This window comes from Polynucleobacter campilacus (assembly GCF_002206625.1).
GTDB classification, from domain to species: domain Bacteria; phylum Pseudomonadota; class Gammaproteobacteria; order Burkholderiales; family Burkholderiaceae; genus Polynucleobacter; species Polynucleobacter campilacus.
This window is the reverse complement of record NZ_NGUP01000004.1, coordinates 112,841-162,241: the sequence shown is the minus strand read 5'-3', so window position 1 is coordinate 162,241 and position 49,401 is coordinate 112,841. Positions and strand designations below refer to the sequence as shown.

At 45.8% G+C, this 49,401-nt stretch carries 44 protein-coding genes; 15 read left to right on the top strand and 29 right to left on the bottom strand.

Annotated elements, in window-relative coordinates; genetic code table 11:
- The 7 genes from CBI31_RS08910 to CBI31_RS08880 all read left to right on the top strand — a co-directional run.
- Positions 1–211 (top strand): peptidylprolyl isomerase (locus tag CBI31_RS08910; RefSeq protein ID WP_206075483.1); only part of this gene is annotated, 211 nt, incomplete at its 5' end.
- A gap of 23 nt (positions 212–234) precedes the next feature.
- A complete protein-coding gene (locus CBI31_RS08905) occupies positions 235–2,061 on the top strand; it encodes a bifunctional chorismate-binding protein/class IV aminotransferase (protein WP_088526051.1) in 1,827 nt (608 codons plus the stop codon).
- A gap of 9 nt (positions 2,062–2,070) precedes the next feature.
- Entirely contained in the window at positions 2,071–2,631 is a 561-nt protein-coding gene (locus tag CBI31_RS08900; protein WP_088526050.1) for an NUDIX hydrolase, read from the top strand.
- Between the two features lie 20 nt (positions 2,632–2,651).
- Positions 2,652–3,389 carry a leucyl/phenylalanyl-tRNA--protein transferase gene (gene aat / locus CBI31_RS08895; protein WP_088526049.1) on the top strand — a complete coding sequence of 246 codons (738 nt, stop codon included), beginning with the start codon at positions 2,652–2,654 and terminating at the stop codon, positions 3,387–3,389.
- Positions 3,386–4,132 carry an arginyltransferase gene (locus tag CBI31_RS08890; protein WP_088526048.1) on the top strand — a complete coding sequence of 249 codons (747 nt, stop codon included), beginning with the start codon at positions 3,386–3,388 and terminating at the stop codon, positions 4,130–4,132. The genes aat and CBI31_RS08890 overlap by 4 nt, the downstream gene beginning before the upstream one ends.
- 9 nt (positions 4,133–4,141) lie before the next feature.
- Positions 4,142–5,182 carry a quinone-dependent dihydroorotate dehydrogenase gene (locus CBI31_RS08885; protein WP_088526047.1) on the top strand — a complete coding sequence of 347 codons (1,041 nt, stop codon included), beginning with the start codon at positions 4,142–4,144 and terminating at the stop codon, positions 5,180–5,182.
- Positions 5,183–5,270: 88 nt separating this feature from the next.
- Positions 5,271–6,095 carry an IclR family transcriptional regulator gene (locus tag CBI31_RS08880; RefSeq protein ID WP_088526046.1) on the top strand — a complete coding sequence of 275 codons (825 nt, stop codon included), beginning with the start codon at positions 5,271–5,273 and terminating at the stop codon, positions 6,093–6,095.
- Positions 6,096–6,105: 10 nt separating this feature from the next.
- On the opposite strand, the gene CBI31_RS08875 is transcribed toward CBI31_RS08880, so the two are convergent.
- Positions 6,106–7,146: a serine hydrolase gene (locus CBI31_RS08875; RefSeq protein WP_240553879.1), complete on the bottom strand. Its 1,041-nt coding sequence runs from the start codon at positions 7,144–7,146 to the stop codon at positions 6,106–6,108.
- Between the two features lie 69 nt (positions 7,147–7,215).
- Complete coding sequence (locus CBI31_RS08870) at positions 7,216–8,103, bottom strand: DMT family transporter (RefSeq protein ID WP_088526045.1); 888 nt, start codon at positions 8,101–8,103, stop codon at positions 7,216–7,218.
- Between the two features lie 203 nt (positions 8,104–8,306).
- Between CBI31_RS08870 and CBI31_RS08865 the strand changes: the two genes are divergently transcribed.
- Entirely contained in the window at positions 8,307–8,840 is a 534-nt protein-coding gene (locus tag CBI31_RS08865) for a phasin family protein (protein WP_088526044.1), read from the top strand.
- 8 nt (positions 8,841–8,848) lie between these two features.
- Here the strand turns inward: CBI31_RS08865 and CBI31_RS08860 are convergent, their stop codons facing one another.
- The 7 genes from CBI31_RS08860 to CBI31_RS08830 are packed head-to-tail and all read right to left on the bottom strand — an operon-like array spanning position 8,849 to position 15,150.
- Positions 8,849–9,829, bottom strand: a complete 981-nt coding sequence (locus CBI31_RS08860; RefSeq protein ID WP_240553877.1) for a Bug family tripartite tricarboxylate transporter substrate binding protein — start codon at positions 9,827–9,829, stop codon at positions 8,849–8,851.
- Between the two features lie 8 nt (positions 9,830–9,837).
- Positions 9,838–10,512 carry an RraA family protein gene (locus CBI31_RS08855; RefSeq protein WP_206075482.1) on the bottom strand — a complete coding sequence of 225 codons (675 nt, stop codon included), beginning with the start codon at positions 10,510–10,512 and terminating at the stop codon, positions 9,838–9,840.
- Positions 10,513–10,521: 9 nt separating this feature from the next.
- A complete protein-coding gene (locus CBI31_RS08850; RefSeq protein ID WP_088526043.1) occupies positions 10,522–11,541 on the bottom strand; it encodes an amidohydrolase family protein in 1,020 nt (339 codons plus the stop codon).
- Positions 11,542–11,577: 36 nt separating this feature from the next.
- The gene (locus CBI31_RS08845; RefSeq protein ID WP_088526042.1) at positions 11,578–12,543 is read right to left on the bottom strand and encodes a Bug family tripartite tricarboxylate transporter substrate binding protein; all 966 of its coding nucleotides are present in this window, start codon (positions 12,541–12,543) and stop codon (positions 11,578–11,580) included.
- Positions 12,544–12,548: 5 nt separating this feature from the next.
- Positions 12,549–13,499, bottom strand: coding sequence for a Bug family tripartite tricarboxylate transporter substrate binding protein (locus CBI31_RS08840; protein WP_088526041.1), 951 nt, complete (start codon positions 13,497–13,499; stop codon positions 12,549–12,551).
- Entirely contained in the window at positions 13,496–14,161 is a 666-nt protein-coding gene (locus CBI31_RS08835) for an RraA family protein (protein ID WP_088526040.1), read from the bottom strand. Before CBI31_RS08835 ends, CBI31_RS08840 begins: the two co-directional genes overlap by 4 nt.
- 20 nt (positions 14,162–14,181) lie before the next feature.
- Positions 14,182–15,150, bottom strand: coding sequence for a Bug family tripartite tricarboxylate transporter substrate binding protein (locus CBI31_RS08830; protein ID WP_088526039.1), 969 nt, complete (start codon positions 15,148–15,150; stop codon positions 14,182–14,184).
- 116 nt (positions 15,151–15,266) lie between these two features.
- Between CBI31_RS08830 and CBI31_RS08825 the strand changes: the two genes are divergently transcribed.
- Positions 15,267–15,641 (top strand): hypothetical protein, encoded by a 375-nt coding sequence (locus tag CBI31_RS08825; RefSeq protein WP_240553875.1) that lies wholly within the window; start codon positions 15,267–15,269, stop codon positions 15,639–15,641.
- 82 nt (positions 15,642–15,723) lie between these two features.
- Here the strand turns inward: CBI31_RS08825 and lpdA are convergent, their stop codons facing one another.
- From lpdA to aceE, 3 genes are read right to left on the bottom strand one after another with little or no spacing between them, the layout of a single operon-like run.
- Positions 15,724–17,505 carry a dihydrolipoyl dehydrogenase gene (gene lpdA, locus CBI31_RS08820; protein ID WP_088526038.1) on the bottom strand — a complete coding sequence of 594 codons (1,782 nt, stop codon included), beginning with the start codon at positions 17,503–17,505 and terminating at the stop codon, positions 15,724–15,726.
- Between the two features lie 10 nt (positions 17,506–17,515).
- Entirely contained in the window at positions 17,516–19,129 is a 1,614-nt protein-coding gene (aceF, locus tag CBI31_RS08815; protein WP_088526037.1) for a dihydrolipoyllysine-residue acetyltransferase, read from the bottom strand.
- A 14-nt stretch (positions 19,130–19,143) separates the two neighbouring features.
- Complete coding sequence (aceE, locus tag CBI31_RS08810) at positions 19,144–21,840, bottom strand: pyruvate dehydrogenase (acetyl-transferring), homodimeric type (RefSeq protein ID WP_088526036.1); 2,697 nt, start codon at positions 21,838–21,840, stop codon at positions 19,144–19,146.
- A 205-nt stretch (positions 21,841–22,045) separates the two neighbouring features.
- Between aceE and CBI31_RS08805 the strand changes: the two genes are divergently transcribed.
- The 4 genes from CBI31_RS08805 to CBI31_RS08790 are packed head-to-tail and all read left to right on the top strand — an operon-like array spanning position 22,046 to position 28,254.
- Entirely contained in the window at positions 22,046–24,562 is a 2,517-nt protein-coding gene (locus CBI31_RS08805) for a PAS domain-containing sensor histidine kinase (protein ID WP_088526035.1), read from the top strand.
- Between the two features lie 34 nt (positions 24,563–24,596).
- Positions 24,597–25,241: a response regulator transcription factor gene (locus tag CBI31_RS08800; protein ID WP_088526034.1), complete on the top strand. Its 645-nt coding sequence runs from the start codon at positions 24,597–24,599 to the stop codon at positions 25,239–25,241.
- Between the two features lie 6 nt (positions 25,242–25,247).
- A complete protein-coding gene (folD, locus tag CBI31_RS08795) occupies positions 25,248–26,102 on the top strand; it encodes a bifunctional methylenetetrahydrofolate dehydrogenase/methenyltetrahydrofolate cyclohydrolase FolD (RefSeq protein WP_088526033.1) in 855 nt (284 codons plus the stop codon).
- Positions 26,103–26,121: 19 nt separating this feature from the next.
- The gene (locus tag CBI31_RS08790) at positions 26,122–28,254 is read left to right on the top strand and encodes a M3 family metallopeptidase (RefSeq protein ID WP_088526032.1); all 2,133 of its coding nucleotides are present in this window, start codon (positions 26,122–26,124) and stop codon (positions 28,252–28,254) included.
- Between the two features lie 29 nt (positions 28,255–28,283).
- On the opposite strand, the gene CBI31_RS10355 is transcribed toward CBI31_RS08790, so the two are convergent.
- The 11 genes from CBI31_RS10355 to CBI31_RS08740 form a co-directional block, all read right to left on the bottom strand.
- Positions 28,284–28,445, bottom strand: coding sequence for a hypothetical protein (locus tag CBI31_RS10355; protein ID WP_161491197.1), 162 nt, complete (start codon positions 28,443–28,445; stop codon positions 28,284–28,286).
- A gap of 94 nt (positions 28,446–28,539) precedes the next feature.
- Positions 28,540–29,388 (bottom strand): exodeoxyribonuclease III, encoded by an 849-nt coding sequence (gene xth / locus CBI31_RS08785; RefSeq protein ID WP_206075481.1) that lies wholly within the window; start codon positions 29,386–29,388, stop codon positions 28,540–28,542.
- Positions 29,381–30,832, bottom strand: a complete 1,452-nt coding sequence (gene ntrC / locus CBI31_RS08780) for a nitrogen regulation protein NR(I) (RefSeq protein WP_088526031.1) — start codon at positions 30,830–30,832, stop codon at positions 29,381–29,383. Before ntrC ends, xth begins: the two co-directional genes overlap by 8 nt.
- Entirely contained in the window at positions 30,829–31,950 is a 1,122-nt protein-coding gene (gene glnL, locus CBI31_RS08775) for a nitrogen regulation protein NR(II) (protein ID WP_420812079.1), read from the bottom strand. The genes ntrC and glnL overlap by 4 nt, the downstream gene beginning before the upstream one ends.
- Before the next feature lie 26 nt (positions 31,951–31,976).
- A complete protein-coding gene (glnA, locus tag CBI31_RS08770) occupies positions 31,977–33,392 on the bottom strand; it encodes a type I glutamate--ammonia ligase (RefSeq protein ID WP_088526029.1) in 1,416 nt (471 codons plus the stop codon).
- 216 nt (positions 33,393–33,608) lie between these two features.
- Positions 33,609–34,475: a competence/damage-inducible protein A gene (locus CBI31_RS08765; protein WP_276207134.1), complete on the bottom strand. Its 867-nt coding sequence runs from the start codon at positions 34,473–34,475 to the stop codon at positions 33,609–33,611.
- A gap of 22 nt (positions 34,476–34,497) precedes the next feature.
- The gene (locus CBI31_RS08760) at positions 34,498–35,361 is read right to left on the bottom strand and encodes an EI24 domain-containing protein (protein WP_088526028.1); all 864 of its coding nucleotides are present in this window, start codon (positions 35,359–35,361) and stop codon (positions 34,498–34,500) included.
- 57 nt (positions 35,362–35,418) lie between these two features.
- The gene (locus CBI31_RS08755) at positions 35,419–36,390 is read right to left on the bottom strand and encodes a sterol desaturase family protein (RefSeq protein WP_088526027.1); all 972 of its coding nucleotides are present in this window, start codon (positions 36,388–36,390) and stop codon (positions 35,419–35,421) included.
- A 3-nt stretch (positions 36,391–36,393) separates the two neighbouring features.
- Complete coding sequence (locus CBI31_RS08750; RefSeq protein ID WP_088526026.1) at positions 36,394–37,182, bottom strand: polysaccharide deacetylase family protein; 789 nt, start codon at positions 37,180–37,182, stop codon at positions 36,394–36,396.
- A 9-nt stretch (positions 37,183–37,191) separates the two neighbouring features.
- Entirely contained in the window at positions 37,192–38,223 is a 1,032-nt protein-coding gene (locus CBI31_RS08745; RefSeq protein WP_088526025.1) for a YVTN family beta-propeller repeat protein, read from the bottom strand.
- Positions 38,224–38,282: 59 nt separating this feature from the next.
- A complete protein-coding gene (locus tag CBI31_RS08740) occupies positions 38,283–40,175 on the bottom strand; it encodes a DUF3418 domain-containing protein (RefSeq protein WP_240553873.1) in 1,893 nt (630 codons plus the stop codon).
- Positions 40,176–40,272: 97 nt separating this feature from the next.
- Here CBI31_RS08740 and CBI31_RS08730 point away from each other — a divergent pair, with 97 nt between their 5' ends.
- Entirely contained in the window at positions 40,273–40,548 is a 276-nt protein-coding gene (locus CBI31_RS08730; protein ID WP_088526024.1) for a type II toxin-antitoxin system RelE/ParE family toxin, read from the top strand.
- Between the two features lie 29 nt (positions 40,549–40,577).
- Complete coding sequence (locus CBI31_RS08725) at positions 40,578–42,173, top strand: tetratricopeptide repeat protein (RefSeq protein ID WP_088526023.1); 1,596 nt, start codon at positions 40,578–40,580, stop codon at positions 42,171–42,173.
- A gap of 87 nt (positions 42,174–42,260) precedes the next feature.
- Here CBI31_RS08725 and CBI31_RS08720 read toward each other — a convergent pair whose 3' ends face one another.
- From CBI31_RS08720 to flgA, 6 genes are all read right to left on the bottom strand, one after another.
- Entirely contained in the window at positions 42,261–42,674 is a 414-nt protein-coding gene (locus tag CBI31_RS08720; RefSeq protein WP_088526022.1) for a hypothetical protein, read from the bottom strand.
- 126 nt (positions 42,675–42,800) lie between these two features.
- Entirely contained in the window at positions 42,801–45,101 is a 2,301-nt protein-coding gene (locus CBI31_RS08715; RefSeq protein ID WP_088526021.1) for a flagellin, read from the bottom strand.
- Positions 45,102–45,292: 191 nt separating this feature from the next.
- The gene (locus CBI31_RS08710; RefSeq protein WP_088526020.1) at positions 45,293–46,774 is read right to left on the bottom strand and encodes a flagellin N-terminal helical domain-containing protein; all 1,482 of its coding nucleotides are present in this window, start codon (positions 46,772–46,774) and stop codon (positions 45,293–45,295) included.
- Positions 46,775–47,068: 294 nt separating this feature from the next.
- Complete coding sequence (locus CBI31_RS08705; protein WP_088526019.1) at positions 47,069–47,899, bottom strand: flagellin N-terminal helical domain-containing protein; 831 nt, start codon at positions 47,897–47,899, stop codon at positions 47,069–47,071.
- An 87-nt stretch (positions 47,900–47,986) separates the two neighbouring features.
- Positions 47,987–48,292 carry a flagellar biosynthesis anti-sigma factor FlgM gene (gene flgM / locus CBI31_RS08700; protein WP_088526018.1) on the bottom strand — a complete coding sequence of 102 codons (306 nt, stop codon included), beginning with the start codon at positions 48,290–48,292 and terminating at the stop codon, positions 47,987–47,989.
- A 193-nt stretch (positions 48,293–48,485) separates the two neighbouring features.
- Positions 48,486–49,364, bottom strand: coding sequence for a flagellar basal body P-ring formation chaperone FlgA (gene flgA / locus CBI31_RS08695; protein WP_088526017.1), 879 nt, complete (start codon positions 49,362–49,364; stop codon positions 48,486–48,488).
- Positions 49,365–49,401: the final 37 nt, after the last annotated feature.

Genomic DNA, 49,401 nt, shown 5'->3' with positions numbered 1-49,401 from the left:
CTTCATCAACGTCAATGACAATGTCGCACTGGACTTCCCCAATGCCATGGGCAATGGCTATACCGTTTTTGGCAAAGTGATTTCTGGCACACAAACCATTGATACCATCCGCAAGGTGCCGACAATGGTTGCTCCAGCCCCACGCATGGGCAGAATGGCCGACGTTCCTTCTAAGACAGTGACGATTGAATCAGCTACCCTGCTGAAATAAATAGAAGAGATAGGTCAGCCGCAATGATTTTGCTCGATGATGCGCAAAGTACAGCGGCCAAACCGTCTAGTCGCCATTATGAAAGCCCGCTCCATTATTGGCGGATTCTTTCTACTGGTGATAACTCACTGGATTTATCGGCCACTCAGACTTGTTTAGCCCAAATTGCGACAGCTCTTGATAGAGGGGAGTTTGTTGTTGCTGCATTTGCCTATGAGCTAGGCAGACAAATTCATCGTCTGCCACAAAGAGTGGGAAACACTTTAAGCACTCATCCACTGATTGAAGCTTGGTCATTCAAAAGCTTTGACAAACTATCTAAAGAGCAAGTTGATGCTTTGATTGCTGATCGGCTAGCCCTGCTCGAGCCCGATCAGAGGTCTGCTGGTGTGCTCGATGTGCGTGAGTCATTAAGTGAGGAGCAGTTTGTCTCTGATATCGCTAGTATTCAGGAATACATTCGAGATGGCGATACCTATCAAATCAATCACACCTATCGCATCACTGGTAAAGCTTATGGCTCTGCTCTAGCTTTATATAGCCGCCTGCGTGAACGTCAGCCGGGCAGATTTGGGGCTTACATCTCACACGATGGTAATCACCTCCTATCCCAATCTCCCGAGCTCTTTATATCTCGTGAAGGGGATACTCTCAAAGCCATGCCTATGAAAGGCACTGCGAGTGCTTTATCTTCAGTAGCCAGTGCTTTATCTGATGACCCTAAGAATCAAGCTGAAAATGTCATGATTGTGGATCTATTGCGCAACGATCTTAGCCGCATCTCTTTACCAGGCACGGTCACTGTGCCCAATTTATTTGAAGTGGCTAGGCACGGCGATGTCTTACAAATGACTTCAACTGTACAAGGTCAAGCTAAGCCCAATACTTCTCTCTTGGATGTTTTGAATGCCGTCTTCCCCTGTGGTTCTGTCACAGGCGCCCCCAAAAAACGCAGCATGCAAATTATTCAGGACTTAGAGCCAGAAGATCGCGGCTATTACTGTGGCGCCTTAGGCTGGATTGATCCTAGCGGTGACTTTACCTTTAGTGTTCCCATTCGTACCGTGGAGATTACAGAAGAAATCCAATCGCACGCCTCTACCTTTACCTTAGGTATTGGGGCTGGCATCACCATTGATTCTGAGCCAAAACAAGAATGGGAAGAATGTCGGATTAAATCAAACTTCTTGATGAATCTCCCCTCCTCTACTGGCTTATTTGAAACGATTTCTATCATTGGCAACATTCCTCAGAAATTAGAAATGCATTTAGACCGCATGCAATCTTCCGCCTTAGCATTAGGAATTACCTTTGATAGATCTGCTGCAAAAGTAGTAGTTGAAAACGCTTGTTCATCACTGGATGCTGGTGTTACTTTCAGGCTGAGACTTGATCTTGCAACAAACGGGGATCTTTCGACTTCCACGGGAGTGCTCGATACCCTCAATGAACCAGTCAAAATTTTCTGGGCTAAGGATATTCTTTCTGGCGATGTCGGCATGTTTTCTGGCGACGCTTTATTGCGCCATAAGGTTAGTAATCGCAGTCTTTACGATCTAGCCTGGCAAACCGCTGTTGGATTAGGTGGCTTTGATGCTCTGTTTACTAATGAACAGGGCTTTGTGACTGAGGGCGGGAGAACTAGCATTTTTGTTAAACCTCAGGGTAGCTCGGAATGGTTAACTCCGCCGGTTTTTGCAGGCCTATTACCTGGGGTGATGCGTGCAACCCTGCTTGCTGACCCAAAACTGAATGCCCGCGAAGCTAACCTGACTATTAATGATGTTTCAATGGCGGATGAGATTATTCTTAGCAATGCCCTGCGTGGTCTTATCAAGGCCCATTTCTAGAAAGTTGTCATGAAGTATTGCTCTCACTGCGCCTCTAAGCTGACCATCAAGATTCCGGCCGATGATTCTCGTGAACGTCATGTTTGCGAAGCCTGTGGGAGTATTCATTATCAAAATCCCCGCAATGTTGTGGGTAGTATTCCGGTCTACGAAAAACAAGTCTTACTGTGCCGTCGCGCTATTGAGCCACGTCATGGCTATTGGACGCTACCCGCTGGTTTTATGGAGCTTGGTGAAAGCACTAGTCATGGCGCCGCTAGAGAAACGCTTGAAGAGGCTGGCGCTCAGGTTGAAATGGGGCCGCTCTATTCCCTGTTAAATGTTCCTCATGCAGAACAGGTGCATTTGTTCTACCTAGCAAAAATGACCTCTTCACAATTTTGCGCTGGCGAAGAGAGTCTTGAGGTTGCACTCTTTCATGAGCATGAAATTCCTTGGGCAGAGTTGGCTTTCCCAACGGTCAAGCAAACCCTAGAGTGGTTCTTTGCTGACCGCGCTGCCGGCCTTTTAGAGGCAGGTAAAGGGTTTCAGGTACGCAGTCGTGATGTGCTGCCATCCGAGAGAATTTAGTGTCTGACGTAGATTAAGGTATGAGTCAGATTACTTGGCTAGGACCACAGGACTCCTTTCCAAACCCACTGCTTGAATCTGATCCCGATCCCAGTGTTCCAGGATTGATTGCAGTGAGTGAGCGTATTTATCCAGGACAGCTATCTCAAGCGTACCAACTCGGGATCTTTCCTTGGTACTCCGATAATCAACCCGTCTTATGGTGGTCACCAGATCCCCGCATGGTTCTCAAGCCCACAGAATTTAAATGTAGTGATTCTCTGAAAAAAAATATTCGTCTTTTCTGTCAAGATGTTCATTCACAAATCGTAGTAGATGATGATTTTGGGGCGGTGATTCGTGCTTGCGCTACCAGCGCCCGTAAAGATCAAGATGGCACTTGGATCACCCATGAAATCATGGATGCCTACACCGCACTTCATGAAGGAGGTCATGCCCATAGCATTGCAGTGACTGAAGGTGGTCAAATCATTGGTGGCCTATATTGCGTATCGTTTGGTTCCATGATTTTTGGAGAATCCATGTTCAGCCGTAAGCCTGGCGCCTCCAAGATTGCCCTAGCCGCCTTAAGTGCTTGGTCCCTTCAAAATGAAATTGTCATGATTGATTGCCAACAAGAGACCTCGCACTTGCATTCCCTGGGTGCAGCCCCCATCTCCCGACGTGAATTTCTGGAACAACTGCAAATATCTTTGAATCAAACTAAGATTGAACTATCTTGGACTTTTGACAAAACAATGTTGACCCACTGGCTATGACTCGGCTCAAAGAACTTCCGCTCACCGCATTGCAGTTTTATGCAACGGCGCCCTACCCTTGCTCTTATTTGCCTAATCGTACAGCGCGCTCACAAGTAGCTACACCATCCCATTTAATTCATGCGGATACTTATAGTGAGCTATTGAATGCTGGCTTTCGTCGTAGCGGCCTTTATACCTATCGCCCTTATTGCGATGAATGCAGAGCCTGCGTTGCCACTCGTATTCTAGTCAATCAATTTGTACCGTCTCGCAGTCAACGTCGCGCCTGGAAAAAGCATGTTGGCTTAGAGGTATCTGTTCTGAACTTAGGTTATCAAGAGGAGCACTATCAGCTATACCAGCGCTATCAAAATGAGAGGCATGCTGGCGGAGAAATGGATAGTGATGATCAAGAGCAATACATGCAGTTCCTATTACAGAGTCGTGTTAACTCGCGCATTGTGGAGTTTAGGGATGGTCCGCATGACTCTCATCCTGGGCGCCTGCGCATGGTCAGCATGATTGATATCTTAGATCAGGGGATTTCTTCGGTATACACCTTCTTCGATACCTCGGTGCACGCATCTAGCTTCGGTAGTTACAGCATCTTATGGCAAATCGAGCAGGCCAAAATACTGGGGCTTCCTTATCTCTACCTAGGCTACTACATTCGAGAGAGTGAAAAAATGTCTTATAAAGCCAACTATCAGCCGATAGAAGGTTTAATTGATGATCATTGGCAGAGCTTGACTGGGTCATAATATCTACCCATGATCGATCGTTATTCTCTTTTACGCCCCTGGCTCTTTTGCTTAGATCCCGAACAAGCCCACAATCTCACTCTCAGTAATTTGGATCGTGCACAGCGCTGGGGCTTGCTTGAACGTCTTATGGGTAAGCCTGTAGCTGACCCTCGTACGATTTGTGGAATCACCTTTGCAAACCCAGTCGGCCTTGCTGCTGGCCTAGATAAAGACGGCAAACACATTGATGCACTTGCTGCTCTGGGGTTTGGTTTTTTAGAAATTGGTACAGTCACACCCCGTCCACAACCAGGAAATCCAAAGCCACGCATGTTTAGGCTTTCAGAAGCACAGGCCATCATCAATCGCATGGGCTTTAATAATGATGGTGTGGATGCTTGCGTTACTAGAGTTCGCCGCTCACGCTTTTGGCAACAAGGTGGTGTCTTGGGTATGAATATTGGCAAGAATGCTAGCACGCCAATTGAAGATGCTGCCAGCGATTACATGCTGGCAATGGAAGCTGTTTATGAAATTGCCTCCTATATTACTGTGAACATCTCTTCCCCAAATACTCAGAACCTACGAGCTCTTCAGGGCGAAGCTATGTTGCGTTCATTATTGAGTCGTTTAGATGAAGCTAGGAAACGTTTGAGTGATCGCTACAACGTTCGTAAACCACTCTTCTTGAAAATTGCACCTGACTTAGAGTCTGGTGATATTAATTTGATTGCAGATTTATCCATGGAGTTTGGCATCGATGCTATCATTGCTACCAATACAACGATTGCACGTGATGCCGTGCAAGGTATTCAGCATTGTGAAGAAGCCGGTGGATTATCGGGTGCCCCAGTGCGTACAGCCTCAACTCAAGTAATCAAAACACTCAAAGCAAGATTAGGAAATACGTTACCTATTATCGGCGTTGGCGGTATTTTGTCGGGGGCTGATGCAAAGGAGAAAATCATGGCCGGCGCCAGCCTGGTACAGATTTATAGTGGGCTCATCTACAGGGGTCCCGATCTCGTCAGTGAGTGCGCCAAAGCCCTCAAACAATCTGAGAAATAGCCCTTAAAACAGGGCTTTGAAGCCTGAATATCTTTAAAATAGCGTTTCACAATATGCAATTTCAACTGAAATCGCTACAATAGAGCCTATGAGCACTAGTAAAACTGTCAAAAATGCCAGAAGCACTGGGGAAGTTGCTAAAACAGCCATTCAGGTGGTCGAGCGGATGATGAATCTGCTTGATGCCTTAGCCGAGCAAGAAGAATCTAGCAGTCTCAAAAATTTAGCGGAGCAAACCAGCCTTCACCCTTCTACTGCCCACCGCATTCTGAATGATATGGTTGCCTGCCGTTTGGTTGAACGGGGCGATGGCGGCACTTATCGACTTGGCCTAAAACTCTTAGAACTCGGTAATCTAGTGAAGGCAAGACTCTCTGTTCGCGAGGCAGCTCAAGCTCCCATGCGTACGTTACATAAACTCACTGGTGAGACCATCAATCTATCAGTACGCCAAGGTGATGAAATCGTTTATATCGATCGCGCCTATAGCGAACGCTCTGGCATGCAAGTAGTTCGTGCCATTGGTGGGCGGGCTCCACTACACCTCACCTCCGTTGGTAAACTATTTTTATCAAGCGATGATGCCAATCAAGTTCGCGCCTATGTCACCCGGACTGGCTTATCAGGCCACACTCGTAATAGTATTACTGACGCAGCAAAATTAGAGTCTGCCCTCAATCAAGTTCGAAAAGAAGGCAATGCCCGCGATGATGAAGAGTTAGAGCTCGGTGTAAGTTGTTTCGCCGCTGCTATTTTGGATGATGCTGGAAAGTTGGTTGCAGGCTTATCACTCAGCTCACCGACAGATCGTATGCAAGCTGACTGGCTCAAAGCCCTACAGGATACCGCCCTACAGATTTCTAAAGGGTTAGGTTACAAACCTAAAACGACCGAGCCAGGCTCAGCAGTCTAGCTAAAACCCATTACATCAAGCGACGAACTGGTTGCGTGCCTGAAGGCATGCGCTCATACCAGTCACGCACGCGTACCGCATCTGCAAAACGAGATTGGGTACCAACAGAATCTAAGAACACCAATAATAAGGGTGTGTTGTTCACTCTGGCCTGCATCACTAAGCACTTTCCTGCTGCGTTAATAAAACCCGTTTTTTGTAAGCCGATATTCATATCCCCAGAGCGTACTAAACGATTGGTATTTAAAAACTTTTGTGGTCGATTGGCGATGACCATTGTTAAATCTGGCCAGGTGGAGAATTCACGGATCATTTTGTACTGGTAGGCAGCACTGAGCATACGGGCTAGATCTTCGGCAGAGGCCACGTTCTCACTCATCAAACCCGTAGGGTCAGCAAAATGAGAATGGTCCATTCCCAACTCTCTCGCTTTACGATTCATAGCATCTACAAAACCTGAAACACCCCCAGGATAGTTTCTGGCCAAGGTATATGCTGCTCGGTTCTCAGAGGACATCAAAGCAAGCAATAAAGCCTCTTCACGCGTCATGACTGTGCCGCCCGCTAGACGAGATTTAGCATAGCTACGAACATCATCCGCATTAATCACAATGGTCTCATCCAAAGGTAGCTTGGAATCTAAAACAACCATCGCAGTCATTAACTTAGTAATAGAGGCTATAGGCAAGCTAACAGAAGAATTTTTTTCAAAATACACTTCTTGGGTATCTTGATTAACAACCATAGCTACACTAGACTTTAAGCTCAGCTCATCATGCTGGCCCCGCAAACCCAGTGCTGTTGCAAATGAAGGATGGGGCGGAGCGGGCTCAGATGAACGAGTGACGGTAACGCGAACCGCTTTTTGCTGTTTAGTTGATTTAGTAGTTCTAACGACTACTTTATTGGTCTTGGGCTTTTTTTCTCTATCTTGGCTGGCGGCAATGGCTGGCGCGTTCAGAGAAGCGCCGCATGCAAAGACCATAGTCAAGATCAAGATCGAGAGTCGATTCAAATGCATCCTAAAAATACCTTCCAAAACTTTTAACATACGGAATGATAATTAATTTCAAAGCCCAGGATGGATTTATTAGCCCCATCTTGGACATTTGACAGCGTTCTACTCAGCAATGGTCGCCACCGAATTGGCTTGGCGGGTATTTACCAAGACTACCCCTGTCATCGTCAAACCCAGCCCTAGTGCCATCATGAGCGTAAACGGCTCACCAAATAAGAACCAGGCCATCAGCGCTGTTGTCGGAGGTGTGAGGTAAAGAAAGCTAGTTACCTTGGTTGCTGCACCCTTGCGAATCATCATAAATAGCAGGCTAATTGAGCCAATCGATAGCGGAAAAATGGCCCACAATAAGGCGCCAATGACCGACGCATTCCAGACCATTACGCCTGTCTCAAAGAAATACATATAAATAAAGCAAAGAATGGCAGAGACCCCAAACTGAATCGAAGAACCTGCACTGAGGTCAAATACGGGACAATATTTTTTCTGATACAGGGTGCCAAAAGTAATCGAAAGTAATGCGATAAATGCCAATACATAGCCCTCCAATGGAATATGGGCAAAACTAATTTTTGCCAGCACCACTAGAGCAACGCCTGCAAAACCAAAGCCTAAGCCAGTCCACTGACGTGGTGAGACTTGTTCTGATACCCATGCAGCGAACCAAGCAGTCAAAATAGGTTGTAAGCCGACAATAATGGCTACCAAGCCTGCTGTCATGCCGAGGTGGACAGCAAACCACACTCCGAACAAATATCCAAACTGCAGCAAGATGCCAGCAACAGCAATATGCTTTGTTTGCGACCAACTTGGCCAGGTAATATGCCAGATCAGACTAAGCACCGCCATGGCTGCTAGAACACCCGCAAAACGCCAAAATAAGAAGGTTGCTGGCTCAACATAAGGCATGGCTAGACGAGCAATGACAAAGCCCGTGCTCCAAATCAGCACGAATATCGGTGCAATGACGGTATCTAAGCTGAGCTTCATGGTTAACTTACTGAAAATATTGGAATTTTTTATTCAACCATTGATTTTAGGCTCTTTTTATATGGGCACCTTCCTCCCATATTTGGACTCTTGATGATTCTTTATGCTGCGATGCAATATATAGCAAGCTAGCAGTAGAGGTATAGAGTGAGATATTGCTTATCAGTACAAACGAGGCGCAAATCCATTTGAAGGGGATTGAAATGAACTTAACACCAGAACAGTTGGCTGCAGCGCAAAAGGCAAATTTAGAAACCTTGAGTAGCCTAACTAATCAAGCACTCCAAAGCATTGAAAAATTAGTTGAACTCAATATGTATATTGCAAAGCAAAGCTTGAGCGACAGCATGACGAGCGCTAAGAAAGCTTTGGAAGTGAAAGACATTCAACAGCTCCTTGCCCACCAAGCAGAAGCTGTGCAACCAATGGCCGAAAAGATCATGGCTTATAGTCGTCACTTATATGATTTGGCTCATGAAACTCAAAACAACTTTACCCAATCAGCTGAAAAAGAATTTCAGGCAGGTCAACAAAAGATCAATGCTTTAGTGGAAGAGTGGACACAGAATACCCCTGCTGGTTCTGATGCTGCCATTGACGCAATGAAGCAAGCCATTGCTTCTGCCAATAACGTTTATGAAAGCAGTCAAAAGGCTGTGAAGCATGCAATGAATCTTGCGCAGACTAATCTGAATAGCACTACTCACACGGCCATGAAGGCAGCTAAAAAGAAATAGTTCGGCATCTATTCTGCAGTAGCCCCAGACTGCTTCACTAGGAGCTCCCAGTAAGGGATCTCCTTTTTGACAAACGCCGCAAATTGCTCAGGAGTTTGCTCAGCATTCAAAGAGCCCATCTTTGATAAACTCTCCGCGACCTCGGTCGATGCCAGCGTTTTATTAATCTCTTTATTTAACTGATTGACCAATGCTGTTGGCGTTTTGGCTGGAACAAAAATGCCATACCAATTTTCTACAACGAACTTAGGATATCCAAGCTCTTTCATAGTCGGAACATCTGGCAAATTTTTTGCTCGCACCGCTCCAGTAGTTGCAAGCGCCCTCACTTTGCCGCTATTTAAGTGAGGCACCATTGCACTAGTAGCCTCAAATGCCATCGGTACTTGACCAGCCAATACATCGACAATTGCAGGCCCAGACCCTCTATAGGGAATATGAGTCATATCCAGCTTTTGCTCAAGCTTGAGCAACTCGCCTAAAAGATGATGAGTACTTCCACTTCCAGGGGAAGCAAAACTGTATTTACCTGGCTCCTTCTTAATCAAAGCGATTAACTCAGCGACAGAGTTTGCAGGAACCGATGAATTAACATAGAGCACCATGGGTACGGCAGCGACCTCAGCCACTGGCCTTAAGCTAGTAATGGGATCATTACGAAGCTTGTATAGATTCCGATTAATGACAACGCCTGTGCTATTGCCAAGTAATAAAGTACAACCATCACCAGCTGCACTACTCACAAAGTCAGTACCAATATTGCCGCTGGCACCTGTCTTGTTTTCAACAATCACACTGACATTTAATTGTTTTGATAGTCCAGGAACTAACATTCTTGCGAGAACATCACTCGCACCACCAGGTGGATAAGGCGAAATGATTTTGATGACAGGGCATGGGTACTGGGCGTATGCCAATTGAGCGCTTAATCCAAAACAGATCAAGCAAAGGATTTTTGAAATCACTCTAGGGATATACATTGAATTCATATCGGCGCCTAACTTTTCAACATTTGTTCGTAGTTAAATTGCTTATCCACATCAAGAATAGACTGCCCTGCTCTTAATGCTTCAACCATTGCTAGCTCTTTGGCAGCAATATTCTCTGCTGCATCTAATACCTCTTTAATCTTGCCAGCAGGAATTGCTACCATTCCATTCACGTCAGCAACAATCACATCACCAGGCAATACGGGAATGTTTCCAATCCTAACGGGGATATTCCAAGCCTCTTGAACGATGCGTCCTCGAGCAGTGATTGGAACCGTTCCTCTTGCATGTACTGGGAACCCAAACTCTTCGCAGGTATCGACATCACGAACTGCGCCATCGACCACTACCCCTGAGATCTTTTTTTGTAAAGCTCCCATCGAGAGAATTTCACCCCAACAGTTATTGTTCAGATCCCCACGGTTATCAATCACAATCACATCGCCCGGGGAAGCAGAAAAGATGGCGTCGACACCAAGATGAGCCTTGCTTTGTGCAGCGCCTGCAGCAATCATGCGGATCGTAATGGCTCTACCAATCACTTTAGTCTTACCCCACTGCGGAACAATACCGATTACAGCAGCTGCAATACCCAACTTATCAAGAGCATCGCTCAAATTTGAAGTTGCCAATTTCTCCAATCGGCCCCTGTACAAACGATCAAACTCTTCGGACGTCATCATATCCCTCGCTTACTTTGGAATTCTATTGTTTATTCTGGAAAATACCTTACGCGCATTGCCTTCAAATATCATTGATTTTGCTTCATTACTGAGGCCATCAACTGCATTAAGATAGCGACGCGTATCATCAAAATAAAATCCAGTATCGGGATCAATATCCTTAACCGCTCCAAAGGTTTCTGATGCAAAGAGAATATTCTTAGTCGGAATCACCTCGGTGAGCAGATTGATTCCTGGCTGGTGATACACGCAAGTATCGAAATAAATATTGTTTAGTAATTTCTGATTAATGTCTGGGATATCCATATCTTTTGCCAACCCTCTGAATCGACCCCAATGATAGGGAACTGCTCCACCCCCATGCGGAATTAAGAAACGCAAAGCTGGAAACTGCGCAAACAAATCTGAAGTTAAGCATTGCATGAATGCAGTGGTGTCTGCATTTAAATAATGGGCACCGGTAGTATGAAAGCAATCATTGCAACTGGTGCTCACATGAATCATGGCTGGTACATCTAAAGCAATCATTTCTTGGTAGATTGGGTGCCAATAGGAGTCACTTAATGGAGGATCACGCCAGTAACCACCAGACGGATCAGGATTAAGGTTGATGCCTACAAATCCATATTCATTAATACATTTACGCATTTCTGGTAAACAGGTGCTGATATCCACCCCTGGTGACTGGGGTAGCATTGCAGCACCAACAAAGTGTTTTGGGAAAAGTTGGGTCACCCGGTAGCAGAGCTCGTTACATAGAGCTGCCCATGTTGCAGAGGTATTGAAATCGCCAATATGGTGAGTCATAAAGCTAGCTTGTGGTGAAAAAATGGTGACATCTATACCACGCTCTTTCATTCTAGCCAGTTGATTTTCTTCAATAGACTCACGAATTTCATCATCACTAATTTTTAAATCAGATACCTTAGGACCTAACGCTGGTGTATTTAAATTAGCGACCTGAGCATCGCGCCAAGCCTTTAAGGCTTTTGGGGCGGTGGTGTAGTGGCCATGACAATCAATAATCATCTATGCTTTCCTTTGTGGTGCTGATGTCAGCAAAAATTAGTCTGGTTGAATATTGGCTTCACGCACTAGCTTCTCGTAACGCCTACGCTCTGAATTTAAATAAGATACTGCTTGAGCGGTAGTTCCAGGGCTTACCTCCCCACCAACAGAGCCTAATCGTTCTGTCATCTCTTTAGACTGCAAAGCTTTCTCAACTTGAGCATGCAGCGTTTTCACAATAGATGCTGGAGTCTTAGCAGGTGCAATTAAGCTGTACCACACGGAAGCCTCAAAACCTGGATAGCCGGATTCCGCTACCGTAGGCACCTCTGGAAATATTGGGGAACGCTTTGCACTCATCACGGCAACAATCTTGAGCTTGCCACTTTTGACATGCGGGGCAACTTCCAACATATTTACCGCAACCAAATCCAACTGCCCCCCAATCAGATCTGTAATCGCGGGGGCTCCGCCTTTGTAGGGAATATGTTTTAAAGAAATCCCCGAGGATTGCTCGAAAAATTTCATGGCCATATGTGGCGTTGCGCCATTACCAGGGGTTCCATAGGTAATAAAATCAGGATTCGCCTTTGCAGCTTTGATTAAGTCAGATAACTTCTGATACTTACTATCAGCAGAAGTTGCGATGACAACTGGTACGCGACCAATCATAGCAATTGGCGTAATGTCTTTGTCAATATCAAAGGGTTGCGGTTTATATAAAGACATATTTGCCGCCAAGGCATTTGCAGCCACCATTAAGGTGTAACCATCGGGCGGACTATCAATCAATTGCTTGACGGCAATATTTGTTCCAGCTCCCGGCTTATTTTCAAATACTATCGACTGACCAAGAGAGGCTGAGAGGCTTTGACCTAAAGTTCTGGCAACCAAATCAACCGCTCCGCCAGGAGCATAACCAACTAAAACCTTAATGGGTTTATTTGGATAATCTTGAGCCATCAGAACGCTAGCAAAAAGAAAATTGGCTGCGAGCAAGAAGCTGAATAGGATTTTTTTCATGAAGATTACTCTCTGGGGGCTCCTGACATTTTCACAATGCCTTCATAGCGCTTAATCTCTGATTGTGAGAACTTCGTAAAATCGACTACTGAGCCGCCATCAATCTGGGCGCCAATGCCTTGAAGACTTTTGCGTACCTCTGGATCTTTTAGAACCTTATTGAAGGCAACATTGAGTTTCTCAGTAATGTCCTTTGGCGCGCCCGCAGGCAACATCACGCCATACCAAGCATTCGCAACCATTGGCACCCCAACTTCTTTCATTGTTGGGACGTTAGGCAACTCAGGGATGCGCTTATCTGCCGCTATGCCTAAGGCTTTTAATTTACCCGCCTTGATATTGTTCAGCGAGCCAGTATCGAGCATCATATCGATATGTCCAGCCATTAAATCTAAGGCGGCAGGACCACTTCCCTTGTAGGGAACATGACGAATATCTAAACCAGTGACGGTTTTAAATTGTGCGCCGGCCAAATGCTGAGATGCGCCAATGCCTGCGGAGCCATAGGTAAACTTTCCAGGGTTTTGCTTGGCATCAGCCATCAAGTCTTTCATACTATTCCAAGGCGATGACTCAGGTACGACCATAATATTTGGAATAGTGCATACCAAAACTACTGGAGTGAAATCTTTGGCGGCATCGAAGCCTTGATTTGCAAATAAGTGAGGGCCTGCCGCATTAGTTGAACTGGTTGCCATTAAGATTGCATATCCATCTGGCTTCTCTTGTACAAAAGCCTGCGTACCTATGTTGCCGCCTGCCCCGCCCTTGTTTTCAACAAAAACAGAAACGCCAAGCTCTTTGGTAAGGGGTATTGCCAAGATACGAGCAACTTGATCCGTCGCTCCACCTGGAGGCCAGGGAACTAAAAATTTAATCGACTTATCTGGAAATGCCGCTATTGCATTGAGGGAAACAAAGCTTAAAAGTACTGTCAAGACTCTCTTAAGTTTCATATCACGCCTTTCTGTTTCAAAGTAGCGTCTACCCAAGAATCATCGTACTTACCATCAATAATGGATTGAATTGTTTTGCGTTCAGTAATCTCTTTTTCTTTACCTAATCTAGCGCCCTCCAATGCCAACTCAGGAGACAAAGCAATGATCCCATCGCAATCGCCCAAAATCACATCGCCTGGATGAATCACCATACCCCCTATGGAAACAGGCACATTAATACTGCCTGGACCATCCTTAAGGGGGCCGCGCATATTGACACCACGCGCCCAGCATGGAAAGCGATGCTTTTCAAAAGCCTCAACATCCCGAATTGCTGCATCAAAAACTACTCCAACTGCGCCTCTTGATTTAGCAACAGTCATCATGATTTCGCCAAATAAGGCTCGAGAGATGTCACCTCCACCATCGACTACCAGTACATCGCCTGGCTGGAGAATTTGTAGCGCCTTATGAATCATCAAATTATCGCCAGATCTAACACTGACTGTGACAGCGTTACCACATACGGAAACTGGTGACTTATTTACAGGCAATATATTGACCGCACCAATAGTACGGCCCAATACATCACTGACAACCGAGGTTGCCAATCCCGTCAGGGCAGCAATGCCTTCCTTAAAGGCCTCTTTTCTTGGATTAATTTCGTAACCATTATTCATATTGCCATCCTCTTTTATTTTTAATCTACTGTTGCGCCTGTGCGCTTAACTAAAGACTCCCAATATGGAATTTCTTTATTAATAAATTGCGTAAATTGCTCGGGTGTCCCCGCTACATCACTCGAGCCCATCTTATTCAGGCTTGCCGCAACCTCCGACTCCTTCATGACGGTATTAAATGCTTTATTTAATCGCGCAATCAAAACAGATGGGGTTTTAGCCGCAACAAAAATGCCGTACCAATTCTCGACAACAAAGCTCGAATACCCAAGCTCTTTCATAGTAGGAATATTTGGAAAGTTTTTAGGTCGGACTAAGCCCGTTGTTGCTAGCGCACGAATACGGCCTGATGCCATCTGCGCAGAAATAGTTGTCGTTGTCTCAAATGCAATGGGCACTTGGCCAGCAATAACATCAGCCATGGCTGGTCCCTGCCCTCTGTAGGGTATATGCGTCATGTCTAGCTGCTTTTCAAGCTTCAGCATTTCTGCCATCAGATGTTGTGGACTTCCACTGCCGCCAGATGCATAACTATATTTGCCAGGATTATTTTTAATAAGCTCTACTAGCTCACCGACAGTATTTGCAGGTACTGATGCATTTACATAAAGCACCAAAGGCACAGAAGCTACTTCTGCAACCGCCGCCAAGTCTTTGGATGGATTGATTCTCAACTTATACAAATTTTGGTTAATCACAATGCCAGTATTATTTCCGAGCAATAGAGTGCAACCATCAGAAGCTGAGTTAGCAACAAATTCAGTCCCAATATTGCTACTTGCTCCACCCTTATTCTCAACCACAACATTTGTACCAAGTTGCTTTGCTAAACCGGGCGCCAGCATTCTAGCTAGAATATCGGTCGTACCTCCAGGTGGGTATGGCGATACAAACTTAACCACCGCACAGGGGTAAGCACTTTGTGCCAAAACATTCCCAGAAGATAGTAAGCAGCAAGAAAGTGTAAGCAGCAATAACTGTTTTTTCATTTTTTAGTCCCCATTTTTGTGGCGCACTGTCTTCATACATGCGCTAATATCTATTCTTTGGTAAAAATATACCTTACTCTGGCAATAACACGTCAGATTGCCCAAATTATCACTAGATGACCAATTCCGTTGATCGAGAGATGTTGCTTGGATTTGCCCAATCCTTTGACGGAAAGAGCAAGTGCGCTGATTGCCAATCTTTATCGTGCGCAGGCTGGGAAAGCATCCCCGGTGGCTTCATCACTAACGCCCTAGAGTGCATAGGAACCCTCAGAGTCGAAGACGCTCCAGAATGCTGGGAAGAGTATCACCCCAAGGGAACCAATATATGGTCCAAGGATGCTCCAATCTCTTCAGCTTTCCATCCCTACAACAAGTCTGACGTCTATGAGTGTAAGCATTGTGGATGCAAGTACCTCCGTTATACAGAATGCGGTGGTTATTACGTAGATGAGCGCATCCGAGAATTAAATATCAACCTCATCACATGAGATTGATGTAAGTTTGAAGTAAGAATTTAAAAGCCCTGAGTGATCAGGGCTTTTTTGCAGGAGCTTAGTTAATATCTCTTACTTAAGACTTCTTTTTGACTGGTGGTAAATCAGTGCAATGGCCGTGGGCTGCTTCTGCAGCCAGACCAACTGACTCACCCAGCGTTGGATGCGGATGAATCGTCTTACCGATATCAACAGCATCAGCACCCATCTCAATTGCAAGGCAAACTTCACCAATTAAATCGCCAGCATGCGTGCCTACAATGCCGCCGCCGATAATCCGATGGGTCGTTGCATCAAAGAGAAGTTTTGTAAAACCTTCATCGCGACCATTAGCAATCGCGCGTCCACTAGCAGCCCATGGAAATAAGCCTTTTTCATAAGCAATACCCTGTGCCTTACACTGCTCTTCCGTTAGGCCAGCCCAAGCTACCTCTGGATCAGTGTACGCAACCGATGGAATCTGCTTCGCATCAAAATAAGACTTCTGTCCTGCCGCAACTTCAGCCGCAACGTGACCTTCATGTACAGCCTTGTGTGCCAACATGGGCTGACCAATAATGTCGCCGATGGCAAAGATATTGGGCACATTAGTGCGCATCTGTTTATCAGCCGCAATAAAGCCACGCTCGTCTACTTGAACGCCGGCTTTGCCAGCATCAATCTTCTTGCCATTTGGAGTGCGTCCAACAGCAACTAGTACTAAGTCATAAATTTGCGGTTCTGCAGGTGCATTCTCGCCCTCAAAGCTCACCTGGATACCATCAGACTTCACCTCGGCCTTAGCAGCGCGTGTCTTGAGCATAATTTTTTCAAAACGTCCGGCATTGAACTTCTCCCAGACTTTTTCAAGATCTCTGTCAGCGCCAGCCATCAGGCCATCCATCATCTCGGCGATATCAATACGTGAGCCGAGTGTGCTATAGACCGTAGCCATCTCTAAACCAATAATGCCACCACCAATCACGAGCATTCTTTTGGGGATACTCTTGAGTAATAAAGCACCTGTGCTATCCACAATGCGTGGATCATCTGGCAAGAATGGCAATTTCACAGGCTGACTACCAGCTGCAATGATCGCCTTCTGAAAACGTACCACTTCTTTGTGACCCGTGAGATCCTGACCACTACCACTAGTTATTTCTACTTCAACGTGATGAGCGTCCAAGAAACGGCCTAAGCCACGAACAGTTTTTACCTTCCGTGCTTTAGCCATACCCGCTAAACCACCCGTTAACTTTGCAATCACAGAATCTTTGTAACCGCGTAATTGATCAATCTCAATCTTTGGATCACCAAACGTAATGCCATGCTTAGACATCGTTTTGACTTCGTCCATCACTGAAGTGGTATGGAGCAATGCTTTAGATGGAATGCAACCTACGTTAAGGCATACGCCACCTAAGGTCGAGTAACGCTCAATTAAAACGGTATTCATACCCAAATCGGCACTTCGGAATGCAGCGCTATAGCCTCCAGGGCCAGCGCCAAGTACCAATACTTCGCACTCGTGATCTACTTTGCCACTGTATTGACCAGCGACTGGTGCTGGCATTTGTGGGGCTGCAGCTTTTGCTGGGGCTGGTGGAGGTGTTGCTGTAGATTGCACTGCAGGTGCAGCGCTACTTGCCTCAATCTCCGCAATCACAGAACCCTTACTAATCTTATCGCCTAGTTTGACTGCAATACTAGTAATCGTTCCAGCAGCATCTGCTGGAATCTCCATGGTTGCCTTATCAGACTCGAGCACTAATAAGGGCTGCTCTTTTTCAACGACGTCACCAACCTTCACTAGCACTTCAATTACTGGCACATCAGAATAGTCACCAATATCAGGGACGAGGATCATTTGCTTAGCCATCGATTCCCCCTTACAGCGTAGCGCGACGGAAGTCGGCTAAGAGTTGTGCAATATATAAATTGAAGCGGGTAGCCAGTGCACCATCAATCACGCGGTGATCTGCTGAGAGAGACAGTGGACAGATCAGTCGGGGCACAAATTGCTTGCCATCCCATACTGGTTTCATAGCAGCTTTGCTGACGCCCAAGATTGCAACCTCTGGAGCATTCACGATGGGTGAGAAGTAAGTTCCACCAATACCACCCAAAGAGGAGATTGTGAAACTTGCGCCCTGCATTTGATCTGGCTTGAGCTTGCCCTCGCGTGCCAATGCCGCCAGCTCAGAAGTTTCTTTGGCAATTTCAAAGATACCTTTTTTATCGACATTTTTGATCACCGGCACTACTAAGCCCGTTGGCGTATCTGCAGCAAATCCAATATTGAAGTACTTCTTCAATATCAAATCATCGCCATCAAGCGAGCTATTAAATTCTGGATACTTCTTCAGGGCGGCTACAGCAGCTTTCATTAAGAAAGCGAGCATCGTAATCTTGGCGCCCCTCTTCTCATTGTCTTTATTTGTCTCGACACGAAATGCTTCTAAGTCGGTCACATCTGCATCTTCGTGATACGTCACTGCCGGAATCATGACCCAGTTACGACCCAAATTTGCCGCAGTTAACTTCTTAATTCGATTTAATGGTTGGCGTTCAATCTCACCAAACTTGGTAAAGTCGACTTTTGGCCAAGGAATCAGATTCAAACCACCCAAGCTTCCGCCACTCGATGCTACAGCGGGGCTAGCAGCGCCACCACTCATGGCGGCCTTAATAAATGCTTGTACGTCCTCTTGGGTAATGCGACCCTTAGGACCAGATCCTTTGACCTGCTGAACGCTCACACCCAGTTCACGTGCGAATTTACGCACCGATGGACTTGCATGACTAAGAGATGCGTCCACCACTGGGGCTGGGTTCGATATTGGAGGAGGCGCTGGAGCACGAACAACTGGTGACTCAACTGCTGCAGGTTTGCTTACTGGTGTTGGCGGTGCCACTGGAGCTGCTGCTGGAGTAGCTGCAGATCCAGATGAATCAGCTTGAAGAATTAAGACTACCGATCCTTCGGAAAGGTTGTCGCCAATCTTTACCTTGACTTCTTTCACAACACCCGCGTGTGATGATGGAACGTCCATCGTTGCTTTATCAGACTCAAGCACAACAATCGATTGCTCTTTCTCAACCTTATCGCCGGCTTTAACCAAGACTTCAATGACGGGTACATCTTTATAGTCGCCGATATCCGGGACTTTGATTTCGATAGCAGAACCGCCCGCATTTGCTGGTGAACTTGCCGGGACTAATGCTGTAGGGGTAGCTTGAGCAGGAGTGGCCGCTGAGGCGCCAGTCTCTTCCAATATGATGACCACCGATCCTTGGGAAAGATTGTCACCAATCTTTACTTTGACTTCTTTTACGACACCAGAGTGCGATGAGGGAACGTCCATCGTTGCTTTGTCAGACTCAAGCACAACGATCGATTGCTCTTTCTCAACGCGATCACCAGCCTTAACCAAGACCTCGATCACCGGAATATCTTTGTAGTCGCCGATATCCGGCACTTTGATTTCGATTGTTTGGCTCATGAATTCTTCTCGTTTTAAACCGTCATTGGGTTTGGTTTAGTGGTGTCAATGCCATACTTCTGTATCGCTTCCGCTAGTTTTTGGCGATCCATCTGACCAGCATCTACTAAAGATCTCAGGGCAGTCACCACAACCCAGCGACGATCCACCTCAAAGAAGTCACGCAGTTTTTCACGGGTATCAGAACGACCAAAGCCATCTGTACCTAATACTTCATAGCGACGACCAATATGCTGAATCGCTGGGCGAATCTGCTCAGCAAATAAACGTATGTAGTCAGTAGCCGCAATGATTGGGCCTGAAGTATCTTTTAAGCACTTCTCTACATGAGAAAGTAAAGGTGCTGCCGTTGGGTTTAAGAGGTTGGCGCGGTGAACCGTATTCCAATCTCTGCCTAACTCAGTAAAGCTTGGGCAACCCCACAAGTCGGAGGCAACACCCCAGTCTTTATGTAAGATTTCTGCTGCCTCAATCACTTCACGGAAAATAGTTCCTGAACCGAGAAGTTGAACACGTAACTTCGCTTTGTCATCGCCCACAGACTTCAGCTTGTACATCCCTTTGATGATGTCTTTCTCGGCACCCTTTGGCATCCCTGGATGAGCGTAGTTTTCATTCATCAAGGTGATGTAGTAATACACGTCTTCCTGAACCTCTAACATACGACGCATACCATCTTGAATCACTACCGCCAATTCAAATGCAAATGTAGGGTCGTAACTGATGCAGTTTGGCACTGCTCCACTCCACAGGTGGCTATGGCCATCTTCGTGTTGTAAGCCTTCACCATTGAGCGTTGTTCTACCAGCAGTACCGCCCAGCAAGAAACCGCGGCTGCGCATGTCGCCTGCTGCCCATGCTAGGTCCCCAATACGTTGGAAACCAAACATCGAGTAGAAGATGTAGAAAGGTAACATCGGTACGCCATGGGTAGAGTAAGACGTTGCTGCTGCAATCCAATCGCATATACCACCCGCCTCATTGATGCCCTCTTGCAGAATTTGACCCGTCTTGTCCTCTTTGTAAAACATCAATTGATCATGGTCTTCAGGAGTGTAGAGCTGACCTAATTGGTTCCAGATACCGAGTTGACGGAACATGCCTTCCATGCCAAAGGTACGGGATTCATCGGGAACAATCGGAACTACTCGTTTTCCTAAAACTTTATCGCGCACAACGGTATTGAGTAGACGCACAAATGCCATCGTTGTCGAAATCTCACGACCTTCTGCAGTGGCCTCAAGTAGCGGAGCAAATACATCTAGTGCAGGAACAGGCAAACTTTCTGCCTTCATACGACGCTGCGGTAAATAACCGCCTAACTCTTGGCGACGCGCCTTCATGTACTCTAGCTCAGAGCTACCATCGGCAAATTTCACCAAAGGCATCTCATCAAGATCTTCATCTTTTACGGGGATCTCAAAACGATCACGGAAACGACGTACATCGTCATCGTTCATCTTCTTCGCTTGGTGAGCAATGTTCATCGCCTCACCAGATCCACCCATGCCATAACCCTTAATGGTGTGAGCCAGGATAACGGTTGGTTGATCTTTGTGATTGACCGCTGCATGAAATGCTGCATACACCTTATGCGGGTCATGGCCACCACGATTCAGTTGCCAAATCTCATCGTCGCTCCAGTCGCTCACTAAGGCTTTTAATTCTGGAGTATTAAATACTGTTTCGCGAACATAGCCGCCATTCTTAGACTTCATGGTTTGATACTGACCGTCCACAATTTCCCCAAGGCGCTGCATCAAGATGCCTTTTTTATCACGGGCAAATAAAGCATCCCACTGACCACCCCACACCACCTTGATGACATTCCAGCCAGCACCACGGAACTCGCCCTCGAGCTCTTGAATGATGCTGCCATTACCGCGCACTGGTCCATCAAGACGCTGCAAGTTACAGTTGACTACAAAAATGAGGTTATCCAGTTTTTCACGGCCAGCCATACCAATCGCGCCCAAAGATTCTGGCTCATCGGTTTCACCATCACCTAAGAAGGCCCAAACTTTACGACCTTCACTCTTAATAAAGCCACGGTCTTGCATGTAGCGCATAAAGCGCGCTTGATAAATCGCCATGATCGGGCCTAAGCCCATCGATACCGTTGGGAACTGCCAGAAGTCTGGCATCAACCATGGATGTGGATAGCTGGAGATACCCTTGCCCCCAACCTCTTGGCGGAAGTTATCTAGCTGCTCGCCAGACAACCGTCCCAGCATATATGCGCGTGCATAGACACCTGGGGCCGAGTGGCCTTGAACAAAAATGAGATCGCCGCCATGCTCTGGTGAAGGCGCATGCCAAAAATGATTGAAGCCTACGTCATACAAAGTGGCTGCTGACTGGAATGAAGAAATATGTCCACCAACGTTGGTGTCCTTGTTCGCGCGTAGAACCATCGCCATTGCATTCCAACGGGTATACGAACGAATGCGGTGTTCAACATTCTGATCGCCCGGTAAGCGCGCTTGATTCTCTACTGGAATCGTATTGATATATGGAGTCTCTGCATGAAATGGCTGTACAACGCCATTCACTCTGGCATGAGAAATTTGTTGATCAATTAAATAAGCAGCGCGCTCAGGGCCCTCATTATGAATAACGCCATCTAGGGCTTGTAACCATTCTTGAGTTTCGCCAGGATCAACGTCCTGAGAATTCTGTTTGCCTAATACTTGTTCTGGAACTGCGGCCATAACTTATCTCCAATGAGTGCTTCGCAATTGATTGTTCACTTTATAGGCAATATTCTAAAAAGGTATACGGGGGTAAACAAGCAATTTTCCACATAATGATAATATTTCTCATAATGTGATATTTTATTGCACTACAAATAAGATCTTGAAATTAAAGAGGAAATGGCGTTTTCAATAGAGCAATCAGGCAAAATAAGCCTCATTCATGAAAATTTCGGTCTCTTTTAGATTACTCCTTAGCCCATTCAAATGGCTCCGAAAAATCCGGGGATTTAGGCTCGTATATACCCCCCTCATTGCCATTGTTATTTTTACGGCAGTGATGGGCGTCATTTTGGGCACTCTGCAATTACAAGAAAAAAACCAACAAGAATCGGCTCTATTTAGAGAACTCTCTTTAGCTAAGCAGCGTATACAACTGCGCTTTGTAAATAATTTTGATGTCTTAGTCAGCATTAATCGAGAGCTAGCGGCTAGTGAGGATAAGGAAAGACTGAGAAAAATTGCTTACGAGCAAGCCGTTGATTTGGTCAACAACAACCATGAAATTGTCAAAATCATCTGGATTGATCCAAAAAATCAGTGGCTATGGACGGCCCCCTTAAGTAACAACAAATCAGATTGGATTAACAGAACACAAAACGACCAATCGGCCAATGAGGGATTGAACAATGCAATCGAACTCAGTAGAAGCACAAACAGAGCATCGTTTAGTCAGTTTATTAACTTAAATCTTCCAAGTAATGATCCACTCGAAAAAGAAAGAAAAACTGTTTTTTGGCAGGTAGTGCCCAATATTGTTGACGGAGAGATTATTGGATATTTGGCTGCCCTCTATACCGCTCAGGGTGTTTTGGATGTTGTGCCAGCAGAGCTCAAAGCCCAATACCGCTTTACCCTTCTCACCGACAACGAAAGAGTATTGTCGATTTCATCTGATAGAAACACCCCAAAACGCGCATTTAGTAATCAGACGAGTTTAGACATTGGCATTCTCAGTCCGAACTTAGTTTTACGGATTGATACCTATCCCCCGCCCACCAATCTCACCTTCCGAATGTTAATTGGCGTTGTGCTCGGATTATGTGCCTTCGTAATTTGGAGTTTGTGGTCCGTCTTAAAGCAAATGCAAGTCCGCCAAGAAGCGGAAGCGAGCCTTCGTACAGAAACGAACTTTCGTAATGCCATGGAAAATTCCACGCCGGTTGGTATTAGGGCGCATGACATGGAAAAGCGCATTACTTATGTGAACCGCGCATTTTGCGAGATGACTGGCTGGTCCGCAAAAGAGCTTATTGGCCTAACCCCACCATTCCCTTTCTGGCCGGACTCTAGGCGCGAGGAGCTGGTCGAGAAAATGAATGAAGCCCTGGAATCTGAGGCCATATCAAAAACAGGAATTGAGGGTGCCATTTTGCGCCGTGATGGATCGCAAATCGAAACGCGTACCTTTATTGCTCCCTTGATTAATGAGAAAGGGACTCAAACGGGTTGGATTACTTCATTAATTGATATCTCGGAACCAAAAAAGATTCGGGAAGAGCTTGCCGTATCCCAAGAGCGTTTTGTTACTGTACTTGAGGGGCTTGATGCAGCAGTATCCGTGGTAGATCTTGAGAATGACAAACTTCTATTTGCCAATCGCTTCTATCGAGAGAACTTTGGCGACAATGCACAAGGCCATTTTAAATTAGCTGGTAATCCCAGCAATCTGGATACCTTACGCGATGTTGCCGAGGAACTACAAGACTCAACACCAGGCATTCCAAGCTCATTCTTATATCAGGAAGCAGAGTCAGAAGAAGTTCAATTGGATGACGGCAGTAATAAGTGGTTTGAGGTACGTCGTCGCTTTATACCCTGGGTAGATGGCCATTTAGCCCAACTGTTGATTGCTACTGATATTACGATTCGCAAAGAAGCAGATGACTTGGCGCGCCAACAAGAGGCGCGTATGCAATTTACAAGCCGTCTGACTACGATGGGTGAAATGGCGTCCTCTCTTGCGCATGAATTAAATCAGCCCCTATCGGCCATCTCTAATTACTGCATGGGTGTTGCAAAACGCTTAGAGGCTAATCTTGATCCCTCTTTAAGTAAAGACATCTTGCCGGCTCTAGAAAAAGCATCTGAACAAGCACATCGTGCCGGCACCATCATTCAACGTATTCGTGGATTTGTGAAGCGCAGTGAGCCTCAACGTAAATTCTCATCGATCAAAACAATCATTGATGACGCAGTAGGTCTTGTAGAAATTGAAGCGCATCGCCACCGCTTAAGTATCACCTCTCAACTGGCAGATGATTTGCCCGAGGTTAATGTAGATCCTGTACTGATCCTGCAGATACTGGTGAATCTCCTAAAAAATGCCCTTGATAGCGTGCGTGAGGCCTATCCCCTCTCCTCCCGTTGGTCAGCGCCACCGGTCATGATTAGCGCCGATTTAGATACCAGCACCTTCCCTGCCATGATGCGTATTCAGGTAACGGATTCTGGGGGTGGCATTGCCGAATCCGTCTTAGAACGCATGTTTGAGCCCTTTTTTAGCACTAAAGCCGATGGAATGGGCATGGGACTCAATATTTGCCGCTCCATTATTGAATCCCATCATGGGCGACTTTGGGCATCGAATGTAATGGACTCCGAACGCACCAAACTGGCCGGCTGCACCTTTACAATGCTCCTACCCCTTGAATCCCCCGATTCAATGGAAAATGGATAAATCCTATTTTTAGATTGACCTTGCGAGACCCCTTATGAACTTAGCTGCTGCCAAACCAAACCAAGCCGAAGTCGTTTATGTCGTTGACGATGATGAGGCTGTACGTGATTCACTCACATGGCTTTTAGAAAGCAATGGTTATGTAGTTCGCTGTCATGCCAGCGCTGAGCGTTTCTTGCAGTCTTTGCAAAGCACTGATAAGTCGACTATCTCTTGTGCAATCTTAGATGTTCGTATGCCGGGGATGTCTGGCCTTGAACTCCAAGAGCGTTTAACTAGTGAAAACTTTCCAATGCCAGTAGCCTTTATTACTGGTCACGGTGATGTCTCAATGGCAGTCTCCACCATGAAACGTGGCGCAGTAGACTTTATTGAGAAGCCTTTTAAAGAAAATGATCTCTGTAGTTTGGTCGATCGCATGTTTGCTAAAGCGAGAGTGGAGTACTCACAAGCAAGTCAACGAAAAGTGACGCAGAGTTTACTGAGCAAGCTGACTGGTCGTGAGCGTCAAGTATTAGAGCGTATCGTTGCTGGTCGTCTCAATAAGCAAATTGCCGATGATCTTGGTATCTCTATTAAGACAGTTGAAGCCCACCGCGCTAATATTATGGAAAAGCTCAACGTCAATACCGTAGCCGATCTTCTACGTTTGGCGCTCTCAGATCCACAGCCGAATTAATTTCTCATGCCTGCCCAATTACTAGATGGCGTTGCCCTCTCTAAAAAAATTCGTACTGAAATTGCAGCGCGTGGTGCAATTGTTACTGCTAAGGGCGTTCGTCCTGGCTTAGCAGTCATCGTGGTTGGTGAAAATCCTGCTAGCCAAGTGTATGTCCGCAATAAAGTGAAGGCCTGTGAGGATGTGGGTTTTCATTCGGTATTAGAGCGCTATTCTGCTGAGCTGGGTGAAGAAGAATTACTTGCTCGCATTGCAACCCTTAATGCAGACCCATCCATTCATGGCATCCTAGTGCAATTACCGCTACCTGAGCATATTGCTGCTGAGCGTGTGCTTGAGGCCATTGCCCCCCAAAAAGATGTAGATGGTTTTCACGTTGCTAACGCTGGCGCTTTAATGGTTGGCCAGCCAGAGTTCAAGCCTTGTACTCCTTATGGCTGTATGAAACTCTTAGAGAGTATTGATTACCCGATTCGGGGTGCCCGCGCTGTGATTGTGGGCGCTTCTAATATTGTGGGCAAACCGATGGCCATGCTCCTATTGCAAGCTGGTGCAACGGTGACTATTTGTAATAGCAAGACCCGTGATTTAGCTCACCATACTAAAGATGCTGACATTCTGGTGGTGGCCACTGGCAAACACAAGATGATTGCTGGCGATATGGTGAAAACTGGTTCTGTCGTGATCGATGTTGGCATCAACCGCCTGCCAGATGGTAAGCTCTGTGGCGATGTGGACTTTGACGCCGCTAAATATATCGCTGGCTGGATCACCCCTGTACCGGGCGGTGTCGGCCCAATGACTATTACCATGCTGCTCATGAATACTTTAGAAGCGGCAGAAAAAGCAGCCAAGCCCTAGATCCATTAAGCTAGAGGGTATGACTACATCCCTACTATCACCCCTAGCCCTACCTTCCGAATTACAAAATAATCCGCTCCTGACTTTTGGTCGTGGCATCGCTGCCTACTCAGAAGTAAAGCCCGAGCACATTACTCCTGCCATTCAGTTTCTACTGAAGCATGCACAAGCTGCTTTAGATACAGCAACGGATCCAAAAACACCGTCGAGCTGGGATGCGTTGGCTGAGCCTCTAGAAGATGCGACCGAGGCACTAGGAAGATCTTGGGGGGTGATCTCCCACCTTAACAGTGTTGCCGATACACCTGAATTAAGGGCCGCTTATGGAGAGATGCTACCTGAGGTCACTGCATTCTTTTCTAGCCTTGGGCAAAACTTAGCGCTCTATCAGAAATTTAAAGCACTCAAAAATAGTTCTGACTTTGCAAAGCTCAATCGTGCACAAAAGAAGGTGATTGAAAACTCGCTACGAGATTTTCGTTTGGGTGGTGCCGAACTCAGTGACGCTGATAAACCACGCTTTTCTGCCATTCAAGATAAGCAAGCCGTTCTAGGCAAGGCATTTTCAGATCATGTCTTAGATGCAACTGATGGCTTTGTTCATCTAGTAAGTGATAAGGAAGATCTTGCTGGCTTACCAGAGGATGCCATCGCTGCAGCAGCCGATACCGCGCAGCAAAAGAATCTCCAAGGCTGGGCATTCACCTTGCACTTCCCCTCCTACTATCCAGTCATGCAATATTCTGAAAATCGGGGGCTACGTCGTCTGATGTATCAGGCCTATGTCACGCGCTCATCAGAGCTAGCACCTCAATACACCAAAAGTAAACTCGATTGGGATAACACTCAGAATATGTTGGAGCAATTGCGCCTGCGAGATGAAGAAGCGCGCATGCTGGGATTCGCCAATTACGCAGCACTCAGTTTGGCTCCTAAGATGGCTAACACCGTTGACGAAGTTGATCTCTTCTTAACGAACTTTGCGCTTAAATCAAAACCATTTGCCCAGAAGGATTGGGAAGAACTGTATGAGTTCGCAAAGGCGGAGCTTGGATTTGTAGATGGCCTTGAGCCTTGGGATATTCCGTTTGCCGCTGAGCGTTTAAAGCAAGCGCGCTACTCCTTCTCCGAAAATGAACTCAAGCAGTATTTCCCATTACCCAAAGTATTAGATGGCTTATTTAAAGTGATTCAGACACTCTTTGGTGTCAAGATTGAAGCTGCTGACTTACCGACTTGGCATGCGGATGTGCAGTCTTTTGCTGTGAAAGACCTGGCTGGAAAAATACGGGCTTATTTCTATCTAGATCCCTATGCACGCCCTGGTAAACGTGGTGGCGCCTGGATGGATGACGCTCGTGGTCGTAGAGAACTAGCCAATGGAGAAATCCAGATACCAGTAGCCTATCTCGTGTGCAACTTTGCTCCTCCAGTAACAGTGGATGGGATATTGCGCCAGCCTACGATTACTCATGATGATGTGATTACCCTCTTTCATGAAAGTGGTCATGGCCTGCATCATCTCCTCACCCAGGTGAGCGCCTTAGGAGTTTCAGGTATCAATGGTGTTGAATGGGATGCGGTTGAATTGCCAAGTCAATTTATGGAAAACTTCTGCTGGGAATGGGAAGTGCTCGAGAAAATGACAGCTCATGCGCAAACTGGTAAGCCATTACCGCGCGAGCTCTTTGACAAAATTCTGGCCGCCAAGAACTTCCAGAATGGTTTAGCAACTTTGCGTCAAATTGTGATGTCATTAACCGATTGGCGCTTACATTCGAGTTTTGATGCGAAAGGCGCTAATGGTCATGCAGTGCTTGAGGTTTCAAGAAGTATTGCGAATCAATACAACATCATTCCACAGCCTGAAATCTCTCGTTGGATTAATTCTTTCAGTCACATCTTTGCTGGTGGCTATGCCGCTGGTTACTACAGCTATAAATGGGCTGAAGTTCTCTCTGCAGATGCTTACTCTGCATTTGAGGAAGCAGCAAAACTGACCGGGAGCGTGCTGGATGCTAAGACTGGAACTCGATATAGAGAAGAAATTCTGGAGGTGGGCGGTAGTCGCCCTGCTGCTGAATCCTTTAAAGCCTTCCGTGGAAGAGAGCCGAGTATTGATGCTTTACTGCGACATGGTGGGCTAGCTTAAATAGCGCAGCCCACCCAAGATGGAAGGGTTTATTTGCCTATTCTTTTGCAAATAGAATCAGAAATAGTCGCCAAGAAATAAACTACCATGCCAAGGACGAAGACGAGATAACTGCCATCGTCAAAAAATTGCAGTAAGCCCACGATGACTATGCCAAGGGCAAGAACGCTGACTGTTGTTTTAGCAAACATATTGATTCCCTAAAAAGATCATTTCTTAATAATGCGTAATCTTAAGACAAAAAGCGATTTCATGCTTTGGAGGATGTAACAGTCAATCTTTTGTCTAATTTTTCTGAATAACAGCTATCACAGGCGCATGATCAGAAGGCTGCTCCCAGGTTCTAGGCTCCTTATCGACTATGCTGGCGCTGCATTTTTCTTTAAGGGCTTCACTTAATAGAATGTGATCAATGCGCATGCCGGCATTTCTTCTGAAACCCATCATGCGGTAGTCCCACCAACTATAAGTTTTGGGCGCTTGCTCAAACATTCTGAAGGAATCAGATAAACCAAGATTGATTAAGTCTTGGAAAGCGTTTCTTTCTGGTGGTGAAACTAGGTTCTGCCCTTCCCACGCTTTAGGGTCGTGCACATCCTGATCTTCTGGCGCAATATTGTAATCACCGAGAAGTGCTAAGCGTTGGTTTTGCTCTAGCTCTTCTGTTAACCAAGTATGTAGTTTGTTTAACCAATCTAGTTTGTAAACAAACTTATCACTATCGGGTGATTGTCCATTTGGAAAGTAAGCTGAGACCAGTCTAATAGGTTTTGTTCCTGCAAACGGAATAGTAGCGGCAAGGATGCGCTGCTGCTCATCATCATTCCCGGGAATATTTCTGGTGGGCTTTAGAAAGGTTGTGGCTGTATCAGAGGCAATTGCTGCTAAAGCAGCTTTACGCACAATGATGGCAACCCCGTTATAAGTCTTTTGCCCTGCGGCGATGCTAAGATAGCCCGCCGCCTCTAGCTCTTGATGGGGATACTTATCATCCGTGAGCTTGAGTTCTTGCAGGCACAAGGCATCAATCGGCTGATGCTTTTTTTCCTGATCTTGCAACCAACGAAGTACGTGTGGAAGGCGAACCTTTAAGGAATTGACATTCCACGCCGCAATTCGAATTGAATCAGTCATCTATCCCCAGTTCCTGCAATTTACGTGTAATCGTATTGCGTCCGATGCCAAGGCGTTGTGCTGCCTCAACCCTTCGACCACGCGTTACTTCCAGCGCGGCTTGCAACACTGCTTTCTCAAACCGCGAGCATAGCGCATCGTAAACCTCTTTATCACCATCCTGTAGCATTTTGGTGGCTAAGCGCCCAAGCCCGTTTTCCCAATCACCTGCAGCCGATTTTGCAGCAGCTGGGTTTGTGGGGGCAGATTCGCCATGCAATATGACAGGCTGCTCACCAGCTTGCGCCATGATGTCTGAAGGTAAATCACTAACGCCGATGATATTTGCAGGCGTCATAACTGTCAGCCAATGACATAAGTTCTCTAACTGACGAACGTTGCCTGGAAATGGCATCGCTGTCATCTCTTTTAATACCTCATCAGAAAGCTTCTTGGGCTCAACGCCTAATGACTTAGCGCAACTGAGCATAAAGTGTCTTGCCAGCATCGGAATATCTTCACTACGCTCACGCAGTGAAGGCATGCGCAAACGCATGACATTCAAGCGATGCAATAAATCTTCCCGGAAAAAACCTGCTGCAACTCTACTATCTAGGTTTTGGTGGGTTGAGGCAATAATGCGAACATTCGCTTTGATGGGATCTTGACCACCAATGCGGTAGAAGTGCCCATCAGTTAAAACACGCAAGAGTCGAGTTTGCAAATCAAATGGTAAGTCGCCAATTTCACCTAAGAATAAAGTGCCACCATCGGCCTGCTCAAAGCGACCACGACGCAAGGTCTGTGCGCCTGGGAAGGCACCACGCTCATGACCAAATAATTCTGATTCGAGTAGATCTTTAGGGACGGCTGAAGTACTCAGTGATACAAATGGTCCCTTGGCTCTGGGACTGTGTTTATGCAATGCATGCGCTACTAACTCTTTACCAGTGCCAGACTCGCCAGTGATCAGTACGGTTGCATGAGACTGAGCTAAGCGACCAATCGCACGAAAGATTTCTTGCATCGCAGGCGCTTGGCCAATAATTTCAGAAGCATCTTGTCTCCAGGTGGATAGCTCCTTTGCTCCTGAATCATTGCGAATACCCTGCTCTATTGCCCGATGAATTAACTCAACGGCTTTCTCGACATCAAACGGTTTGGTGAGATACTCAAACGCACCACCCTGAAATGAGGAAACTGCAGAGTCAAGATCAGAGTAGGCAGTCATGATAATGACGGGTAGATTGGGATGACTTGATTTGACATGCTGTAGCAAGTCCAAGCCATTCCCGCGAGGCATCCGAATATCTGAGATCAACACCTGAGGAGCTTCTTTCTCGAGCGCATTGAGGACATCGTTAGGATTAGAGAAACTCTTATGCGGGATATTCTCTCGCGCCAAGGCTTTTTCTAGCACCCAGCGTATTGATTGGTCATCATCGACGATCCAAATTGGTTTCATGATGTTCTCTCCTGCCTACGGTATGGAATTTGAATATGGAAATCGGTACGCCCAGGGCGACTATCGCAAGCAATAAAGCCCTGATGTTGTTGCACAAAGGTCTGTGCCAGAGTGAGGCCTAAGCCACTACCCCCTTCTCTTCCTGATACCAAGGGAAAGAAGATGCGCTCAATGATTTCTTCTGGAATACCAGGTCCGTTATCGATCACGTGTAAATCCATCGCCAATTTATAACGTTGCTTTGCGATCGTGACCGAACGTGCCACACGGGTTTTGAGTTCGATTTGAGCAATGCCTTGACTAATCTCTTCAGATAGGGCCTGCGCAGCGTTGTGCACAATATTCAGGGTCGCCTGAATCAATTGCTCACGATCACCCATCACATCTGGAAGACTGGTGTCGTAATTGCGGATAATTTTCAGACCCTTTGGAAACTCCGCCAATACCAGACTACGAACCCGCTCAAGTGCTTCATGCACATTAAATGCCTCAATCAAATGAGCCTTACGATGTGGTGCCAAGAGACGATCTACTAAGTCCTGCAAACGATCGGACTCTTTAATAATGACCTGCGTGTACTCACGCAAACCTTTTTCAGGCAACTCAAACTCCAATAGCTGAGCTGCCCCACGGATGCCACCCAAAGGATTTTTAATCTCATGGGCTAGGTTGCGCATTAATTGCTTATTGGCTTCCACTTGCTGTGTAACACGCTCATCGCGCTCACTGCGCAACTGCTGATCGATTGGAAACCACTCCATCAGAATGAGATCTGGGTCATCTAATGCAGCGACGACTACGTGCGCCTGGATAGAGTCTTGATGGATGCTGCCTGGCAAGGAATGTAAAACCATTTCTTGACGTTGAGCGGAAACATGGCCAAGCTTCACCTCTGAAATCATGCCACTCAAGGCGCCCGTATCACCAAATAAGTCATGCACAGACTGACCCTCAAGTGATTTACGCGATAGATCCAGCGCCGACTCTGCAGCTGGGTTCACATAGACCAATTGTTGGGTCTCCGCCTCAAATACCACGATGGCATTGGGCATCTGATCAAGCAATGTCGGAAAAAAAGGAGCAGCCGTAGCTGCTCCCTTGAACGAATTGCGCAACAGACCTGCGCTCAATCTCTCTCCTTCGCTTACAGGGAGTAGTACATATCAAATTCGATTGGATGAGTTGTCATACGGAAACGTGTGACATCTTCCATCTTCAAATTGATATAGGCATCGAGCATAGACTCAGTAAATACTCCACCGCGAGTCAAGAACTCGTGGTCTTTCTTCAAGGCATCCAGGGCTTCTTCTAAGCTTGCGCAAACCGTTGGGATCTTTGCATCTTCTTCTGGTGGCAAGTCATACAAGTTCTTGTCAGCAGCTTCACCCGGATGAATCTTGTTCTGCACGCCATCCAAACCAGCCATCAACAAAGCAGAGAAGCAGAGGTATGGGTTAGCCAATGGATCTGGGAAGCGAGTCTCAATACGACGACCCTTAGGACTTGGAACGTGCGGAATACGGATAGAAGCAGAACGGTTACGTGCTGAGTAGGCCAACTTTACTGGAGCCTCAAATCCTGGAACTAAACGCTTATATGAGTTTGTGCCTGGGTTAGTAATCGCATTCAATGCCTTAGCGTGCTTGATGATGCCACCGATGTAGAACAGAGCAAACTCTGACAATCCTGCGTAGCCGTTACCAGCAAACAAGTTTTCGCCATTCTTCCAAACAGACTGGTGAACGTGCATACCAGAACCGTTATCGCCAACTACTGGCTTAGGCATAAAGGTTGCTGTCTTTCCGTAAGCGTGAGCTACGTTATGAACAACGTATTTCTGCCAAATAGTCCAGTCAGCACGTTGTGTGAGTGTGCTGAACTTAGTACCCAATTCGTTTTGGCCTTGGCCAGCAACTTCATGGTGATGCACTTCTACTGGAATGCCAAGTGATTCAAGAATTAAACACATTTCAGAGCGCATGTCCTGGAATGTATCTACTGGAGCGACTGGGAAGTAACCGCCTTTTTTACCTGGACGGTGACCAGTGTTACCACCTTCGATTTCTGCACCAGATGACCATGGAGCTTCTTCAGAATCAATCTTCACGAAGCAACCTTGCATATCGGCGCCCCAACGAACACCATCAAAAATAAAGAACTCTGGCTCCGGGCCGAAGTAAGCAGCATCACCTAAACCAGTGCTCTTCAAATAAGCTTCAGCACGTTTTGCAATAGAGCGTGGATCGCGGTCATAACCCTTACCGTCAGCTGGCTCGATCACATCGCAAGTCAACACCAAAGTTGGCTCTTCATAGAATGGATCGATATAAGCGGCTGTTGGATCTGGTTTGAGCAACATATCAGAAGCTTCAATACCCTTCCAACCAGCAATAGAAGAGCCGTCAAATGCATGACCGCTCTCAAATTTATCTTCATCAAAGGCAGAGATTGGAACTGTCGTGTGCTGTTCTTTACCCTTTGTATCTACAAAGCGGAAATCAACGAAAGTACATTCTTTCTCTTTAACTAACTTCATCACATCAGCGACGGTCTTCGTCATGCAAATCTCCTCTATTAACTAAATTCGGAATTCAAACCTAAGGCATACACCCTTGTTTATTCCAGGCATCAAACATGCCTAATGGATGTATGTAATTTACTGAAGCAAACAAATGGGAACGCTTATTATTGCACTATTAAAGTGCTCGATTTAGACCTGGGAAGCCTAAAAACCCTCTATTTGCACATATTTGGTGCAAATAGAGGGTTTTACTACCTACTTAATATCGTGAATTTCATAGCCCAGTTCTTGGGTGCCCGTTCTGAGTGCAAGCCAGGCACTGTCTAACAGGTTGGCATTGCCCTTGATTCCTAACTCGATGTGGCGCTGGGCATAGACTCCTCCCTTTCCAGCATCACCAACGGAAGGCAGACTGAAGACCTTGACCCCTGGAAAATTAGCCTCGATACGTTCCATTAAAGGAGTTAAGGCCGACTCAATACCCTTAGGAACAATGAAGCTCTGCTCTGCCCAGTTCTCTTGGTGAAAGAGGTCTTTGTAGTGCGTATCTAGGCACCAAGCCATCATGGGTGCTGCCATGACTGGAAAGCCAGGAACAAAGTGATGCTCTTTGATTCGAAAGCCCGGAATCTGGTTGTAAGGATTGGGAATGATGTCACTACCAATGGGGAACTCTCCCATCTTGAAGCGATGTTGATTCTCTGGCGTATTTAAATCTGCTTTGATGGGATCGCCTTCTGCCGTTGACTGAATGCGGCCAGCAATCAATTCTTGCGCAGTAGGGTGTAATTGCGTTTTGGTCCCTAGCGCTAACGCAGCGCATTGACGGGTGTGATCATCAGGTGTCGCACCGATACCACCAGTACTAAACACCACATCACCACTTGCAAAACTTTCTTTGAGTGTTGCAGTAATCTGCTTGGGATCATCAGCTACATACTTCGCCCATGCGAGGCTTAGACCACGCTCATTGAGTAGCTCGATCAATGTGGCCATGTGTTTATCTTGACGACGACCCGATAGAATCTCATCACCAATCACAATCAGACCAAAGCGGCGTTGCGCTGCACTTGGCGTATTGTGTAGTGAGTCTATTTCAACTTTTTTAATTGCATCAACCATCTCATTAGCCATCTTATTAGTCTTAATACGGAATTTCCGTTTCAACTTCACGCGCTTGTAATGTCAATGCTTGATTTAACTCTTCTTGGCGCAACTCTTTGAGAACATCTAATAAGAAGTGGCTAAACCAAAGACCCGCAAATACAAAGATTAAAGAATAAACCCAGAGAGCAACAAAGCTGACGATCGGAAACAGGACTAAGGCCAATGCTGATGTAGCCCAGAAGAATGTGGGTACTGCACCCAGCATTCCGGAGGCGATGCCCATACAGAGCAAAGGCCAGCGAAATTTTTCCAATAACTGATCACGCTCTTCTACGCTGGCGTGTTTAGCAAGTACATCATAAGACATGAGGCGCATCGTCAGCCATCCCCAGAGCAATGGCGGCAATACCGCTACTAATGGCGGGACCCACCACACTGGCAATGTCAGCATGACCAATACAAGACAGATGAGCGCCGACCATAAGGAGTAAATGAGACTACCCCATAAACCGCCACCCCGCTTGCACTCTAAATCTTGATAGTGCGCTTGTCTGACCACAATCTTCACAATAGTAGGTACCGTTGAAAAGGCAATGAATACCAACAAACTAATAGTGATGAGCGGAATAATCAGCATGACAAAAAACAAAGGCGCAATCCAAGCTCTCGCATTTTCAAAGCCAGCCCAGATCAAACCCTCTTGAATCCAATTCGTAAATAGGGAATTGGTTAGAAACTCACTGAGTACTGCGAGTGCGGGCGTCCATGTCAGCCAGATAAGACAACCCCAGAGAAGCGATACGATCAAGAATGGCCGCAAGCTAAGCCACAGCATTCTTGGATGCATCGTCCCAACTAGAGCCAATCCAAATGATTTAAATACTTGTGGCAGTCCAGTCATAAAACTCCTATTACATACCAACTCGTATGCCTTACTTCATTGATTAACTTCGTTGATTTACTTTGGCCTAAGCTCTTTCACTGCACGTAGCAAGCCTTGCCATTGTTGAGCAAAGACACTGTGCGATACGACCAAGTTTCTGACACCTGTAGGATAGACCTCTTTCGGGAATATGGCTGTTTTAAACAGCATGTCCCACCAGGGAAACAAAATACCAAAATTGCAACCGCCCAATACGCCAGGCTTGCCTTGTGCTTCATGGCCATACCCTACTGCGTGGTGCATACGATGAAACATGGGTGATACCAAAAGATATTGCGCCTTACCTAGATGGACCTTGATATTGGCATGTTGCCAGCTTTGAATAAATTGACTCAATGCAATGAGAATAATAAATTGCCCTGGGGATACCCCAAATAGAAGTGCAAAAAATGCCGTCACTGCTGCATCCATGATGTCATCTAGGATGTGATTGCGGTTGTCTGACCAAGCGGTCATGACGGTTTGGCTATGATGCAAGGCATGCAACTGCCACCACCAATGCACTGTATGTGAGGCGCGATGATAGAGATAGCCTACGAGATCTAGCAGAACCAAATAGACTAAAAAACTGACTAGCGGTATTGAAGTAACCTCTGGCCACCAAGACTCCACATTTAGACGTTCAAAGCGGAAATCATGCAAGATGGCATCCATCTGAAAAAAGAAACCCGACAAAGCAATGAAGATCAGACCATGAAAAATACCCAGTCGATGAAATAAGGTATAGATCACGTCTGCTCTACTGCTCTTCGCAAAACGCTCTTGAGTCTCTGCAGGGGCTACGCGCTCCCAGACTCTGAGCACAACAATGATCAGAAAAATCTGAATACAGCCAAATAAAAACCAATCGATACCATCAAATATGTCTTCTGCCCAAGACATCAAGTCAAATTGATACAGAAGTGGCCCGACAATTTTGGCAAACAAAAACTCCTGAACGCTACCGTAAGCGCTGGAAATTGCTGAAGTGATTGAGTTCAAGTCCATGCTTTATTTTGACTGATTTGCCAAATTTTTGTTTGCCTTGGGCAATATCCCAAAGCAAAAGCCGCGACTCTTGAGATTAATGATGAGCTGCTCCAATACGGCTGGAGCCCAAGGGTCCTTTCTGGACCAAATACCGAGGTGAGCCATCGTAATATCGCCATCCCTGATCTCTCGACTGGCTTTTTGCAAAAGAGTGCTATTGGGATGCTTATCAGAGTTCAGCTCATCACCTAAAAACCCTGCTGGGGACCAGCCAAAGTGTTGATAGCCGCACATATCCCCCATCCGAATCAAGTTTGGTGAGGTTTTGCCACCAGGAGCGCGCCAGATCTTTTGCAATGGCTGACCCGTTAACTCTGCAAAACGAAGATCTACCCGACGAATCTCTTTGCACATAGATGCTTCGTTATAAAGCAGCGTCATACCGGCCTTAGACCCAAACTGAGGCTTCACAAAGACTTCGCCTTGGGGCCCATCTTTGACTAAATAAGTGTGGTCGTAGGTATGACTACCAAAGTGGTGTCCTTCTTTAAGCCGCTCTTGCCAAAAGACTTTCCAGGAGTCGTCCAAAGCAAAATCACCCCGGAAGGTCTTTTCATTAGAGAGGAAAAAAGTTGCTTTGACATCTTGGCGCTTGAGTATCTCAGCCACTTTTTCAGCAACTGCCATATTACCAGTATCAAATGTCAGGTAAACCGTTTTATCACAGCTGGCTGTTTGGGCGTTAGCAGCGAATGGCAGACTGCCAATGACTAGTGCGGCTATGAGATGAATAAGTTGCCTGTACCTCATGGCGAATAATTATTCCCAGGAAGCTCTGGGGTAAAAGAACACACCATGCGGAGATTTGCCCACTGGAATCACTGTCATTAATTTCATGGAGGGGATATCAATCACACCAACTTTTTTGGCAAAGCGTAAGGTAACCCACAAGGTTTTGCCATCTGGAGTAATTTCCATATCATCTGGACCCGCAGGCAGGCCTGTGATATCGCCAACCTTCTCCAGAGTTTGCATATTGATCAGACTAATAGAGGAAGCAATACGGTTAGTGACAAATACATGCTTCTTATCGCCTAATGGACGGAAGTTATGGGCGCCCTTACCTGTGATGATGCGCTTGACTTCTTTACGCGCCTTCCAATCAATCACCTGAACAAAGTCTTCGCCAGTAATGCCCACCAATACATACTGATCACCTGGTGTCATCCACAAGCCAGCAGGGACCTTGCCTGTGGGCATCACCCACAGCACACTTTGTGTTTCTAGATCAATTGCTGCAAGCTCATTGGAATCTTGCAATGTGATGAAGGCAATTTTGCTATCTGCTGTAAATGCAATATGACTTGGTGTCTTGGCTAACTTCACTGTTTTAGCCAGCTTGAGATCGGCGCCATTGGCTGCATAAATATCTACACGGTCTAAACGATTTCCGTTTGCTACAAACCATTTGTGATTTGGTGAATACCCAATTTGGTAAGGATCAATGATGTTCGGAATTCTGCCGGTTAATTCACCAGTGCTTGGATTCATCAACACCACATCATTGCCTACAGCATTGGCAATCAATAATGTTTTTTCATCTGGAGTCAACATCAGATGATGGGGCTCTTTACCAACAGGAATGGTTTTAATCACCTGACGGCTTGGCATATCAATCAAACTCACTGTTGCCTCACCCGAATTGAGAATCACCGCCAGTTTTGGCTGATTAGCCGCAGAATTTGTTGTGGCAGCTGTTTGCGCAATGGCAAAGTGGTTTGCTGAGAATAGGGTCAATATGAAGGTAGTCGCAATATTGCGAAAACCTCTAATCGTGATAAATGTATGCATTCCGCTATTGTAAGCAATCAAGGCTAGATTAAAGACCTCTAAGACCTGATGGATTTGACCTAGCGCAGGCTAGCTAAAACCTTTTCAAGTCGCTTTAGGGACATTGGGGTGGGTGTTTTGAGCTCTTGAGCATATAAAGCCACCCTCAACTCCTCCAGCTGCCACCGGAAATCCTGCAAAGCTTGATCCTCGGTCATGGCATAGGAGGTAGATCCCTTGCCTCCTTGTAATAATTTTTGCCAAGGTCTTGCAACAGACTCCCAATCTTTTTGACATTGCGCATCACGACTGGGGTTAGAGCGCAGCTTATCGATTCTCATAGCAATCGCTTTGAGATAGCGCGGCAAATGCACAAGCTGGCCATAGGGAATTTGGGCAACAAACTGAGGAAAGATCAACGCTTGCATTTGGGTTTGCATATCTGCATAGGCTGTCGTTGAGGATGCTTTTGCGCTCGCCATCTTCTTTTGTAAATCAGCATGAGCTTGCAATGCATTTAAGGCATGGCGTGAGATCTCTTGAGCGATTAGTGCCAATCGGGGTTTGCCAGCTTGCAAGCGTTCTGTAAATTGCTCCGCGCTGACTGGAAGTGGCTCACTCATAAATGCACGCTCTAATGCCAGATTGAGGATTTGCTCGATTAATCCCTCTACCGAACCAATATTAATAAAGAGCAATCCTAATTCTCGAATACCAGGCAATTGTTTTTGCAATGCTTTGAGAGTGTCCTTATTGCTGAGAGCAAATAGTCGGCGTAACCCCAGGTGATGCTGTTTTCTGGCTTCCAGCAAATCATCAAAGACTTCGAGATCACAGTAGTCCCCCCGGTCAACCAATGCGGGGTAACCGAATAAAGTTTTATTGCCTTTTTGAATCTCTAGGGTTTCTGGTAACTCGCCAAACTCCCAGGAGCGATAACCACCCTGCTCAACTGAACGGGCCTTCTGATTAGATTGAGTGCTGGCTGTCTTAGAAGGCTCAAGCCCAAACTCCACTTGAGCTGTCTCTTGGGCGATTGCCTGGAAAGCACTGCGGGCAGTTTCTCCATACTCGGCACGAAGGCGCGCGAGATTTCTCTCGATTTCAAGTTGGCGGCCATGCTCATCAATGAGTCTGAAGTTCATTGATGAATGCAGAGGAAGTGATTCAGGTCTAAAGTCAGTACGCTTTATTTCTAAACCACGCTCTTTACGAATATCGCTCATCAAGCAATCTAAAAAGTCGCCGACACCAAATTGTTTTTCATCTAACTGGCGCTCTAGGAATGACTTTGCATAGTCAGGTAGCGGCACACAATGACGGCGCAGTTTTTGTGGCAAGGATTTGAGTAGTAGTAATACCTTCTCTTCGCACATGCCTGGCACCAGCCACTCACAACGGCGGCCATCGACTTGATTAAGTTGTGTGAGCGGCACTACTAGAGTCACTCCGTCTTTTGGGCTACCAGGCTCAAAGTGGTAAGTCAGGTTTAGCTCCGCTCCACCCACCATCATTTTTTTGGGATAACGGTCGACCGTAATGCCAGCGGCCTCATGGCGCATCAAGTCTACTTTTTCCAGTCGTAACTGGCTATCTAGATTGGGTTCTTTCTTAAACCAAGCTTTGAGCCCTTCGCGATTACAGACCGCTTTCGGAATGCGTGACTCATAGAAGGCAAAAAGTAGCTCATCATCTACTAAGACGTCAGGACGACGTGAGCGATGCTCTAGTGCTTCAATCTCTTTAATGAGGCGACAGTTATGCCAGAAGAAGCCAAAGAGTCCAGGGTATTTTTTCTTGGCATCAGCTTCAGTTTCACGATAGAGGGCTGGTGTATCCATGCGCCCAAACATTTCTTCTTGGACTAAGGGCTTGGCTAGAAGCGCCTGTATCCGTGCGTGGACAGGTGAAGTATGTGGTGATGAGCCAGGAGCAATATCAATATTTACGTGAATGCGAACTGGAGGCTGCACTGGCTGAATCCAGGGCTGATTTGGCGGGTGGACGCTTTGTTAAAGAAACCGTGGCTCAGCATATTAAACGTCTTAAGCAAATCAACAAGTCAGCCTAATGAGTTGGCAGTTAATCTTTACTGAGCAATACAACCGGCGTGCTGCGAAGTTTCTAAAGCGTCATCCTGATGTGGAAACACAGTATGCCAAAGCATTAGAACTGTTAGAGCCCAATCCCCATCATCCTTCTCTGCGTCTTCATAGTTTGTCTGGAAGGCTTGATGGCTTACAAAGCATTTCGATCAATCTGAAATACCGAGTCACTATTGAAATGATTATTACTGAACATGAGATTGTTTTGATCAATGTTGGTGATCATGAAGCGGTTTATTAAACTAGCTACTGAGTGATTCAATAAAGCACATGAGTACATCCTTCGAAAAAGCCTTCATATTTCACCAGCAAGGTGAAATAGAGAGAGCAAAATTACTTTACGAAGATATTCTTCAAAATGATCCTCATCATTTTGATGCTCTGCATATGCTCGGAGTGGCAGTTACCGATGAAGATCCTTCTAGAGCAGTGCAATTACTCTCCAAAGCACTTGAGATCAATTCAACCATGCCAGAGTGCTTTAATAATGCAGCTCATGCGCTGATGAAGCTGGGGCAGCATGCCTTAGCCTTAGAGTGTTGCCGTCATTCCATCGCACTTGAAGCTGGAAATTGGACGACATACGCGAATGCTGCAGAGGCGTTACGTAATCTCCAGCGCCAAGAGGATGCTTTGGTCTCGATTAATGCCGCTATTAGTATTGCGCCAACCATGGCTAAGCTCTATTCCAACCGAGGCAATCTCTTTAAAGAACTAGGGCAGCATGATCAAGCTTTACTCGAATATCAAACAGCGATTGAGCTAGACCCAGAAGACGCTACTTTCTACGTCAACCTAGGGCTGGCGTATCAAGACTTAAACCTGATTTATCCTGCGATTGAGAGCCAAGAAAAGGCGATTGCTCTAGACCCTCAGTTAGGAGCGGCACACGATAACCTGGCAAAGCTGTACTTACTCAATGGTAATTTGCAATCGGGTTGGGGTATGTATCACTGGCGCTGGAAAGGCCTTGGCCTAACATCCCAGCCCTTAAAAACCAGCAAGCCAAAGTGGCAAAATGGCAGCGCAGCCAAAAGACTATTAGTTTGGGCGGAGCAGGGCGCAAGCGAGCATATCCTCTTTGGCAGCTTACTCTTAGAGATGCAGCGATTAGTGCCAAATCTATTGGTACAGATTGACCCGCGTTTAATACCGATTTTTGAACGCTCGATGCCAGAAATTACCTTTTATTCGGCAATAGAAATCGTAGATGAATCACTCTACGATGCTCATATTGCCTTAGGGGATCTACCTGGGCTCTTTAGAAATCAAATCGATGATTTTCTGAATGTCAAACTTCAGTATCTCAAGCCAAAATTTGAGCAAAGAAACCTCATTAAAGAAACGCTAGCCAAGCAAGATGAGTTACTCATTGGTATTGCTTGGAAAGAAGAAGATCACTCAGCTAATAAATCAAGCAATTCCAACAAAACAAACAACATAGAGCTTACTCAATTAGTCTCTTCTTTAAACATGCCTGGAATTAAATTTGTGAATTTACAACAGGGTATTAGCAATCAAGAGCTTGCAGATCTTCAGTCCAAACTGATGATTCAGGTTTATGGATATGAGCAGCTCAATAGTTCATTGGGATTTGATGACTTAGCAGCACTAGTCAGCGCATGTGACATCATCATCTCAGTAGATAATGAAGCAGCTCACTTGGCAGGTGCTATGAATATCCCTTGTTGGGTCTTATTACCCAAAGCACCTCATTGGCGTTGGCTATCTGGTGTGACTTTAAGCCCATGGTATCCCAGCTTAAGGCTTTACCGACAAGAGCAGCAGGGCGTTTGGGATGCGCCTCTAGATAAAATCCGCCATGATCTGGTACCGCTATTAAAGCAGTCTACTCAATACAACTGAGCAAGGTAATTAATGCATAGCACAAAGCAATACACCTAAGCTACTGCTTAGGTGTATTGAATATCAATCGAATGGAGAATTACAGAATTAAGCAGTGTGCTTCATTGGTTCTGCAGCCTCAGCTGGTGCTGCTATGGTTCCAGCCGTTCCCTTGTTGTAAGGGCCTAAGATAACTTCCATTGATGCAATGACCAGGGGAAGATACTCAAAATTCTGTGACTGAATGGCGCCATTGAGAATCTGAATGTTAGTGCTGTAGATTGTCTTGAGCATGGTGCGGTGTTGAGAATGTAATTTCTCATTGAGGTTCTCTTGCACCCACTGTAAACCCTCAGCGATTTCTAATAATCTTTTGTGATTAGTTACGGGATCGAATTCACCAGCCATGATACGTTTGACCATGCTGATGACAGATTCAAACCAGCGTTTTTCAAAGCTAGCACCAGTCAGATTGTTATCAACTGACACATAAGCATTAATGGCGTTTTTGCTATTAAACATGATGGTCTCTCGTTATCCGTTATTTTGTGTTCTTAGTTAAAAGCATTCTATCTGAAACCCCTTTGATTTGTATGAACTAATGGTGAAATGATCATTAGCGCAAATCAAAGGGTATCAGGGTTCAAATTAACGGAATATTGACAAAATTGCAGCCGCTGCGGTGTTCATTTGACTCACCAAATAGTAGTCAACGCTTTGCTGAGTATTCAATTGTTGTAGATTAGCCTGCAAAGCAGTCGGATCAATATTGGCAATTGCATCGATTGTCTTTTGCATACCATTCTTGATATTGGTTGCATTTTTCAATTGAGCTTGAATACCAGCTGTTGCTGCAGCAAGAGATGCTTGTGCAGTAGAAACGGTATCAATTTGACCGGTAATCACTTGTGTTGCTTTATTGGCATTAGCAATGGCAGCATTTTGGGTATTCCACTTGATTTCAGGCGGAACTGTTGAGGTATTGCCAGGCTTATTATCAATTGCTAAAACGTTATTACCCAAATCAATAGCAGTGAAGTAATTGGTGAATTCAGAAACCTTACTAGTTAAAGAGCCACCACCAACATCGGTATTGGCAAAGGTTCCATATAGATTGCCTGTATCACCATTATTAATGACATTCTTGAAGGCATCCAATACTTGTTGAGGCGTTGCATTTTGCGATGCTGTAAAAGTGAGGCCATTAATGGTGATGCTGTCGCCCGGAAACAAATTAGCAACACCAGTTAATAAATTAGTATTAGTAAAAGTCAGAGCATTTCTGATTGTTGTATTGCTGTTTTGAGACAGCAAAGCAATTCCACCAGGAGCACTACCCGTTGTTAATGGATCTATTGTTGTCAGACTAAATGTGTTGCTAGAAGTAACGGTTGCACTGACGCCGTAGGCGGAGCCACCGGTAATCTTCGTACCAGTATTGGCATTCATGCCAATTTTTGTAATGGTTGAAGCTACAGCTACAGGACTCTGGCCCGAAAGGGTATATGAAGCAGCGCCTGATTGACCCGTTGCCAAAAGATTGGTTAACTGACCACCGGCCGCACTATAGCTCCAGGCAATTGATGTTGTGGAGCCCCCAGCGCTAACTGCTGTGCCAAGGCCGCCTACTTTGGAGCCACTCCAAGTACCATATTGACTCAGCGATGCGGAGTTACCAATTTTGGCCAAAAATGCTGTTGAAAGTTGAGCTGCAGTCACTCCACCACTTCCTGCGAGAAATGTTAAGCCGCCTGCGGAGAAGCTATCGCCGCTTGCTAAATCACGGAATGTAATCGTTTGAACTTGTGTAACTGCAGTTGTTGTAGTGGTAAATGTTCCAATGCTTGGATCAGGTTGAACGCCATTATTAATGTAATTAGCAAATGCCTTGCTAACTGCCGATGGTGATATACCAGCAGCAGTAGTGCCTGGTCCTGGACCTGCAGTAAAGGTTAAATTACCAATTGTTAGAGAGTTGCCCTGAGCCATACTAGTAGTTGGAAGGGTAATTGTTTGAGTTTGACTACTAGCCGGATTGGTAAATGTGGCAGTCGTTGATGTTGCTCCAGCTGCTGTGATGTTAAGAGCGCTGCCAGAGGCTGTTCCAGCTAGACCAGTGCGAGTACCAGTGATGGAAAAATTGCCAAAAGTTGTTGAAGAAGCAGATGTAATATAGTCTGCAAAAGCAGTAGCCAACTGGGCGGCAGTCATATCGCTAGTAACAGCAAGGGTGATAGTTGTCTGTGGTGTTCCATTGACTGTCATTGAATAAGAATCGCCCGCTTTAAGGCCGGCTGCTGGGAAGGTTACTATTGGTGCTGTGGTAGTTCCAGTTACTGCCCCGGTTGATGTGCCAATTGCTGATCCAACAATCGTGCTCACTGGTGTGGTCAAATTAGTCGCTGCAAAGGTCTGGTCGGTAATTTGCATACCAGTAATCAATAACTTCTTTAGAGCCGAAACCAAATCGCCCACATTGGTTGCATTAACTTGAGTTTGAGAATCTGGGGTGCCATCAATACCAGTAGTCACTTGTAGACCAAAATCTGTATTGAGTAGATTGGCGCCATTCACGCTGGCACTAGTAACCAACTGTTGTATTTGGTTTGTTAAATTCTGGAAAGTGAGATTTAAGCTATCGCGATCGGTTGAGGCAAATCCCGCGCTAGAAGCTTGGGTAGCCAAGCCTTTAAGCTGGCTCATGATCGTAGAGATTGACGTTAAGGCAGACTGCGCTACATCAATCGCGCTACCCGCATCAGTTAAGTTTTTGGTAACCGAGCCATAACCCGCTACTTGAGCAGTCATTCGACTGACAACCCCAGTTTCAGCGGCATTTAGCGTCGCCTTACCAGAGGCAAGTTGGGTTTGGGTTTCAACAATGCCTTTCTGGACCTCATTTACAGACTGAGTCAGTGTTGAAGCTAGCGAAGTAATAGTATTGCTCATGATATTTTTTCCTTAAATATCTAATCTTTTTATGTAAAATCCAGGTATAAATTCTTGAAAAACCTGGCCCTATACACGACAAAAATCAATAATTAGGGAAACTATAAGGGTTTATCAACCCTTTGAATCCATTAAAAAAGCCGGGAATTACCCGGCTTTTCTAAGCTTAAACAGCTAAAACACTAGTTAAATCAACGGAATATCGACAAAATCGCTGCTGCTTCGGTATTCATTTGGCTAACCAAATAATAATCGATTGATTGTTGATTGTTCAATTGCTGTAACTTAGCTTGCATCGCAGTAGCATCAATGTTTTGGATTGAATTTACTGTGTTGGTCAAGCCTGTTTTCAGGGCAGTATTAGCAGACGCTTGTGCAGTCAAACCAGTTGCAGATGCAGCTAAGGTCGACTGACCTGTAGATACTGTCTGCAATTGGGTTGTCAAGGATGCCACTGCAGCAGCAGCATTGATCGTTCCAGCATCAACGATCGCAGGTCCAGATACAGTTCCAACAGCGGTGGATGTTAATACAATTGAAGTACCGCTTGGGGCTGCAGTCCAGGAGTTTGAAAGTAAAGTTCTTGCGCCGCTAAAAGAAGCACCATTTGTTGCGGGAGTATTGGAGGTAATGTAGGCTGCAAAATCTGTTGCAACCGTAGAGGTAGCAACTGCAGAAGAGCCGGTAGTGTATGTAATTCCACCAATAGAAAAGCTTGTATTAGCTGCAATGCTGCCTGATCCTAGAGCAATAGTATCAGTTTGATTAACGGCCGCAGTAATCGCAGCTGTTGCAGTCAAGCCGGTAAATGTACCGCTTGACGAAGCTGTTGTTGCTGTTTGCGCTCCTGGGCTGGCCCAGGTCAGAGCAATACTCTGAGTACCAGCAGTTGCAGATTTATAAATAGCCTGCATTGCAGCTTGTGAACTGCCTGAAAAGGTGCCGTAAGAAGATGTTGCAGCGGTGCCATTGATATACGCTGCAATAGCCGCAAACGCTTGAGTTTGAGTAACAGTCGCAGCATTTGCTGTAAAAGTTAACCCACCAACAACTAAGGTTTGGTTGGAGGCCATAGTAGTTGCGCCGGTTGTTGAGGAGACTGTATCAACTTGTGGTGTATTTAAGGCTTTTGTATCAGTTGGAGTTGTAAACGAGCTATTAATTAGCAAGTTACCTACTGTAGTTGCCAATGTTGGGATGTCCACACCTGTAACTGACGTAGAGGATCCTGCATTACCTGCGATACCAGTAGTTACAGTAATTCCTGATGTGCCGCTTAAAAGATTACTGCCGTTAACAGAAGAGCTTGTGCCTAGCGATGTGACTTGAGAAGCTAGGTTTGTAAAGGTGGCATTTAAGCTATCTCTATCCTTCGATGATAGGCTTGCGCTAGATGCTTGGTTAGCTAATGCCTGCATCTGGGTGAGAATTGATGCAATTGAAGTAAGTGATGATTGGGCAACTGCAATGACACTTTGTGCAGTTCCAATATTAGTTAGGGTCTGATCGTATCCAGTAGCTTGTGCGGATAAACGAGTAACTACTCCAGCTTGACCTGGATTCAGTGTCTTAACACCAGCTGATAGTTGGTTTTGTGTATCAACAATTTCAGCTTGAACGCGTGTAACAGAATTTGATAGGGTCTGTGCTAAACCTGATAATGGCATTGGCATGATTCTTTTCCTTTAGTATAAATTTATGCATCCACAATGGATTGCGATAAACGGCCTGGTTACACGAAATGCATAACAACAAACCAACTTACGAAAAGCATCAGTGCGCAGTGCGTAGACCACATCAACAGAGCTTGGCGCTAACTATGACATTAGCTATTTGAAAACTTCCGAAGAAGCCTTCGTTCTATATATTCTTTAACGGAGTGGGTTGGTAAAACTTAAGTATTTTTTTGGATTTAATTCTGTGTTGCCACATCGATATTGGCAACTAACCATCATAAGCTGGTGGGCTTAAATGCTTGCGTTTGCCTTGGCATTAGCAACAATCAGAGCCTTATAGGCATTTGGGTCCAGCTGACTAATCAATTGGTAGTCAACATTTTGTTGGCTTTGCAATTGAGCTAACTGCGCCTTAAGTTTTACTGGGTCAATGTTTTGGATTGCGTTGACCGAATCTTGTGCAGTCTTTGCTTGACCTGTAAGTTTATCGGCCTGGGCTGTGAGTCTTGTTGACGTCATCTTGAGCAAGGCTTGACCATTGTTGATCTGGGCAAGCGCGCTATTGAGAGCATTCATTGCTGCTTGGGAATTTTCTGGAGTATCAAGCTTGATATTACTCATGAGACCTGTAGTCATCATGCCGTAGATATTCACACTATTAATGAATGATCTTGAGGCAGGTGTTTTATCGGTGCCGATGATGACATTCATGCCAGCTGTACCGGAGAGTAGGTTAGTGCCATTTAAGCCTGCTTTAGTAGCTAGCTTACCAATCTCAGTGACGAGTTGTTGAAATCTAAAGTTGAGGTTAATACTGTCAGAAAAACCCAGGGTGGGGTTGTTAGCTTGAGCTGCCAGCTGTTGCATCTGCGGCATCAGTTTTAAGATGGAAGTAATTGCAGTTTGCGCAACCCCAATCGTCTTCTGCGCATTCGCAATACTATCTTGCGGTGTTGCGTAACTTTTTGCTGCCGTAGAAAGTTTGGTAACTTCGTCTTGCTGCGCAGTTGTTAGCGTGGCTTTGCCATTCTTTAACTGCGTATTAATCGAATTAATTTTTGTCTGAAAATCTTTTACATAGTTTGTAAAAGTATCAACTAAGGTAGTTTTGGCAATGCTCATAATGATCTTTGATCTTGCCTAGGTTTTGTGTGTTGTTGCTTTACTTGCTGTAGTTAGGTTTGTTACGTAATTACGTAACGCGTCTAATTATTTTTTGAGCAGAGCAACGGCATCGTTAATCATGCCATCAGCAACTTTGCCAGAATCAACTGTGAATTGACCGCTTTCAATTTCACTGCGGATCATGTCTACTTTTTTAGAATCAAATACTGGGCTATTAGCAATAGCCGCTTGTAATGCTTGCAACTGACTAGAAAGTGTAGTGATATCAGCAGCAGGTGGCTTTACTGAATTAGCACTAGGCCCAATCGTTGAAGTGGGGTTGCTCTCACTCGCAGCGGGTTTTTCCACTACGGTATTGAGCGCGGTCTTCAAAGAATCATTAATTTTCATGGGAACACTTTAGCCTAATTTAGGTACTGCTCGTTTCTCAGTTTTTTTTGAGTCAAACTATCAAAATACTATACAGCTTACTGCCACATCACCTGAACTACTTCTACATCTTCTCTAACGGCTTTATCTAGCCTAACTTTAGCTAAATCCGGCTTTCCTTGGCGCGTTAGAAGAATATAAATTATTGGTTAGCCTACTTGCTTTGGCCGCCTACCTCAACTATGCCATTTTCTTTGGCAATTCCGGTCACAACACTGCCATTACTGACCTTGACTTTGACTAGTTCACCTTCTGAGGCTTCATTTAGAGCCTGACCGTCGGTGCTAATCGAGAATCCCTTGCCGCCACTAGAAACCCTCACAGATTGCCCTTTTTGCACAATCAGGGGCATTTTGAGCATTTCTTTTTTGAGGACGGTGCCTGCTACTAGCGACATTCTGGCGGTTTGACCGATCACTCGGTTAAATTCCGTAAAAATGCCGGTTGGCAGGGTAGTGAGATCGCCTTTTTGGAGTTGTAATTCATTGGCGGAGATGGTTTGACCCTGGCCGATCGGGGCTCCGGCGACGACATAGTTAGCAATGATGCTCACATTCGCTTGGACATACACGGTCCATGGTTTCGGTTGGCCACAGCGCACGCCCACGGTTGTTCTGCCCCAAGCAGCGCTATTTGGGGGAAAAAAGGCTTCTGGAGAAGGGCAATAGGTCAATTGTGTGCCTTCTTCCATGGGGGTGACGGTAATTTCTGGTTTGCCAGGTGATCCGGCACTTTGGGTGGTCAAAAAGTCTTTCACTTTTTGATTAATGATGCGCAGATTCTGGAAAGCAGGTGGATTACCAGCGTTAGTGGCTGAGTTAGATCCTGGGTTCTGTCCTTGGGCTGGTGCTTGATTTTGTACCTGTGCCCAGCTGATTTTGGGGTAGAGCACCACGAAAGAAAGTAATAAGGAGATCAACACACTGGCAATCATGCCAATGATCAAGGTCTCAAAACCACGCAAAAAAGACCCAAAAAGGGGCTTTTCAGTACTTTTCTTGAATTCTAAGGGCGTTTCGTATGAGGAATGCATGCTTAATTCCAGTCCAAAAGGATGGCGAAAACATGAT

What these genes read in the sequence shown, in the direction of transcription:
- CBI31_RS08825 (WP_240553875.1), top strand. Translation starts at nt 15,267, where the DNA reads ATGACCAATTCCGTTGATCGAGAGATGTTGCTTGGATTTGCCCAATCC.
- CBI31_RS08805 (WP_088526035.1), top strand. Translation starts at nt 22,046, where the DNA reads ATGAAAATTTCGGTCTCTTTTAGATTACTCCTTAGCCCATTCAAATGG.
- CBI31_RS08900 (WP_088526050.1), top strand. Translation starts at nt 2,071, where the DNA reads ATGAAGTATTGCTCTCACTGCGCCTCTAAGCTGACCATCAAGATTCCG.
- CBI31_RS08905 (WP_088526051.1), top strand. Translation starts at nt 235, where the DNA reads ATGATTTTGCTCGATGATGCGCAAAGTACAGCGGCCAAACCGTCTAGT.
- folD (WP_088526033.1), top strand. Translation starts at nt 25,248, where the DNA reads ATGCCTGCCCAATTACTAGATGGCGTTGCCCTCTCTAAAAAAATTCGT.
- CBI31_RS08760 (WP_088526028.1), bottom strand. Translation starts at nt 35,361, where the DNA reads ATGACTGGACTGCCACAAGTATTTAAATCATTTGGATTGGCTCTAGTT.
- CBI31_RS08890 (WP_088526048.1), top strand. Translation starts at nt 3,386, where the DNA reads ATGACTCGGCTCAAAGAACTTCCGCTCACCGCATTGCAGTTTTATGCA.
- CBI31_RS08730 (WP_088526024.1), top strand. Translation starts at nt 40,273, where the DNA reads ATGAGTTGGCAGTTAATCTTTACTGAGCAATACAACCGGCGTGCTGCG.
- CBI31_RS08860 (WP_240553877.1), bottom strand. Translation starts at nt 9,829, where the DNA reads ATGAATTCAATGTATATCCCTAGAGTGATTTCAAAAATCCTTTGCTTG.
- CBI31_RS08840 (WP_088526041.1), bottom strand. Translation starts at nt 13,499, where the DNA reads ATGAAACTTAAGAGAGTCTTGACAGTACTTTTAAGCTTTGTTTCCCTC.
- aat (WP_088526049.1), top strand. Translation starts at nt 2,652, where the DNA reads ATGAGTCAGATTACTTGGCTAGGACCACAGGACTCCTTTCCAAACCCA.
- flgA (WP_088526017.1), bottom strand. Translation starts at nt 49,364, where the DNA reads ATGCATTCCTCATACGAAACGCCCTTAGAATTCAAGAAAAGTACTGAA.
- CBI31_RS08725 (WP_088526023.1), top strand. Translation starts at nt 40,578, where the DNA reads ATGAGTACATCCTTCGAAAAAGCCTTCATATTTCACCAGCAAGGTGAA.
- CBI31_RS08850 (WP_088526043.1), bottom strand. Translation starts at nt 11,541, where the DNA reads ATGATTATTGATTGTCATGGCCACTACACCACCGCCCCAAAAGCCTTA.
- CBI31_RS08835 (WP_088526040.1), bottom strand. Translation starts at nt 14,161, where the DNA reads ATGAATAATGGTTACGAAATTAATCCAAGAAAAGAGGCCTTTAAGGAA.
- CBI31_RS08750 (WP_088526026.1), bottom strand. Translation starts at nt 37,182, where the DNA reads ATGAGGTACAGGCAACTTATTCATCTCATAGCCGCACTAGTCATTGGC.
- ntrC (WP_088526031.1), bottom strand. Translation starts at nt 30,832, where the DNA reads ATGAAACCAATTTGGATCGTCGATGATGACCAATCAATACGCTGGGTG.
- CBI31_RS08745 (WP_088526025.1), bottom strand. Translation starts at nt 38,223, where the DNA reads ATGCATACATTTATCACGATTAGAGGTTTTCGCAATATTGCGACTACC.
- CBI31_RS08885 (WP_088526047.1), top strand. Translation starts at nt 4,142, where the DNA reads ATGATCGATCGTTATTCTCTTTTACGCCCCTGGCTCTTTTGCTTAGAT.
- CBI31_RS08855 (WP_206075482.1), bottom strand. Translation starts at nt 10,512, where the DNA reads ATGATGACGTCCGAAGAGTTTGATCGTTTGTACAGGGGCCGATTGGAG.
- CBI31_RS08870 (WP_088526045.1), bottom strand. Translation starts at nt 8,103, where the DNA reads ATGAAGCTCAGCTTAGATACCGTCATTGCACCGATATTCGTGCTGATT.
- CBI31_RS08755 (WP_088526027.1), bottom strand. Translation starts at nt 36,390, where the DNA reads ATGGACTTGAACTCAATCACTTCAGCAATTTCCAGCGCTTACGGTAGC.
- aceF (WP_088526037.1), bottom strand. Translation starts at nt 19,129, where the DNA reads ATGAGCCAAACAATCGAAATCAAAGTGCCGGATATCGGCGACTACAAA.
- CBI31_RS08715 (WP_088526021.1), bottom strand. Translation starts at nt 45,101, where the DNA reads ATGAGCAATACTATTACTTCGCTAGCTTCAACACTGACTCAGTCTGTA.
- CBI31_RS08790 (WP_088526032.1), top strand. Translation starts at nt 26,122, where the DNA reads ATGACTACATCCCTACTATCACCCCTAGCCCTACCTTCCGAATTACAA.
- CBI31_RS08845 (WP_088526042.1), bottom strand. Translation starts at nt 12,543, where the DNA reads ATGAAAAAAATCCTATTCAGCTTCTTGCTCGCAGCCAATTTTCTTTTT.
- CBI31_RS08765 (WP_276207134.1), bottom strand. Translation starts at nt 34,475, where the DNA reads ATGGTTGATGCAATTAAAAAAGTTGAAATAGACTCACTACACAATACG.
- xth (WP_206075481.1), bottom strand. Translation starts at nt 29,388, where the DNA reads ATGACTGATTCAATTCGAATTGCGGCGTGGAATGTCAATTCCTTAAAG.
- flgM (WP_088526018.1), bottom strand. Translation starts at nt 48,292, where the DNA reads ATGAAAATTAATGATTCTTTGAAGACCGCGCTCAATACCGTAGTGGAA.
- glnA (WP_088526029.1), bottom strand. Translation starts at nt 33,392, where the DNA reads ATGACGAAGACCGTCGCTGATGTGATGAAGTTAGTTAAAGAGAAAGAA.
- lpdA (WP_088526038.1), bottom strand. Translation starts at nt 17,505, where the DNA reads ATGGCTAAGCAAATGATCCTCGTCCCTGATATTGGTGACTATTCTGAT.
- CBI31_RS08705 (WP_088526019.1), bottom strand. Translation starts at nt 47,899, where the DNA reads ATGAGCATTGCCAAAACTACCTTAGTTGATACTTTTACAAACTATGTA.
- CBI31_RS08720 (WP_088526022.1), bottom strand. Translation starts at nt 42,674, where the DNA reads ATGTTTAATAGCAAAAACGCCATTAATGCTTATGTGTCAGTTGATAAC.
- CBI31_RS08875 (WP_240553879.1), bottom strand. Translation starts at nt 7,146, where the DNA reads ATGTTAAAAGTTTTGGAAGGTATTTTTAGGATGCATTTGAATCGACTC.
- CBI31_RS08880 (WP_088526046.1), top strand. Translation starts at nt 5,271, where the DNA reads ATGAGCACTAGTAAAACTGTCAAAAATGCCAGAAGCACTGGGGAAGTT.
- CBI31_RS08800 (WP_088526034.1), top strand. Translation starts at nt 24,597, where the DNA reads ATGAACTTAGCTGCTGCCAAACCAAACCAAGCCGAAGTCGTTTATGTC.
- CBI31_RS08830 (WP_088526039.1), bottom strand. Translation starts at nt 15,150, where the DNA reads ATGAAAAAACAGTTATTGCTGCTTACACTTTCTTGCTGCTTACTATCT.
- CBI31_RS10355 (WP_161491197.1), bottom strand. Translation starts at nt 28,445, where the DNA reads ATGTTTGCTAAAACAACAGTCAGCGTTCTTGCCCTTGGCATAGTCATC.
- CBI31_RS08710 (WP_088526020.1), bottom strand. Translation starts at nt 46,774, where the DNA reads ATGCCAATGCCATTATCAGGTTTAGCACAGACCCTATCAAATTCTGTT.
- aceE (WP_088526036.1), bottom strand. Translation starts at nt 21,840, where the DNA reads ATGGCCGCAGTTCCAGAACAAGTATTAGGCAAACAGAATTCTCAGGAC.
- CBI31_RS08865 (WP_088526044.1), top strand. Translation starts at nt 8,307, where the DNA reads ATGAACTTAACACCAGAACAGTTGGCTGCAGCGCAAAAGGCAAATTTA.